This window comes from Microcoleus sp. D3_18_C4 (assembly GCF_036702355.1).
Lineage (GTDB): Bacteria > Cyanobacteriota > Cyanobacteriia > Cyanobacteriales > Microcoleaceae > Microcoleus.
Genome location: NZ_JAUBTF010000007.1, coordinates 115,344 through 159,187, shown reverse-complemented (window position 1 = coordinate 159,187; position 43,844 = coordinate 115,344). Strand labels below are relative to the sequence as shown.

The 43,844-nt window shown below is 45.6% G+C and carries 34 protein-coding genes and 1 pseudogene (1 of these 35 only partly in view); 22 read left to right on the top strand and 13 right to left on the bottom strand.

Annotated features, from left to right (window positions below; all coding sequences use genetic code 11):
- The 3 genes and pseudogenes from QUA90_RS05735 to QUA90_RS05725 form a co-directional block, all read left to right on the top strand.
- Positions 1–154 (top strand): annotated as a pseudogene (locus QUA90_RS05735) (IS4 family transposase); the annotation flags it as partial.
- A gap of 259 nt (positions 155–413) precedes the next feature.
- The gene (locus QUA90_RS05730) at positions 414–887 is read left to right on the top strand and encodes a hypothetical protein (RefSeq protein ID WP_333332203.1); all 474 of its coding nucleotides are present in this window, start codon (positions 414–416) and stop codon (positions 885–887) included.
- Positions 884–1,555, top strand: a complete 672-nt coding sequence (locus tag QUA90_RS05725) for a hypothetical protein (RefSeq protein WP_333444298.1) — start codon at positions 884–886, stop codon at positions 1,553–1,555. Before QUA90_RS05730 ends, QUA90_RS05725 begins: the two co-directional genes overlap by 4 nt.
- Before the next feature lie 76 nt (positions 1,556–1,631).
- Here the strand turns inward: QUA90_RS05725 and QUA90_RS05720 are convergent, their stop codons facing one another.
- On the bottom strand, positions 1,632–2,315 hold the full coding sequence (locus QUA90_RS05720; RefSeq protein ID WP_333444296.1) for a DUF1345 domain-containing protein: 684 nt from the start codon (positions 2,313–2,315) through the stop codon (positions 1,632–1,634).
- 193 nt (positions 2,316–2,508) lie between these two features.
- Between QUA90_RS05720 and QUA90_RS05715 the strand changes: the two genes are divergently transcribed.
- The 7 genes from QUA90_RS05715 (at position 2,509) to QUA90_RS05685 (ending at position 12,065) form a co-directional block, all read left to right on the top strand.
- Positions 2,509–2,763, top strand: coding sequence for a hypothetical protein (locus QUA90_RS05715; RefSeq protein WP_333332197.1), 255 nt, complete (start codon positions 2,509–2,511; stop codon positions 2,761–2,763).
- 82 nt (positions 2,764–2,845) lie between these two features.
- Positions 2,846–3,925: an Hpt domain-containing protein gene (locus tag QUA90_RS05710; RefSeq protein ID WP_333444294.1), complete on the top strand. Its 1,080-nt coding sequence runs from the start codon at positions 2,846–2,848 to the stop codon at positions 3,923–3,925.
- Between the two features lie 174 nt (positions 3,926–4,099).
- Positions 4,100–4,564 (top strand): Fur family transcriptional regulator, encoded by a 465-nt coding sequence (locus tag QUA90_RS05705; protein WP_333332191.1) that lies wholly within the window; start codon positions 4,100–4,102, stop codon positions 4,562–4,564.
- A 734-nt stretch (positions 4,565–5,298) separates the two neighbouring features.
- On the top strand, positions 5,299–7,497 hold the full coding sequence (locus QUA90_RS05700; protein WP_333332188.1) for a hypothetical protein: 2,199 nt from the start codon (positions 5,299–5,301) through the stop codon (positions 7,495–7,497).
- A 47-nt stretch (positions 7,498–7,544) separates the two neighbouring features.
- Positions 7,545–9,521, top strand: coding sequence for a DUF3685 domain-containing protein (locus QUA90_RS05695; protein ID WP_333444291.1), 1,977 nt, complete (start codon positions 7,545–7,547; stop codon positions 9,519–9,521).
- 251 nt (positions 9,522–9,772) lie between these two features.
- Positions 9,773–10,258, top strand: coding sequence for a CRR6 family NdhI maturation factor (locus QUA90_RS05690; protein ID WP_333444289.1), 486 nt, complete (start codon positions 9,773–9,775; stop codon positions 10,256–10,258).
- Positions 10,259–10,532: 274 nt separating this feature from the next.
- Positions 10,533–12,065 (top strand): NAD(P)/FAD-dependent oxidoreductase, encoded by a 1,533-nt coding sequence (locus QUA90_RS05685; protein WP_333444287.1) that lies wholly within the window; start codon positions 10,533–10,535, stop codon positions 12,063–12,065.
- A gap of 215 nt (positions 12,066–12,280) precedes the next feature.
- Here QUA90_RS05685 and QUA90_RS05680 read toward each other — a convergent pair whose 3' ends face one another.
- On the bottom strand, positions 12,281–12,439 hold the full coding sequence (locus tag QUA90_RS05680) for a hypothetical protein (protein ID WP_333444285.1): 159 nt from the start codon (positions 12,437–12,439) through the stop codon (positions 12,281–12,283).
- A 61-nt stretch (positions 12,440–12,500) separates the two neighbouring features.
- Between QUA90_RS05680 and QUA90_RS05675 the strand changes: the two genes are divergently transcribed.
- Complete coding sequence (locus tag QUA90_RS05675; protein ID WP_333332172.1) at positions 12,501–13,715, top strand: FAD-dependent oxidoreductase; 1,215 nt, start codon at positions 12,501–12,503, stop codon at positions 13,713–13,715.
- A gap of 146 nt (positions 13,716–13,861) precedes the next feature.
- On the opposite strand, the gene QUA90_RS05670 is transcribed toward QUA90_RS05675, so the two are convergent.
- The gene (locus tag QUA90_RS05670) at positions 13,862–14,734 is read right to left on the bottom strand and encodes a pentapeptide repeat-containing protein (RefSeq protein WP_333444283.1); all 873 of its coding nucleotides are present in this window, start codon (positions 14,732–14,734) and stop codon (positions 13,862–13,864) included.
- Positions 14,735–15,858: 1,124 nt separating this feature from the next.
- The gene (gene surE / locus QUA90_RS05665; RefSeq protein WP_333332551.1) at positions 15,859–16,536 is read right to left on the bottom strand and encodes a 5'/3'-nucleotidase SurE; all 678 of its coding nucleotides are present in this window, start codon (positions 16,534–16,536) and stop codon (positions 15,859–15,861) included.
- Between the two features lie 578 nt (positions 16,537–17,114).
- On the opposite strand from surE, the gene QUA90_RS05660 reads away from it, so the two are divergent.
- The 3 genes from QUA90_RS05660 (at position 17,115) to QUA90_RS05650 (ending at position 26,503) form a co-directional block, all read left to right on the top strand.
- Complete coding sequence (locus QUA90_RS05660; protein ID WP_333332548.1) at positions 17,115–19,184, top strand: carotenoid oxygenase family protein; 2,070 nt, start codon at positions 17,115–17,117, stop codon at positions 19,182–19,184.
- 102 nt (positions 19,185–19,286) lie between these two features.
- Complete coding sequence (locus tag QUA90_RS05655; RefSeq protein ID WP_333444280.1) at positions 19,287–24,599, top strand: AAA family ATPase; 5,313 nt, start codon at positions 19,287–19,289, stop codon at positions 24,597–24,599.
- Positions 24,600–25,042: 443 nt separating this feature from the next.
- Positions 25,043–26,503: a DUF3370 domain-containing protein gene (locus QUA90_RS05650; RefSeq protein WP_445300091.1), complete on the top strand. Its 1,461-nt coding sequence runs from the start codon at positions 25,043–25,045 to the stop codon at positions 26,501–26,503.
- 69 nt (positions 26,504–26,572) lie between these two features.
- Here the strand turns inward: QUA90_RS05650 and QUA90_RS05645 are convergent, their stop codons facing one another.
- The 9 genes from QUA90_RS05645 to QUA90_RS05605 form a co-directional block, all read right to left on the bottom strand.
- Entirely contained in the window at positions 26,573–27,067 is a 495-nt protein-coding gene (locus QUA90_RS05645; RefSeq protein ID WP_333444278.1) for a hypothetical protein, read from the bottom strand.
- Positions 27,068–27,246: 179 nt separating this feature from the next.
- Positions 27,247–28,542, bottom strand: coding sequence for a dihydrolipoamide acetyltransferase family protein (locus tag QUA90_RS05640; protein WP_333444276.1), 1,296 nt, complete (start codon positions 28,540–28,542; stop codon positions 27,247–27,249).
- Positions 28,543–28,722: 180 nt separating this feature from the next.
- Positions 28,723–29,163 (bottom strand): YlqD family protein, encoded by a 441-nt coding sequence (locus QUA90_RS05635; protein WP_242722909.1) that lies wholly within the window; start codon positions 29,161–29,163, stop codon positions 28,723–28,725.
- A 151-nt stretch (positions 29,164–29,314) separates the two neighbouring features.
- The gene (locus QUA90_RS05630) at positions 29,315–31,264 is read right to left on the bottom strand and encodes a long-chain fatty acid--CoA ligase (protein WP_333444274.1); all 1,950 of its coding nucleotides are present in this window, start codon (positions 31,262–31,264) and stop codon (positions 29,315–29,317) included.
- Between the two features lie 223 nt (positions 31,265–31,487).
- On the bottom strand, positions 31,488–31,796 hold the full coding sequence (locus QUA90_RS05625) for a UPF0175 family protein (RefSeq protein ID WP_333330357.1): 309 nt from the start codon (positions 31,794–31,796) through the stop codon (positions 31,488–31,490).
- A 32-nt stretch (positions 31,797–31,828) separates the two neighbouring features.
- Complete coding sequence (locus tag QUA90_RS05620; RefSeq protein ID WP_333330354.1) at positions 31,829–32,173, bottom strand: type II toxin-antitoxin system RelE/ParE family toxin; 345 nt, start codon at positions 32,171–32,173, stop codon at positions 31,829–31,831.
- Positions 32,166–32,468 carry a UPF0175 family protein gene (locus QUA90_RS05615; RefSeq protein WP_333444271.1) on the bottom strand — a complete coding sequence of 101 codons (303 nt, stop codon included), beginning with the start codon at positions 32,466–32,468 and terminating at the stop codon, positions 32,166–32,168. The genes QUA90_RS05620 and QUA90_RS05615 overlap by 8 nt, the downstream gene beginning before the upstream one ends.
- Positions 32,469–32,691: 223 nt before the next feature.
- Positions 32,692–33,654, bottom strand: coding sequence for a hypothetical protein (locus tag QUA90_RS05610; protein ID WP_333444269.1), 963 nt, complete (start codon positions 33,652–33,654; stop codon positions 32,692–32,694).
- A gap of 207 nt (positions 33,655–33,861) precedes the next feature.
- Positions 33,862–34,041 carry a hypothetical protein gene (locus QUA90_RS05605; RefSeq protein WP_333330345.1) on the bottom strand — a complete coding sequence of 60 codons (180 nt, stop codon included), beginning with the start codon at positions 34,039–34,041 and terminating at the stop codon, positions 33,862–33,864.
- Positions 34,042–34,791: 750 nt separating this feature from the next.
- On the opposite strand from QUA90_RS05605, the gene QUA90_RS05600 reads away from it, so the two are divergent.
- The 8 genes from QUA90_RS05600 to QUA90_RS05565 form a co-directional block, all read left to right on the top strand.
- On the top strand, positions 34,792–37,935 hold the full coding sequence (locus tag QUA90_RS05600; RefSeq protein ID WP_333386130.1) for a peptidase domain-containing ABC transporter: 3,144 nt from the start codon (positions 34,792–34,794) through the stop codon (positions 37,933–37,935).
- Positions 37,936–38,218: 283 nt separating this feature from the next.
- Positions 38,219–40,027, top strand: a complete 1,809-nt coding sequence (locus tag QUA90_RS05595) for an HlyD family efflux transporter periplasmic adaptor subunit (RefSeq protein ID WP_333444267.1) — start codon at positions 38,219–38,221, stop codon at positions 40,025–40,027.
- A 77-nt stretch (positions 40,028–40,104) separates the two neighbouring features.
- Positions 40,105–40,569, top strand: coding sequence for a HetP family heterocyst commitment protein (locus tag QUA90_RS05590; RefSeq protein WP_333386136.1), 465 nt, complete (start codon positions 40,105–40,107; stop codon positions 40,567–40,569).
- Positions 40,526–40,741, top strand: coding sequence for a hypothetical protein (locus tag QUA90_RS05585; RefSeq protein ID WP_333444308.1), 216 nt, complete (start codon positions 40,526–40,528; stop codon positions 40,739–40,741). The genes QUA90_RS05590 and QUA90_RS05585 overlap by 44 nt, the downstream gene beginning before the upstream one ends.
- A gap of 232 nt (positions 40,742–40,973) precedes the next feature.
- Positions 40,974–41,249 carry a hypothetical protein gene (locus QUA90_RS05580; protein WP_333082317.1) on the top strand — a complete coding sequence of 92 codons (276 nt, stop codon included), beginning with the start codon at positions 40,974–40,976 and terminating at the stop codon, positions 41,247–41,249.
- Positions 41,250–41,567: 318 nt separating this feature from the next.
- On the top strand, positions 41,568–41,813 hold the full coding sequence (locus QUA90_RS05575; protein WP_333330336.1) for a hypothetical protein: 246 nt from the start codon (positions 41,568–41,570) through the stop codon (positions 41,811–41,813).
- 40 nt (positions 41,814–41,853) lie between these two features.
- On the top strand, positions 41,854–42,174 hold the full coding sequence (locus QUA90_RS05570) for a TonB-dependent receptor (RefSeq protein ID WP_333330332.1): 321 nt from the start codon (positions 41,854–41,856) through the stop codon (positions 42,172–42,174).
- Between the two features lie 142 nt (positions 42,175–42,316).
- Positions 42,317–43,844, top strand: partial view of a GNAT family N-acetyltransferase gene (locus QUA90_RS05565; protein ID WP_333444265.1) — the 5' portion only. Its footprint extends 239 nt past the window's final position; only the first 1,528 of its 1,767 coding nucleotides appear in the window; its start codon is at positions 42,317–42,319; its stop codon lies beyond the right edge, outside the window.

Here is a 43,844-nt window from a genome sequence, read left to right as displayed (position 1 = left end):
GCCCGAAAACCAAGATTTAGGTATTGTTAAATCTCAACGAAAGCCCAATGTTAAGTTAATTGTTGCACCTTTCCCTGCTCGACAGCGAGGCCTGGAGCAATTTTTCTTTGACACATCTTCTCAAATCCCCTTGACAACTGCCATACAGGCTTAACTTGTTACCAATGGGGGATGGAGGGCGATCGAATGCGAGTGGGAGAATCAGCATGAAAATTTCTGTCTCATCAACTGGGTAGCTCAATTGATTATCCGTGTTTTGACATTCTCATCAACTGGGTAGCTCAATTGATTATCCGTGTCTTGACATTTGAATGCGGTAATTTGAATCCCCTCAAGTTATAATTTTGTTAGGCTTTGCCTAGGACAATTGTTAATTTACTGCATAACAAATAAATTCGCTGCGATATAATGCCATGATAAAAACATTCCAAGATCCAGATATTATTGTGACCAGTCAAGATGGCGAATATCTAATGCTTGTTGAGGTAAAAAAAATCAAACACATCAGTATCGCTAAAAGTGCTATTGAACAGCTTAAACATACTATGGCATCTATTGGTTGTTCAGTTGGACTTGTCGTAGCTGGTGAGCGTGTGATTCTCCTCCGGGACTCCTTAGAAAAGTATAATGGTGAGTCAATTTATGTAGTTGGTGAAGCGCAACTTCCAGATTCTTTGCTACCACCTGCAGATGAGCAATGGAAGGGAAACCCTGCGAGTGAGTTTGAATCGCGAGTTCAGCGATGGCTTGAGAAACTGAAGCTGACTGCCAGTATGGACAACTTGCCAAATGACTTAAGAAACCTACTTGGCGAACAAATAATCAGCCTTCTCCGAATTGGCGAAGTGAGGGCTGCTGGCCCTAGATGGAGTAAGAGTGTAAAGTGAAACCCAAAGCAGTTTTAGTGGAAACAAATTGGGTAGTGGATGTTATTGCTCCAGCACACTTGCAAAGTCCACAGGCTATTCAGTTGCTCCAACGTGCTCAGGCTGGTGAGTTTAAGTTATATGTGCCTGCAATATGCCTTACAGAAGCACGTGAAACCGTACCTCGAAGGTTTTCCCCACGCTCTCGCTCTGATGATTTACGCAAATTTGTGAGATGGGCAACAGATGAAGGTCGAGTGACCGCTGAGGATGCGGATGCAGCACGTCGGGTATTTGCTCTATTTGATGGATTAGTGGCAAATGAACTGACGAAAGTTTCAGAACGATTGAATGACTTAGCGAACCATCCTAGTCTCAACGTCTTTCCGCTTTCAGAGCCAATGCTGGAGCGCCAAATATCTATCGGTGCAATGGATGATCTCTCCCTTAAACCCTATGACTTAGCTGTTTTGCCTGCTGTGATAGTTAAATCTGAAGAATTACAGGCAGAGGGGCATCCCTGGGTTGGTTTCTGTGAGCTAGACTCCGATCTTCAACCGTGGAACAAATCCGGTGCCCGGAAACGTGTTCTTAGCGATCTCTACGATGATGTCCGAATATTCGTGTACGCAAACTTCCTACTAGAAGATGTAAGTGAGCTTCCCCATAGTTGGACTACTTCAATTTAGCAATTACTACCTAACTATTATTAGGATGAAAGTTTCCGCATCATACTCGAAATAATACCGCTTCTACTGAATCCTATCAACTCAATCCCGCAATAATATTGACGCTCATAGCGAGAATCGCGGTGTTAAAAAAGAACGATAGCACACTGTGAAAAAGCACGAGGTACCTCGTGGAACGAGAAGTGATCAGCACGTCTGCAACTTGGCAAGTCATGCCAATACCAAAGGAGAAATATAAAAAATCTTTGTAATCTGGTTCCTCGTCTCCCGGAAAATCCAAACCCCCCGCCTGCAAGTAGCTGCCGTGCTGCTTGCTGCGGTTTTTGTAGTAGCTGCGGGCATAGTGCATCGTGAAGATAGTGTGCACCTGCATCCAAGAGCCAACAATTGTAAGAACAGAAAGCCCCAAGTGCAGAAATAGCAAATTCGGCGACAGGCCTTTGGTATCGCGCAGCAGAAAGAAAATGGCTAACAAGCTAGCAAAAGCGGCTGCCACGATCGTACTTAAGATTGTTAAGCGGCCAGCGTCCAACTGCTGAGCGTGGTGGCGCATCATTTCGGGAGTGCCTTGCAGCATCAGCATCCAAGTCAAAATCAGAAAACTGACCGCGCCCGCGTTCCAAATGCACAGCGTCCGAGTCAGGGGGAGATAGTCAGGTGGCAGCAACACAGCAACTGCCATAGCAAAGAGAAAAGACACAAACACGCGGTGCCGGACGCTCCAGACCCAGTGCATTTTAGATTGGGAAACATTTTTCACAATAATCTACTGTAATTTAGGCACAGTCAGGGTTAGAAAATCTCAACTACTGCCATCTTCGCAGGAACTCCCAAAAAATAGGTATGAATTGGTAACACCCAGCACAGGCAGGATTTTTCATGCCTTTCGATAGATCGATCGACCTCAACCTTCTAGGTACAGTGGGAGAAAATATAAATTGTGGCTTGAAATTATGGCATCCTCCCAACCGCTCAAAGGCATTGAATTGATCGACTGCGCCAAAGCTAACGCCCAACAAGGAATCGCCACAGCCGCGAAGCTTTGTGGCTACGGAGGCGACCTCAACACCTTCGAGCGGGAACTGAAAAAGGCTTGCCAAGACATCGGCGTCGAAGTCAAGGAATTGAGCGATTTGATTACGGATCAGCAGATGATGAAACAAGGAATGGGTATTGAAGTCGCTCCAGATACTCCCTCAGAACTCTAGGCTCAATCTCCACCGCACCAGTTTTAGAGCTAAGATTGCCCTGACACCAGTATTTTGAGTCTGCTAGCTGAGGCAGGCTAGAATGTTTTGCATGGGAGCTTCCGACTTTTGGCAGGAGTCGCGTTTTCTCCCGCGAAGAGGGTGCTTTCTGGAGGGTGCACAGATTGTTAGGAGGACTGTCGTGTCAGATCAGCAAGACCGAATTATGCGTTTGTTTATAGAGGAGGCTAAGGAGCACCTCGATACTCTAGAAAATGGTTTAGTGGATTTAAAGTCCACGATGAAAGACCCCGAAAGCGTCCAAGAGATGTTTCGAGCCGCCCATTCCGTGAAAGGAGGGGCGGCTATGCTGGGCTTAGATAGTATTAAAACAACCGCTCACCGCTTGGAAGATTGTTTTAAGGTGCTCAAGGACGGGCCCGTCAAGCAGGTTGACCAAACGGCAGAATCCCTCTTTTTAAAGGGAGTTGATACGCTTAAGGACTTGCTGGGGCGACTGGAGGGGCCTTTCGGCTTGAGGAATGAGGAGGGAGAAAAACTCGTGCAGCAGGTGATGCCTGTTTTTGCTCAACTCGAAACTCACCTCAATAAATTGGCGTCGGGCAAAGTGCAGGCTGCTGCTGGGTCTAGTACCCGCGCCGCTCCAACAGCGGGCGCTGTGCCGGCGAATTTTGCTGTTGAAGTGATGACTTTACTCAAAGAAATGTTGCAGGTCTTCAAGCAGAAAGAATCGGCTGCTAGTCGCTCTGAGTTGACGGATGTGTGCGTTCGCCTCTATAAGTTGGGAGGTAAAATAGAGACTTGGCAAAATTTAGTAAAAACAGCTAGAGCAGCGATCGTTAATCCCAAAAACTCTTATAAAGTCTTAGCTCCGTTGATTATCAAAGAACTCAAGGAAGCTGGCGATTTAGTACAAGTGGGGAAAGTCAAGACGATCGTTCCGAGTAAAAATTTGCTACTTTTGGCAGCAAGCCCAAAACCAGCAGCCCCAGCAGCCCCAGCAGCCCCAGCAGCCCCAGCAGCCCCAGCAGCAGCCTCGAAGCAAGTAGCTCTTCCAGCCGAACCGAAGGCGGTAGTCAAGCTTTTGCTCAAAACTTTCAACAAAAAGCAACTCTCGGAAATCGCCAAGTTACTGGTTAACGCCATCAAATCCTCGAACTAGGATGTGTGGCAGTAGAAGATAGAGTTGAGCAGCAACTCGAAAAAATTCACTCAGTCGAGATTTTTGCCCTCTACCTTCTACTGTTGGGCAAGCCTGCGTTAGAATTAGTGGATATGTAGGCGTGCAATGTTGTACCAGAATTAAAAATCGAGCAGGCTTTATAAGGCGGTAGCTGTGAAACCAATTCGTTCATTAGAAGATGCTTTAAACCGCTGTCAGGCGATGGGAATGCGCTTGAGCCGCCAGCGTCGATTTATTCTAGAACTTTTGTGGGAGGCAAAAGAACACCTCTCCGCTCGCGAAATTTACGATCGCCTCAACAAACAAGCGCATTCGATTGGTCATACTTCTGTCTATCAAAATCTAGAAGCTTTGTCGAGAGAAGGGATTATTGAGTGCATAGAACGCTCGGAGGGACGCTTGTACGGCAACGTCAGCGACTCTCACTCTCACGTCAATTGTCTTGATACGGCTCAGATTCTAGACGTTCATGTGGAATTGCCGATCGAATTGATCGAACAAATCCAACAGCAAACTGGTGTCAGAATTGTAGACTACCGGATAGATTTCTACGGATATCGATCTGCCGAGTCCGCCACGGAAGCATCGAGTGTCAGCGATACGCCAAAGGCTTCGTAACGGATAAAGCAGCGGCTGTTGGAAGCAAAACTGATATTTGTACTGGGTCGATAGGTGGTATAAAATGATTTAAGTATTTAGCTGGGTTCGATCGGTTTTTTTGCCGTCGCCAGCCGGAATTTGGCACAGTCGAAAAAAAATGAAAACAGAAAAATGAAACTCGATCGACAAGTTTGGCGATCGGGAATAAAATTTACGACTAAACCAAAAAAGTCATTTCTACCCGCTACACGTAAAAGTGTAGACCAAATCCGGCTGTAGTACCCCTTTATTTTAAATCGGCTTGGAGTAGACGAAAGCTAGTGTAATTGCGGTTTCAACCGCTGAGTCTGATCAGGTAATTTCTGACCCGGATTTAATATTAGACCTTAGTTTAATCGCTCCCCCAATTCATCTGTAGAGTCAAATCTAAAATCTAAAATCTAAAATCTAAAATCTAAAATTGATCGACTGACGGGGCTTTATACTGTTTTTTCTGCCAAACAGCCCCGGAATCTGTCAATAACTGTTTGATAACTGGTATGATTTACGTGCTTCGAGAGCCTAAAATACTCGGAAGCAACCAGTGGGGCTGGACACGAACCTCACTATAAAACGCCGTAGAGGGAAAGATGGCCAGTACCTTGAAGGAAGTTCTCGATCTCCTTAACCGGAGTCAGAAGCCGACATCACAATCTATGATTTGATGGGGGAGTGTCACGTGAAGAGTGCGCATTACAGGACAGGCTGAAGTAATGGCGAGACGACAATCTGACCAATTCCACACACCACCGCAATACAACCCATCCCTCAAACCGACGGCACAGTTCAGTGCAGAGGCGACAGGCGATGCGAGTTCCTCAGTAACGGCGCTGCCGACCGAGGGGAAAAGAACTTTTTGGCAGTGGCAGCTAATCTGGCTGAGTCTCCTGGTGGGATTTGGAGTAACCGGTGCCGCTGCATTTCTGTGGTTACTGACGATGCCGCCGCCGCCCAATTGCCAGCAACTGTCGCCGTTGGCGGCGGACGGAGAGCGACTTTACTGCGCTCAGCAAGCCGCTAAGTCGGGCAAGCTAGAACAGCTAGAATCGGCAATGGCACTGGTGCAGGCTTGGCCGAAAGAACATCCGCTATACTCGCAAGGTCAACATTTGATAGGGGAATGGTCGAAAGCCATTCTGGGATTTGCCAGGGCAAAAATTGAGAGGGGCGATTTGAAAGGCGCTCTGGAGATTGTGGCGAAAATTCCGAAAACCAGTCCGTCTTACCCAGAGGTACAGGAGGCTGTGACTGCTTGGGAAAAAAATTGGCAGGAGGGCCAAAAACTCTACGATACAGCCCTAGCAGCTTTAAAAAGTGAGGATTTAAGGAAGGCTTGGGATTATGCTCAAGCTTTGTTCAAGCTGGAAAATGTTTTCTGGAGTCAAAAGCGGTACAACGAGCTGATCCAGCAGATTTCTTTGGAAAGAAACGGCTGGCAGCGCTTGGAAGAGGCTAGAGATTTGGCGAAGGACGGAACTCCGCAAAAGTTCGCTGAGGCGATCGTCCTGGCTCGCAAAATAGACTCGCAGCTTTTTGCCCGCGCTAAAGCTGAGAAGGAAATTGAGGGCTGGAGCCGGACTTTGCTGGCAATGGCTACTAAGCGGTTGGGGGCGAAAGACCTGCCGGGGGCGATCGAGGCTGCTTCTGTTGTGCCACAGGATTCGCTACTATTTGCGGAAGCTCAAGATTTGATGCAGTTGGGTAGAGCTCAGGCAGTGACGTGGAATCAGTCGATATCAACTCCGCTGCCACAACACATTTTTAGCTTGCTCGAAGGGCAGGGGGCTGCTAGCCAAATAGCTCCGGGTCGCCCTCTGTACAAGCAAGCTCAAGTTCAAATTGAAAATTTGCAGGTGCAGTTTCAAGATTTGCTGCGGCTGCAAGTGGCTAGTACGATCGCTAGTGTCGGTCAGATAGGAACGTTTGGACTCGCGATCGAGCAAGCGCAAACCATCGGACTTAAGCAGCCACGGCGCGTTCACGCTCAAACTTTGGTGGCTGCTTGGCGTCGGGAAATTCAGCGGATCGAAGACCAATCTTTTCTGACTTTGGCGAAGCAGTTGGCAGAACCGCAAACGGTTGAAGGACTCAAGGGCGGCATGGCTCAGCTACTCCTGATATCTCAAAACCGCCCCCGCAGGATAGAAGCGCAAACTCTCTTGGCTCAGTGGACGAAACGCATAGAAGTTATTCAAGATCAGCCTTTTTTGGATGAAGCGATCGCCCTGGCGAAGCAAGGAAAACTTAGTGCTGCTATTGAAAAAGCTTCGCAAATTAAGAGCGGTAGGACTTTGTACGCCAAAGCTCAGGATAATGTCTATCAGTGGGTGAGCGAACTGCAAGTTGCTCAAGACAGACCGATTCTCGATCGAGCTGCGGAATTGGCATCTCAAGGCAGTCTAGGAGCGGCGATCGATACGGCTTCCCAAATCGGTTACGGTAGGGCGCTGTATTCAGAGGCTGCAGGTGCGATCGGGCGCTGGAGTGCTGAACTCAGAGCCAACAGTGCGCCGCCGCCGGAACCCGCTCGCGAGTACGCGCCGGAACCCGCTCGCGAGTATGCGCCAGCTCCGCGACAGGAGGAGTACGCGCCAGCTCCGCGACAGGAGGAGTACGCGCCAGAACCAGAGCCTTACTATCCGCCTGCGAGAGAAGAGGCCCCGGCTCCGGAACCTTACTATCCGCCTGCTAGGGAGCCGGAACCTTACTATCCGCCTGCTAGAGAGCCGGAACCGGAACCTTACTATCCGCCCGCGCCAGAGCCGGAACCTTACTATCCGCCCGCGAGAGAAGAGGCCCCGGCTCCGGCTCCGGCTCCGGAACCTGCTCCTCCGGCTCCGGCTCCGGAACCCGCGCCGCCCTCGATTCCTGAATCGGCTGGGCCTCCTGATGCTAATTTGCTCCCGGAGTAATTGGGTTTTCGCACGATCGCTCTCTAAAATCTCAAATCTAAAATCAAGTGAGTAATTTCCAAGTGCTGACGATCGAGGGCGACCCCATTTTCCGGCTGGGGCTGCGAGTTGCTTGCGAGCAGTATCCAGACTTGCAAGTTGTTGCAGAGATTTCAACCGCAACCGAGGCTTTGCGGGTTCTCGAAGCTCGCTCGATCGACTCGGTAGCAGCCAAGAAGCCCGCAGATTTGGTAATTTTGGCTGTTGAGACCCTAAATTTGCGATCGGGTCAAATAGAGGCGGTGGCATTTTGTCGCGAACTCAAAACTTTGTACCCCAACCTGCCCCTGTTGCTGCTAGGCGGGCCGCTGACACCGGAGCTGTTGGCCCAGGTACAGGCGGCGGGTGCGAATGGCTATTGCCCTAAAGGTACAGATATTTCCTTGACAATCGAAGCTATTCGCGCTGTGGCATCTGGTCTCACTTATTGGGCGACGGATACGGCAGCTAACTCGGAAATAGAACTAAATGCAGCGGTGGTTAAAACAGTAGAAAACTACGCAGCAATTGCAGATAAAAATGCAGATAATTCGACAATTGATACGCCAGTACACAAAAAAATGCTGGCTTATTTTTATCGTTCTGGACTACGGGAAATAGATGCAACTTTGGCGGTGGTCCAAGCTGATTTGCAAGAGTTCAGAGCCGCAGCTCCCACAGATTTGCCCTCTATTGTAGATGGGGTTGTACTCAGCGGGCGCCGCAGAGAATTGCTCGCAGCTCGTTGGATTGTCAGTCAGTTATTATTTGAAGAAAAAGGGGAGAAGGAAGAAGGAAGAAGGAAGAAGGAAGAAGGAAGAAGGAAGAAGGAAGAAGGAAGAAGGAAGAAGGAAGAAGGAAGAGGGGAGAAGGCAGAGGCAGAAGGAAGACGGGAGAATTTGTTGAATAATTCTCAATCGCAATTAACGAATTCCCAAGTTTCGGCTGAATCTTTGGTGGTTGCAACTAATTGGCAAGGTAGCTTGTTTGACTCGGCGGCAGCTAAATTGCAGTTTGATTTGGTGAATTTGACTGGCTTGCCTTTGGAAATCGATATTTTGCGATCGCCCAAAAAGCGTGAATTGATGAGTTCCATTCTGCGGAAGTTAAAGGATTTGCTGGAAGAATTGCGCTTTTCGCAAGTGCAGCAAACTCAATTGTCGCAAAAAATGCCTGCTATTTTACGGGATTTATGGCAGGCGACAATCATAGATTATTTTGGCAGATACTATACACTGCAAACGGAAGAAAATCTGGTTTTTGATGGCAGTCAAGCCAGCTTAAAACTGGAAGAAAGCCAAGGGGGAAGTGCTGCTTATCTATTGGCAGGCAGCGGCGTAGAAGTTGTGCCGATGCTGCTGGCAGATGCTGATGTAGTTGCAGCAGAAATCCTTGATAAAATACCGATGACAGTTGATTTTTTTGCACATTTGCTATTTGAAATTCCTCTAACTGTTGACAATATTTCTTGTGTTGCTGGCAGCCCGGCAGCAATGCAGCGAGCTGAAGCTTTGTTGGAAAATTTGGCAATTCAAGTTGCTAGCGGAGTGGTACAGCCTCTACTAAATAATTTGGCAAATATTGAAGAAATTAAGCAAATTTTTTACGATGGTAAGTTGATTTCGACGCGAGAAATTGAGCGGTTTCGGAATGAGTTGTCGTGGAGATATAGCTGGGATAGATATTTTGTGGAACCGAAAGCTATTTTTGAAAGCAGGTTTTGGCTGTTTGTTTTGGGCGATTCTGGAATTAAGAAAATTTCTATTTATGCTCCAAGAAATCTGGAGTTAGCACAGTTGTCTGGGTGGCAGTTAGCCTTGACTTTGGTGCTGGAAACCAGGGATGCGATCGCACCTAGAGTTCGCGCGGTTATTTCGCTGTTGGGTGCTGGGGTTGTTTACGTTTTGACTCAGGTTATAGGGCGGGGAATTGGTTTGATCGGGCGGGGAATTATCCAGGGGATTGGTAATTCTTTGCAAGATAGCAAGTTTGGGAAAAATGGATAACTGGGAATTGGGCATTAGGAATGGGGGATCGGGCATTGCTAATTGATAATATTGATAATTGGGCATTGGTAGTGATATTATAGGTAGGATAGATATGAGATGTGACACCATTCTCAATAACCTGTAGGGGCGGGTTTTTCCAACAATATTTGGTTGAGATCGATAGTCTCATAAACCCGCCCCTGCCCAACGGTAAATCGCGGTCGATAGACCGGATTGGATATAACTTACTGCTATAGGGTTGACTTTTTATGAGTATTATGATACCGATAGATGCCGATCGCATAAACAGTTTAGATTTGTCTCCGGTGCGGAGTGTGATTGAAAAGTGGCTGACCGAAGGAGCGATCGCCCAAAACGAACAACAGCTACAATTTGAAATTGAGTATCCCCGCGAAGAGTTAGATCCGCGAGAAATTTCGGAAATTCCCGAAGTGCGGCTGTGGTTTATTCGCTTAGATGCTTGTTATCCTTGGCTGCCATTTTTGCTGGATTGGAAAGCAGGAGAATTGGCGCGCTATGCCGCGATGTTGGTGCCGCACCAGTTCCACCGCACCCAAGGTATTCAGTACAATCCTGAAGCTTTGGAAATGTTTTTGATGAACAAAATTTTTGTGTTGACTGATTGGTTTAATCAGCAGGGAATTCCCAGTAAATCGAAGTTGATGGCGATGTCGCAGATGTTTGGTTATGATTTGGAGGATGCTTTTTTTGATGTGATCGTGCCGCACCAATAAGCGATCGCACCAATAAGCTGTAAGTAAGCCCACCTAAATTGTATTTTTTGGGCGGGCGGGACGCCCAACCCCTACTCCCCACAAAAATTCGCTCAAACTTGACTGTAAAATTTAGATGCTTCACACTATTGTGGGATGGGCTTCTCGCCCAAAAAGGCATAACATTGCGTACCCCACAAATAGCGTGGTAAGCCCTCTTCACAATTTTCTCAGAATTGAGAGTTACTTTAAATAAACAACGATCGCCCGATTCAATCGATCGAGGAAATTTACCATGAAAACAGATTACCTCATCGTCGGCAGTGGTTTATCAGCACTGGTTTTCGGAGCTTTGATGGCAAACTCCGGCAAAACCGTACACATCCTCGAAGCTCACGAACATCCCGGAGGCTTTGGTCACACCTTTACGATGGCCAACAAATACACGTTTAATGCCCAATTCCATTACGTTTGGGACTGCGGCGAAGGACATACAGTCAATCGAGTTCTCAAAAAACTCGGTCTCGATCGAGATGTCACCTTTGAACGGTACGATCCGAATGGCTACGACCACATGAGAATGCCTGGGTATGCGCTCGATATTCCCTCGGAACCAGAGGAACTGATCCGGCGATTGTCGGCGCTGTTTCCCGAAGCGAGCGAGAGAATTCGCCAATTCGTCAACGAAGTCGAGAAAACCGGCGAGGGACTCAGAAAACTCGCTCCTCCCGTCAAACCAATCGAATTGCTCAAAAATTTCGGTGACGTATTCTGTGCTGTCCAACACCTCAACAGTACACTTCAGGACGTTTTCGACAAGTTCCAACTCCCGCAAGCCGCCCAAACCTTATTAGCCCTGCAATGGCCGGACTTTTTGCTGCCTCCAAATCAGCTTTCTTTCTATGCTTGGATTGCCTTGTTTAGAGGCTATCAAGAAGGCGCATTTTACCCGACGCAGCATTTTGAAGATGTCATCAATTCTTTAGTTAAAGTCATTGAATCGAACGGGGGGAAAGTTCGACTAAACCATGAAGTCACGAATTTTAGGGTGACAAACAGAACAGTAACTGGTGTTGAAGCGATGGATTTGACCACCCATCAAACCCATGAATTCACGGGCGACACGGTGATTTGCAACCTTGACCCGAAAAGAGCAGCCAAAATGATTGGAGAGGAACTGTTCTCTAAAAAAGTGCGGCGGAAACTCAACTATGAGTATTCTGCATCTAACTACATGGTGTACTGCGTTGTCAAAGATATAGATCTCCGAGACTATGGATTTGGCAAGTGGAATACGTTTCATACGGAACACATGGATCTGAATGAAGCCTTTGCTCAAATGTATGAGCAAAATGATTTTTCTCGTCCGAGCTTTGCAATTACAACGCCAACTTTACTGACGGAAGCGCGGCGGGATTGTCCAGAAGATTGTCAAATTGTCGAATTTCTGACTGTTGCTAATTACAGCTATTTTAAACAGCTTTGGGAGACGGATCGCAAAGCTTACAGACAGAAGAAACAAGAAATTCTGGATTCGATTTTAGATGTTGTGGAAAAACACTATGTTCCGAATTTCCGCAAACACATGGTCTTTCATGTTACCGGAAGTCCAACGACTAACGAGCGCTTCTGCTGGTGTCCTAACGGTAATTCCTACGGTTCCACCCTGACGCCGCGCAACATGGGAGTCGATCGACTAAATCATGAAACATCCCTCAACAATTTCTATTTCTGCAACGCCTCTTCGGGCTATCCAGGCTTTGCACCGACATTTTGGACGGGGGCGCTGCTTTATCAACGTTTATCCGGCGATGCGATTTTAGGCTAAGGAAAATTAGCAATTGGTTATTTTCCTGTTTCTCTCATTCCTTGGCAAAGCCAAGGAATGAATTTCACTCTTGCTCTGCCTACTCTTAAAAATCTCTCGTTTCTGCTCTCATTATCTCGTTCATTGGCTCTGCCAAGGAATGAATTTCTGGAGGCTCTGTCTCCTCTTAAAAATGACGAGGCATAGCAAGACTGAAATGCGTTTCCAGGTTCTACCTAGAAACGATAATTTCTTCCTTCTTCCTTCTTCCCGACATCCGTTACATCCGTTACATCCGTTACATAATCCGTTGCCGAACTTCCTTCTTCCCGACATCCGTTACATCCGTTACATCCGTTACATAATCCGTTGCCGAACTTCCTTCTTCCTGACATCCGTTACATCCGTCGAGCGAATCCGTTGCCGAACTTCCTTCTATCAATCTAGGAGTGAACTATGAGAATTGCAATTGTTGGGGGCGGAGCCAGTGGTATGGCAGCAGCCTACTGGCTCGATAAACAGGGGCATCACGTCACTGTGTGGGAAAGTCAGCCAATTTTAGGCGGACACATTCGGACGCTGAACAAAAATGTTGTACCCAATCAATCTGAGTGCAATGAAATATTAGAAAATGGGGTGCTAGAATTTCCCACTGTATTTTACAATTTCGTGGCTTTTATGCAGGAGCTAGGGGTTGAATTAGAGCCAGTGCAGATTGGTTCCGCGCTGTTTTTTAAAGATGGCACCCACTTTTTGTCTGCGGTATCTATCCGAAAGAATTTCACCGGAATCCAACGACTGATCGAGTATTTGCGACTTGATAGTCTCTACGCTCGTTCGGCTGGATTTATTTTAAAAATGCGGTTTGCTAAACAGCACGATTTCTACGATGTACCGCTTTCGGAGTCTTTGAAAAGCTCGTGCATCCGCAATTATTGGCTGAAGTTGCTGACGATGTACAGCTACTCGATACCGTTTGAATTGCTCGACAATTTCCCGGCAGAATTAGCGATGCCTGTTTTGCGCGAATATGCCTCGGTCAACTGGGTGAGGATTAAAGGCGGGGTGTATTCTTACATTGAAAAGATTTTGGAGCGATTTAAGGGCGATATACGGCTAAATGTGGAGATTGCCAATATTTTTAGAAGCGCGGATGCTGTAAAAATCTTGCTTTCTGATGGGGAAATCCAGGAATTTGATAAGGTGGTTTTTGCGATGCCACCCGATCAAGTTATGAGGCTGTTGTCTGATCCGACGGAGGCGGAAACGAAGCGGTTTTCGGCGTGGAAAGCCAATTATGCAACCACTGTACTGCATTCGGATACATCGATGTACGATCGCTACGGCATCCGTAAGTTATCAGAATTTGATTTTTTCGAGACGGAGAAGGGATGGGGATATAATGCGAGCTTGAATCAGCTTTGCGGCATCTCCTCGCCACGAGAGTACAGTTTAGCTTTTCAACTGGAGGAGTCGATCGCCCAAAAGCACATTATTCACATTCAGAAACATCATACGCCGCTGTACACTGTGGAGTCTTTTCGATATCGAGATGAAGTTATCGAGACTAATGGCGAGAACCACACTTATCATGCGGGAGCTTATTTGGGGGATGGTTTGCACGAAGGAGCCATTACCTCTGCTTTGCGAGTCGCGAAATTAATCGGGTGAACTCAATTGTGATGCTACAAACTCTCGCAAATATCAGTAAATTTCTTGCCGGTGCAACACTCTCACAAAAGTAATGATGTCTGCATCAAAAGTTAAACCCATGCGAGAGTCGTCCACTCGGATGCGAAATTAATTTTTGACCTTGCCTAAGCTGCGACACCACGTGCTGCAGTTAAGTAGACATCATTGCTCATAGATGGGGGCATGGTTGATCCGGCTAACTGAGTACCCTCAAAGTTGGCTCCCGTGAACGTTGCCCCGCTCAAGTCGGCTTCGCTCAAGTCTGCATAGCACAGCCTAGCCCAATCGAGGTTTGCCTGCACCAAAGAAACTCCCACCAGATTTGCCCGGGTTAAATCTGCTCCCATCAACTTGACGCCCCGCAACTGAGCCCCGCTGAGATTGGCAGCTAACAAGTTCGAGCCTTCCAGGTTTACCCCGTTTAGTTTGGCTTCGCTCAGGTTGACGCCATTAAGATCCGTCCTGCTCAGGTCGATGCCATTGATGTAAGCTTTCCTGAGATAGATGCCTGTTAGTTGAGCGCCAAAAAGCTTTGCACCGCTGAGTTTTGCCCCTCCGCAGTTGGCCCAGTTGAGGTTAGCTCCCGTGAGGTTAGCGCCCCGCAGATTGATGAATTGCAGGTCGGCTGTACACAAATTGGCGTTCCAGAGGATGGCGCTCCGCAGGTTGCTACCGATGAGTTGGGCGCCACTCAACTTTGCCCTGGGCAGTTTTGCTTTGACGAGGAAAGCTCCGCTGAGATTGGCTTTTGTAAGCTCTGCGTCTGCTAGTCTGGCTTGGCCCATTTTGGCAAAACTCAGATTTGCCCTGTAAAGGTTTGCGTCATTGAGTTCTGCTTTGGTGAGATGCGCCCGACTCAGGTTAGCTCCCGACAGGTTAGCCCTCGAAAGGTTGACGCCGACCAACATAGCTCCGCTGAGGTTTGCTCCGCTGAGGTTTGCCTCAGCAAAGTCTCTCTTTCCATTTTCGTACTCTTTGAGCAGCTCGGTTACTTCCATACTGGTCACATTCCTAATAGCCGAAATTTATTTAGAAATAAACACTCTTTATAAGTATTTTATCTCAAATGGAGCGGACGCGATCGCACTTTCAAGAAAGCTGAGAATCAACTTTATATTTATACATATACTTTGTGCTTTTTCCATAGTCCCGACCGTTTTGCACTCATAGTCTGAAACCCTTGATTTATCGTGAGTCTCTAGTCTACTTCGGCAACCGTGGCGATCGTACTGAGATCCGTGAAACCGTTATTCTCAGTAGGTAAGCCATCAAACACTGTCCGAAGAGTTAATCAATAGTAAAATTAATATTCTTGTTGTCCACTGTAACTAACACCTTTTTTAAACGGAGACTGCAAATTTGTTAGTTGTGTTTGCTTCAGGTGTCGCGAAGGCTGGCCTGGTCATAGATCCATATTTTATTTACTGTCATTTTACAGGAAAATTAGATGGGGAACAACAGCTTAATTAGGGAGAATTTTTCTCGGTTGTCTCGCAGCAGTTAGGCGATCGCGCTTTTCCATATTTCCTGGAGTCGATCGGGGTGAAAAGTAATTTCAGAAATTGTACTTCTGAGGAATTTATCGATATGCCTAACGGTAGAGGGGATTCGTTCAAAACCTAGCGGATAATATACTGCAGATGGTACAAAACTAACAGCGAGTAATATCTGTATAGGAGCACCCCCTCTACTGGCAGTTAGGCAAATGTGTCAATCTATGTTATGCTGAGTCAAAATTGAGGAAGAATCATGTCAAAAGAAAGAAAAAGCAACAAAGAAGTCAAAAAGCCAAAGAAACAACCTGATGGTGTTGCTAAGCCGAAGGATGACAAAAAAAATTATGGTAGCAGCGAGGGCCGCAAGTAGAGATACCTGCCACTCTTGGAATTGCGATTAATTTTGTTTAAGTTTTATTAGTATCAATTCTGAATAAATTACAATATCCTATTTTGGGATAATCCGAAAACAGGTTTATTATACCTAGGGTATATGCAGTGTTAAACCCAAAGTATAATGAAATCTGTTTTTAGCCATGAATATGAAACCTTCGGTAGCCGATCGAATTTAAGACCGTCTATTTAGAGTTTGTTGAAAAAAAATATAGTTCGATCGCCCAAATCTATCACAGCGATATCTCAGTAACTGCAATATTACCCTCAAAACACACGTCAACATCAGTCCCCGCCGCCCGATCGCGCGAGCCATATTCTCCCGCATAATAAAAGTATTCTCCCTCCATCCGGTAAACCACTGGCAGCGGCTGCGTCGAAGGCTGGCAAAACACAATTTCCGGTTCCGCACTTCCCGGCGCTAAATGCGGCAAATTCACATTCCAGAAACACCCCGACTTTAGTTCCCGGTTGAGCAAATCCGCCAACACTCGCGATGTCCAACGAGTCGCGACATCCCAGTCTATTTCGAGCGGCCTTTTAATCCGGTGGGAAATGGCGATGCCCGGAATACCGTGCATGGCTGCTTCGCGCACAGCCGCAACCGTACCCGAAATATACACGTCAACCCCCAAATTGCCACCCGCGTTAATACCCGAAAGCACCAAATCCGGTTTCGCACAAACGTGATGAAGAGCAATACGCACGCAATCGGCCGGTGTTCCCCCTACAGCATACTCAAAGGACGATCGCCGATCGACATGAATCGGACTGTGAGCCGTCACCTGATGCCCGCAGCCCGACAATTGCCCCTGCGGAGCCACCATAATTGTTTTGCCGCTTACAGCCTGCAAAAGTGCTTGAATGCCCGGAGCATCAATGCCGTCGTCGTTGGTTAAAATTATCGTCATTAAAAATGTGTCGGTTTTATAGAACCGATTTGAGAGCGCAGAGGCTGGCAACCTTCTGGTAGCTCTAGCCCAAATTGGTTGTTGGTTGGTGGCGATCGTCAGTATGAGCATTGCCACACATTTATATCATGGCATTAATTGAACTGTTGCCCCAGAAATATGGCGCGCCAGATTTTAGCCTAGTCGCACCTTGATATGACAGCTAAAGCGACTTGTTACGCTTGATCCAGTGCAGCATTCATGACATCAGTGTCAATGCCAACATCTAATCACATAATTTTTTCCTCGGCTCTCCCCGAGGCTAGGTGTTAAAAGTAGCAGATGATACTAAGTATCTGAGACTGAACGTTGAAACTCTCGATCGTGCTAAATTATTAGCTTGCGTTATCACCATAAGTACGAGAGAGCAGATAATAAGTTAATGTCGATTCCAATTGGGCTTTGAGGCAGGGGATGGGAGAATAGATATCAAATATTTATCAAAGATAGTATCTAAGTTACAGTCCTCATTTCCCATTCATAAATCAAATACTGATCTACACTGTTACCATTATTACATTTTTATTCAGGAGAGTGATATGAACGAACCCACTAAAAGCAATACCAAAGCAGGCTGTCCCCCAGTTCCCGAATCGCTTGTCAAAGCTAAACGCGATGAACTCACCGACATCAAACTAAATATTATTAAGATGGGTGAGAAAGACTTACCAGATGACTTACAGGGTCATGTCTTTATCATTGCACCAGTCGGAACCATTGAATCAGGAGGTCTTCCCTTTACAAATGGAGACTCATTCTTAAGCGGCGACGGTATGATTTACCGATTCGACTTCCAGCAAAAGGGTGAAGTTTTATTAACTACACGGATTATCAGGCCACCAGATTACTATGCGGATGAAGCAAGCCAACCTGGTGAAAAATATGCCAAGTATAAATTCCGCAATCATGGCATCATCAGGTTTTCTTGGTGTCTTGGCTCTCGCAATGATTTAAGTATTGCCTTCCTGCCAATGAAATTTGCTGAGGACTCCCAAGAACGCCTGCTAGTTGCCTATGATGCGGGTCGTCATTACGAAATTGATACGGCAACTCTTGAAGTGGCAACTCCTGTAGGCTGGAACAAAGAGTGGCGAGGAGAAATTGAGCTAAATTTTCCATTGCAGTGCCTGAATTTTCCCTTTTCACCCGTGCTTAGCACTGCTCACCCCGTATTTGACGTTCGCAAAAGCGAAATGTTCACGGTCAATTATGGGATGTCATTAAAAACTTTTCTCGGCATCGTAACTAATACGGCAAATAAACTAAAGAAACAAGTAAAGAAAGTTTTTCCACCAGCGAGACCATATCTGGAAAAATTCAAGCTTCCAGAAGATTTCATCTATCTAATGCGCTGGGATGGTAAAGGAGAACTAGAGCGATGGCAGCTAGTCTTGCCTGATGGTTCGCCTGTCAAAATTAAGCAAAGCATTCACCAAATTGGATTCTCTCAAAATTACGTGGTAATTGTAGATACCTCTTTCAGAACAGGGATAGAGCAGATAATTAACAACCCTTTTCCGAAAAACAAAAGATTAGAAGAATGGTTGCGAAAAAAACTGGATGTCATGGAGTTAGCAACAACTCCTGTCTATCTCATACCTCGCGATCGCTTAACCAAAGGCCAAAAATCTGGAGTTAGCGATCGCAACGAAGATGTGCCAACAGTGACTGTGCAAAAAGTAGAAATTCCCCTAGAGATAACCCATTTTCTCGTAGATTACGACAATCCCGAACAACTGATTACCCTCCATGCAGCACATACTTGTGCTTGGGATGTGTCTGAATGGATACGTGCCTATGATGACTCTCCTTATTGCGATCCTAAGTTACCTCGCCCACACGGGATGGAACAGAGCGAGATGGACATCAGTCGCGTCGGACGCTACGTCATTAACGGAAAAACGGGAGAAATCGTTGAACAGAAGGTTATTCCAGAGAAATTCATCCTTGACGCCGAAGAATGCAAGTGTACTTGGGGAGTAGCACTTTATGCTTATCTTGACCGACTTCCTTCGGATCTCTATCCCACCATGCCGCCAGGTAAGCTTGATAATATCTACTGGATCTCTTTGGGACTCTGGAAGGATCTAGTCAGTAAGTTTATGGTTGATTTCTTCAAAGACTATCCGTCCAGAGAAGTGCCACTAGAGGAATTGCTCAGAATTGCCCAAGAAGAAGGCAGACCAAGTAGCTTGTTCCGTATGGATACTTCTTCAACTGAATCGATGAAGATTGCCGATTCCTATGAATTTCCTCCTGGTTGTATCGGTCTTTCGCCCCAGTTTATACCGCGCGGTGATGGTAACAGTTCAACGGATGGTTACATTACCTGTACTGTTTGGTTGAACAATACCTACGAGATCTGGATTTTCGAGGCTTGGGATCTCAACCAGGGGCCGCAGTGGAAACTGAGCGATTCCTCTCTCAATTTTGGGTTAACTTTGCACACGACGTGGTTGCCAAGTATTGGACGCCGCCAAGCTAGCTACAACGTGCCTGTGAAGAAGGATTATCAGGAATTAGTGGCTCAGAAGCGATCGCAGGAGATTCAGGATCTGTTTGATGAAAAGGTGTACCCTCACTTTGAGAAAAAATTAAAATCGAGCTGAGAGCAACGGTAATATATTTAACAAGGTTAGAGGTCAAAGCTACTTTAAACTAGGTCATCCTGACCTCTAGTCTTTTTATATTGAAACAAAAAAAGTAAAAATATGATTATTCTCCCCGGCTACACAATTGCAGAGACACTTTATGAAGGAGACAGAACAGTTGTTTGCCGAGGAATCAGAGAGCGCGATCGCCAGCCAGTTATTCTCAAGATGATTAAAGATGAATATCCGAACATTGAAGAGATTACTCGCTTTAGACAAGAATACGCCATTCCCCAAAAATTAGACGTTCCAGGAATTGTTAAGCCCTATAACCTGGTTAACTATGAGAATAGCTTTGCTTTAGTCTTAGAAGACTTTGGCGGTCAATCTGTTAGCCAATTATTGAAAAGCATAAAAATTCACTTACAAGATTTTTTAATTTTGGCAATTTCTTTAGCAGAAACCATCGGTCAACTCCATAAAGTAGGGATTATACATAAAGATATTAAACCTAGCAATATCATCATCAACCCCGAAACGAGGGAAGTCAAAATAACTGACTTTAGCATCGCGATCGCCTTACCCAAAGAACAGCAAACTATTGTCAATCCCAACTTGCTGGAAGGGACTCTCGCTTATATGTCACCCGAACAAACGGGGAGGATGAATCGAGCAATTGACTACCGCACCGACTTCTATTCTTTAGGAGTGACTTTCTATGAAATACTGACCAACCAGTTGCCATTTACTACCACCGATCCGATGGAGTTGGTTTACTGTCATATTGCCAAACAACCCGTCCCACCTAAAGAGGTAGCAGAAATTCCTCAAGCGGTTTCAGATATTGTGATGAAACTGTTAGCCAAAAATGCGGAATACCGATATCAAAGTGCGGCGGGATTAAAATTTGACCTGGAAACTTGTTTGCAGCAATTGCAGACAACTGGAAAGATTGAAAATTTTCCCATCGGTCAACGCGATCGCGGCAACCAATTACTCATTCCCCAGAAGCTTTATGGTAGAGAAACCGAAGTCCAAATTCTTCTAGATGCCTTTGGACGAGTCAGCCTCGGTGCCACCGAGATGATGTTAGTTTCCGGTTATTCCGGGATTGGTAAAACTTCAATCGTCAATGAAGTTCATAAACCAATTCTAGCAGCTAGGGGATATTTTATTGCGGGTAAGTTTGACCAGTTTAAGCGCAATATTCCCTATGCGGCGTTAATCCAAGCATTTCAAGAATTAGTTCGTCAGCTATTAACTGAAAGTTCCGAAGAGATTGCTATTTGGAAAGAAAACTTATTAAATGCGCTAGAGAATAACGGTCAAGTTATTATTGATGTTATCCCCGAAGTCGAACTAATTATCGGTAAACAGCTTGAAGTTCCTCAACTGGGGTCATCGGAATTCCAAAACAGATTTAATCGGGTATTTCAACAATTTATTCGCGTTTTTTGTCAACCCGAACACCCGCTAGTCATATTCCTAGACGATTTACAGTGGGCAGATTCGGCATCTCTAAAGTTAATCCAACTCTTAGTCACTGACCCAGATAACAAATATTTGTTAACGATTGGAGCTTATCGAGATAATGAAGTCAGTCCCGTTCATCCTTTAATTCAGACAATAGAAAAAATTCAAGAAACTGAAACGGTGGTGAATAATATCACCATTCAGGCGCTGGCTTTGGATAGCGTCAACCAATTAATCGCCGACACTCTGGATGCCAGCGTAAATTCAGACGAAATAAAAGTTTTTTCAGAGTTACTTTTTAATAAAACCCAAGGCAATCCGTTTTTCTTAACGCAGCTACTCAAAACGCTGTACTCCGAAAATCTGCTGGTTTATCAAGTAGATACAGACCGCTGGGAGTGGGATATTCAACAAATCCAAGCAATTGGTATCGCAGATTTCAATATTGTTGAACTGGTTGCTCGCAATATTCGCAAACTCCCTGAAACAACCCAGAAATCATTAAAATTAGCGGCTTGTATCGGCAACCAATTTAACTTAGAAGTTTTATCAATTGTCAATGAAGAATCAAACATAGCGACGGCTGCTCATTTGTGGGAAGCACTGCAAGCGGGTTTGATTCTGCCGCTGTCTGAAAATTACAAAATTCCTCTACTCTTTGCCCAGGAAGAGTTGGCATCTGTACGGGATATCAAAGTTGACTACAAATTTTTGCACGACCGCGTGCAGCAAGCAGCTTATTCTTTGATTCCAGAGTCAGAGAAAAAAGCGACTCACTTGAAAATTGGTCAACTGTTGCTGAATAATACAACAGAGCAAGAGCGAAAAGATAATATTTTTGCTCTGGTTAACCAACTAAATTTTGGCACAGATTTGCTAACTAATCAGTCAGAAAAAGATGAGTTGGCTGAATTAAACCTGATTGCTGGACAGAAAGCAAAGGCAGCTACTGCATATGAAGCCGCTGTTAATTATTTGAATGTAGGTCTGGAACTTCTGAGTCAAGATAGTTGGGAAAGTCGATACGATCTGACATTTACTTTCTATCTGGAAGCAGCGGAAGCCGAATATCTTAATGCTAATTTAGAACGAGCGGAAATTTTGTGCGATCGCGCTCTCCAAAAAGCCAAAACAATCCTCGAAAAAGTCAACTTATACGAGCTGAAAATTAAGCTTGAACTCGCTAAAAACCAGATTCAATCTGCTTTAGATACCGGACTGCAAGTTCTGGAAATGCTGGGAGTGACCCTGAGTCAATCACCCCCGCAAGAACTCAATATTGAGGAGTTAGCAAACCTACCTGACATGACCGATCCCTACAAGCTGGCGGCTATGCAGATTTTAACTCTCATATGGCCTCCTGCTTGTTTTGGAGATGCCAAGCTATCTCTACCAATTCTGTATACTATGATCGAGCTTTCCAGTCAATATGGAAATTCTAGACCAGCTATTTATGCCTACTGTAACTATGGTGGAATCGTAACTTGGCAAATTCCAGACATAGATTTTGGTTATCAGCTCGGTCAACTAGCCTTGAATGTATTAGATAAGCTGAATGCCAAAGAGTTTCGCTGTAAAGCATTGCTCACATATTGCATTACTATCCAACATTGGAAGCAACATACTAGGAATACTATAGAACCCTTGCGTCAGGCAATTCAAGACGGTCTAGAAGTTGGCGATATAGAATTTGCTTGTCATACGGCTGACTTCTACTGCGCCCACTTGTTTTTTGTTGGTGAACATCTTGATTTTGTGGCTGAGAGGTTGGAGCAATATATTGATTTTGTCAATATGTTTAAACAGGAATACCAGTTAAACTTGTTGAAAATATTTGGTCAAGCTGTATCTAATATTAGGGAAGGGGCTGAAAATAAATGCGAATTAATGGGCAATACTTTTAACGAAAGAGAAAGTTTGCAACTATTTATTAAAGAAAACAATGTAATATATTTGTTGTACATATATTTTTTTAAATCTCGTTTGTGCTATCTTTTTAAAGATTACTCTGGCTGTTTAGAAAATGCTGAATTAGCAGCCAAATATTCACATTTTGTTCGGAATATAATTCTGTTTACGGAACATATTTTTTACTATTCGCTTGCTTTAGTTGCTCAGTATGCAAACACGCAATATCGTGAAGATAATGAGAACAATGTTAAACAGCAACAATATCTAAAACAAGTAGAAGAAAATCAACAAAAAATGAAATATTGGGCCTTCCATTGCCCAGCTAATTACCAACATAAGTATGACTTAGTAGAAGCAGAAAAAGCCCGCGTATTGGGGCAATCTTTCTCAGCAATGGAATATTACGACCTGGCGATAGATGGAGCCAAGCAAAATGGATACGTCCAGCACGAAGCCCTCGCCAATGAACTAGCAGCAGAATTTTATTTAACTTTAGGTCGTCAGAAAGTAGCGCGTACCTACATGATAGACGCTTACTATGCTTATATTCGCTGGGGAGCCAAGGCAAAAGTTAAAGATTTAGAAGAGCGCCATGCTGAATTACTCGCACCAGTCGTCGGTAGGAAAAAGAGCCTGACGAGTGGAAGAGACGAAACGATTGTTCAGACCAGAACCACTGTCACTTCTACCAGTTCAGGTGCTGCAAACGAGCTGGATCTATCAACAATTATCAAAGCCTCCCAAGCGCTCTCAGGTAAAGTTCATCTGGATGAATTGCTCTCGAATTTGATGCAAGTCTTGCTGGAAAACGCTGGAGCAGAAAAATTTTATTTCATCATACCTGACCCAGCAGGTAAGTGGAAAATTGAAGCTCAATGTACGGGTGAACGATGTGAATTAATATCCAAGTCAGGGACTGAAAATCAAGTGATTCCTATCTCGCTGGTTAATTATGTAGAACGCACCCAAGAAACTCTTGCGATCGATGATGCAACCACTGAAACTAGGTTTGCCTCTGACCCGTATATTATTCAGCAGCGACCTAAATCTATCTTGTGTAGCCCCCTGATTAATCAAGGTAAGTTGGTAGGCATCTTATACCTAGAAAATAATTTAACAGCGGGGGCTTTTACGCGCGATCGCCTAGAAGTCCTCAACATCATTTCCGCCCAAGCTGCGATCTCCATCGAAAATGCCCGCCTCTATCAAACTTTAGAAGAAAAGGTGCAACAACGCACCGCCCAACTGGCCCAAGCAAACCAAGAAATTAGCTCCCTCAACAACAAACTTAAAGCCGAAAACATCCGCCTCAGTGCTGAGTTGGAAGTCACCAAACGACTGCAACAAATGATTTTGCCCAAACAATCAGAACTAGATAAAATTCAAGGATTAGAAATAGCTGGATATATGGAACCTGCCGATGAAGTGGGTGGCGACTACTACGACGTACTCACCCAAAATGATAAGGTGAAAATTACCATCGGCGATGTTACGGGACATGGTTTAGAAAGTGGCGTATTAATGATTATGGCGCAAACCGCCGTCCGCACTCTCCAACAAATGAACGAAACCGATCCGGTGAAGTTTCTTGATGTGTTAAACCGCACCCTTTATGCCAATATCGAGCGCATCGACTCGTCTAGAAACATGACCTTGGCTTTGTTAGATTATCAAGATAGTAACTTCAGCCTCAGCGGTCAACATGAAGAAGTTATCGTAGTCCGTACTGATGGTAACATCGAACGGATCGATACAATGGAACTCGGTTTTCCCCTGGGATTAGAGGAAGATATTGCTGATTTTGTTTCCCAAGTTCAAGTGCATCTTAATCCAGGGGATGTAGTAGTGCTTTACACAGATGGAATTACCGAAGCTGTAAATATAAATCGAGTGTATTACGGCATAGAAAGATTGTGCCAAGTGGCCAAAGAAAATCGTCACAAAACGGCTGAAGAAATTCGACAAGCAGTAATTGATCATCTGCTGCAACATATTGACAAACATAAAGTTTTTGACGACATTACGTTGGTAGTCCTAAAACAGAAATAACGCAAGTTGGGAATTGGGAATTGGTAATTGGTAATTGGTAAATTGTTTGAGCGTCCGACGATCGAAACCGACTTCACGCTCAACAATTTTGGAAATGGTGCGCGGACTCAGGAACGTGCGATCGAAAGCTGAGCACCACGTCTGTGCTAAATTGGGCGATCAGGCGAATTGGTATAATTCAAGGCAACATCAGCGCTTTCACGGGCCAAACGCTGCTTTCCATCGCAGCCCCAATGCCGCGACTGCCTCCGGTAATCAGTGCGCGTTGATTCTTGAGTGTGTGGTTCATCTTCGATACCGTGTCAGTGCTAAGTTGGGCGGCGAATTTACTGCAAACATCCACGTAAAATCCAAAATTCCTCAAACACATCAACCAACTTGTGGTAAAGTTTTGTGTCGATCGCCCGTTAGCGGAGTCCTCCCAGAGGATCGGTCAAATATCAATGCAAGTTCAGTTAAACGCGCTCACAGCAATGTTTTTGCCAATTTTCCCCCTAGCTCAAACAATCGCCGCACCTCCCGCCCAACAACAACTGATCATCGACCCAGAAGCCCCCGCACCCGAAAACGAACTGGATTTACCACAACCGCAGACAACGGCCCCGCTAAACACAGTCATGCAGCCCCAACAAGTGCGCGTTTTACCGGGAAAACTCGACAGCATCCCCGTTTTCAACAGCAACAGCCCCGAAGTTGTGCAAACCGAAGGCATTTTGCTCTCCACATTTCCGCAAGAAGCCAAACAAGTGCCTTCTGCACACTTAAACTTTCCCTTCAAAGGCCGATTTGACATCTTCGCCCACCACATCGCCAAAGCTAAAAATCGCGACCAAACTCGCACCTTATTTCAAGGAATAATTGTCCACAATCCTAACTCCGAACCTGTTACTTTAAATGTCTTGCAAGGAGCGACTTATTTAACTCGGCCGGATGCCTTGTTTGTCGATTTACCGTCGTATTTAGAAAATCGATTCGGCACTGTGTTTGCGGGGCCTGGAAGCCGCATCACGAGCGATGTGCTGCGGGGGTTCAGACAAGCCATTTTGCCGGCTGCGATCGAGATTCCGGCCAATGAGAGCCGAATGCTGATGAATTTGCCGATACCTGTGGGGAATGTCACGCCTTCTTCCAATGGTCGATCGACCTTGATGCGAATGTCGAGCAGCAATTCGGTTTATGTCGCTAGTTTAGCGATGTTTGCTCCTACAACTCCAGAAGGAGTAGAGCAATATCCCACATTAGAAGAGTGGGAAAATATTTTAAATACTAAAGGTTTAGCGGGGCCGAGAGATTTAGCACCAACTCCCAGAGGCGAAAATCCGGTGCAAAAAATTTATGGCCGCGTGGCAGGAGTAGCGGAAGGTTCCCAGTGGCAAGCTAAAATTACGGACAATTCGAGAACTGATTATTTAACGATTCCCAAGCGCGGCGAGTCATTTTCCTATGCTTTGAGCACAACGGACACGGGTACTTTTGGGACTGGCCAAGTTCAAAGCGCTAAAATGTTAGCTCGCTATCCCGATACTGCTTATTCTGCTCACGGTAATTACGGCATTCAATACAACTTAACTTTTCCGCTTTATAACAAATCTCGCGAGTCTCAATCTGTTAGCATTAAAATGCAAACACCTATTAAAGCAAATACAGAATCGGGGGGATTGATGTTTTATGATCCTCCTGAAAATCGGATATTTTTCCGAGGTACGGTGCGGGTGATGTTTAAGGATGATACGGGCAAGACTTTGACGCGCTACATTCACATTGTGCAGCGGCGGGGACAGCAGGGGGAACCTTTGGTGAATGTGAATATGAAGCCGGGGGAACGCCGTTTGGTGCAGGTGGATTTCTTGTATCCGCCGGATGCGACGCCGCCGCAAGTTTTGACTGTGCGATCGAGTAATTAGTTGGTGATTGACTGTATATTTACACTGTCCGAAACGTGGCTGAATTTCTCACAACAAAAAGTACGATCGCTACTCGACGGGCTCGCCCTTAATATACAAAGATTCGAGAAACTTAACGGCTTCATCAAGCACAGCTTCCGGTAACTTCTCAACAATCGCGATCGCCCTTTGACGGGTTTCTCGATCGACTGCTTTTGATTGCTGCGAGTCAGTGTCTGCTAAACCGCTATTTTCAAATTGCTTTTGCTTTGATAAAGCTGTTTCTGGAGTGACCAAAATGCCAACATCTGCGGGAAGATTTATAGTTTCATGATTGTAGCATTTAACCACGAGATTTGTCACATTCATCGCTACTCGCTGATTTAATCGGAACACCTCTGAAAAAGTGCGTGAAGCGCAGCTATCCCGTAGGGAATCGCCGCGAGTAGTCTGAACTAAATGTGTTCCAACTTGATTGACTTCTGTTGTAAAAATAAATTTGTGTGTATCCGTACCAACTGACACCAAAACCTCGTGAGTATTATGGCCAATCGCAGGTTGAACACACAAAACTTGCACTTTCATTGTATTAACCAGTAATATCAAATCCGTTGGTATCGGAATTATTCATCTCTCTCTTCTCTTCCTCTGTGTCCTCTGCGGTCTCTGCGGTTAAATCATTCCGAAATTAGACATCTCATTAAAAGCTAAGTCTAAATCCCCCTTTCCTGCCAATAAGAGTAAAAGGGGAATTTAGACGATCGCTAAAGTGTCAAAGATTGAGGATTTGTCTCAATCAATTTCGCTAAATCTTGCAAGAAAGACGCCGCATCAGCACCGTAAATAATCCGGTGATCGCAAGTAATATTCACCTGCATTTGGCGCTTCACTCCCATCAAACCATCTTCATTAGCCACTACTTGTGGCCGCGAAGAACCGATCGCCAAAATCGAGCCTTGATTCGGCGGCAAAATCGCGTCAAACTTGTCTACACCAAACATTCCCAAATTGGAAAGGGTAAAAGTTCCCGTGCTGTACTCATCAGGCTTCAACTGCTTGGTGCGGGCGCGATCAACTAAATCCTTCCAAGTGCGCGAGAGCGAATAAATATCGAGGCGATCGGCATTTTGCAACACCGGCGTAATCAAACCACCGCCGTCCATCGCCACAGCTACCGCCACATTAATATCAGCACGGTATTGAATCCCGGACTCCACATAAGAAGCATTCAGCAGAGGATGTTTCTGTAAAGTTACTGCTACAGCCTTCGCCAGCATAGCCGTCATCGTGACGCCCTTCGACTTAATTTGTTTGTAGAGTTTGTCGAGATTATCAGTAGTAATTGTGTAACCCACGCGGAAAGACGGCACGCTCAAACTTGCTTCCATATTCCGCACCACCGCATTTTGCAGCGCATTCATCGGTACTCTTTGGCCCGAAAGTGCGATCGCCGGGACTGGTGCGGGTGCGGGTTTGGCTGCTGCGGGGGCGGGTGCTGCGGGTGCCGGTGCGGGTGCTGCGGGGACTGTTACCGCTTGCTGAACCGGAGCGGGTTGGGCTTTGCCGGCTGCTGCTTCCACATCCTCTGCGACAATGCGACCGTTGGGCCCGCTGCCTTTGATAGAATTCAAATCTACTTTAAACTCTTTGGCTAACTTGCGAGCGCGGGGAGAAACGACGCTGCGGCCGTTTTGGCGGCTGACATTTTGCTGCAAACCTGCTGACGATGTAGCTGCGCTCACAGGAACGGGGCTGGGAGCCGGGGCGGCGGCTGCGGTTGGGGCGGCGGCTCCTTGCTGCTGAGCTGTGGCGATTTCGGCTTCCGTTTCTGCTACGAGGGCTATTGCCGCCCCCACCGGAGCAACTTCGCCCGCAGGTACGATAATTATTGCTAAATAGCCTTCGTAGAAAGACTCCACGTCCATGTCGGCTTTGTCGGATTCAACGACTACCACCGTTTCGCCTTTTTCTACTTTGTCTCCGGCGGATTTGACCCAGGAAACAATTTTGCCCTCTGTCATTGTCGAACTCAGGGCTGGCATGAAAACTTCGCGAATCATCTGTAAAAAGTCCTTGTGTGTTGGTAATAGGTAATAGGTAATCGGTATTTGGCAATTGATAATTGGCGACCGGCCACCGGCAATATTTATTATTATGCCAGTCTATCGAAGTCTTGATGTGTGACTGTTGACTCAAAATCAATTGCCAATTACCGATCGCCAATTACCACTTACCAATTTCTAAATATCACCTCGAATTTCTTCGACTATGCCGTCGCGGAGGAGAATTTCTACTTGCATTTTTTGAATCAAGTTTTCTCCGAGTCCGACAGTGAACGTGCCGTCAATTTGACCTTGACTCACTTCTTGTTCGAGGTCTAGCACCTGCACTTGCTGAAGCTGTTGCAGGTTTTGGTTTTTCTGTTCTAGCAGTTCGCTTTTTCTTTGATTCACCTGCACTTGAATGTTTTCTATTTGCTGCTGTACTTGCGGGCCTGGGGGCTGTAGATTTTGCTGTTTGATTTCTGAAACCATCCGCTGCCCTTGCATTTCTAACTGTTGTAGCTGAGAGTCTATTTGGTTGATTTGGGCTTGGAGTTGCTGTTGAGCTTCTTCTTTCCAGCGGGGAGTAACGACGACTTTAACGTTAATCGATCGCTTCAAGAGTAATTGTGGTTCCATAAAGTTGTTGCTTGTCAATTAGGAATTAGGCATTAGTCCTGGGCCATTAGTTGGTAAATATGAACTAATGGCCCAGGACTGAGGACTCGGACTCGGGACTCGGGTGTTGGGATAATTTTTTCTTTTCCATTCCCCAAGTCCTGCGAATATTTCAAAACATCCCGTCAATCATATCGCGGTAGTGTTGCGTCACAACCGGGCGCTTAATTTTCAGGGTCTGGGTCAACATTCCATTTTCGATCGAAAATGGCTCCTGAATCAACCTGAACGGGCCGATGCGATCGTCCGCGCGGTATCCAGGGCGATTTTGCACCTCTCGGTTCAATTCTTTACGGAATAAATCTTGAATTGTCTTGCTATTCCAGTCAATTTCGTGTAAGGGGGGATTCTGAGTTTCTGCCCATTTCTGCACGGCTTCTGGATTGGGGACAATTAAGGCGCCGACGGATTTCTGGTCTTGACCTACTAGCATAATTTGGTCGATGTAGGGGCTGCGGACGCAGGCGTCTTCTATGGGCTGGGGTTCGATGTTTTCGCCGTTGCTGAGGACGATCGTATCTTTGGCCCGCCCGGTCAAGATTAAGTCGTTCCCCGGTGTCAGCCAGCCCAAATCGCCGGTATCGAACCAGCCTTCGGGGTCGATCGCCTTGGCAGTCGCTTGGGGATTAAGATAGTAGCCCTGCATAATTTGTGGCCCGCGCGCCAATACTAAGCCGCGCTGGCCTGTTGGCAGTTGCTGTCTGGTTTCTGGGTCTACTATTTTAATTTCCGTATGGGCTAGAGGCTGTCCCGCGGAACCTTTAAGATTGTGCCAAGGGCGGCGGACGGTTAAAACCGGCGAAGTTTCGGTTAAACCGTATCCCACTAATAAACCGATATTCGCTATTTCAAAGAAATTGTCTATATGCGCGGCCAAAGAACCGCCACCGCTAATCGCCCATTTTAAGCGTCCCCCTGTAGCTTGCCTGACTTTTTGGTAAACCAGTTTTTCGGCGAGGGCGTGTACGGGCGACAACAGAATGCTTTTGGTGCGGGCGATTAGTTTTTCAGTAGCAGAAGCAGGTTTTAAATTGAGAGTTAATCCTTGAAAAATGCGGCGGGCCTCGATATATTGCTGGCTGGCAGATAACAGGAAATTTACCAATTTTTGTTTGTTAGGTGGCTGTTCCCGAAATTGCTTTTGTACGGCCTCGTAAATCGATTCCCAGATGCGCGGAACGCTTACCATGTAATGGGGTTTGTAAGTTTTAAAGTCTTGTTTGAAATAGCGAATATTGGTGTAAATTTGCGTGCATGCTTGGGAAAGCAGGAAGTATTCGACGCTGCGTTCGTAGGCGTGCCAACTCGGCAGAATGCTGAGGGCAGATTCGCCGGCTTCGGGCTGGAGAATTGTGCCCAAGGTGGTGAGTTGGTGCAGCAGGTTCCCGTGAGTCAGCATGACGCCTTTGGGTTTGCCGGTGGTGCCGCTGGTGTAGAGGAGGGTGGCGAGGGTTTGAGGCTTGTGGTTGGTGGGTTTGAGGGGACGGTTTGCCCCTGTGGTCATGACTTGGGAAAATTTGACTGTGCTTAGGGTTTGGCTGGTTTCCGGTTCTTCGTCGGAGAGGAGGACGATGAGTTGAATGGGTAAATCGGGGAGGCGGTGTTGCAGTTTTTTCAGTAATGCCAGGTTTTCGACTACCAAGGCGGTGCTGCCGCTGTCTTGGATGATGTACAAGAGTTCTTCGGGGTCGGCGGTGGCGCCTCGAACGGCGTTGGCTGCCCCGGCCATCATGATACCTTGGTCGGCTATCAGCCAGCGGGGGCTGTTGTCGGCGAAGAGGGCGACGCGGGGAGGGATGGGTTCTCCTGGATTTGGTTCGATGCCTAGGGCTTGGAGGCCGGCGGCGAATTGCTGGATTTGCTGGTAGAGGTCGGTGTAGGTGAGTTTGATTTCGGGCTGGCTGTGGGGGTCGTGGAGGGCGACGGTTTGACCGAATTGTTGTTTGACGATCGCCCAAATTTCGGGTATCGATTGAATGGAACTGTAATCGATCAGGCGGCTGAGGTTAGCGCGTTCGCGATCGGTGATTTGAGATGATACGTAAGATGCTGTGCTGTTCATAGGGTTTGTGCAGATAAAGTTATTGGCTACAAGTTTAATATGAGAGCTATTTTAGAACTATCTGGCAGTCTCGTGACAGTTTGCCAACCTGCCATTATCTATTCGGACAATTAGAGATACAAGATGATGAAATTTATAGTTGCACAGAAATACATGAATTTATCAAGGTTGATAGTAATTGCTTTAAGTGCCATCGTAGCATTATTATGAATTGGGTGCTTTTTCAAACCCGATCAATAACCCCCTCCCACAGTTCGGAAATGGGATGCAATTTACCTTCTTTAATTTCCGGGAGGCAGTTAGGGAGGCTGGCGAGGACGAGTTCCGCTGGTTCGTCATCGGGATCTGCGGGCGGGGTGACGATATGGCGGCTGATTAATAGTTGGTAGAAGTCGTCCACAGAAATTACAGCGAGTTGAGCGGCTCGATCGAGACTGAGGCTGTGTTGCTGATAAAGTACGATCGCCAATTCTATCCTCACATCGGCTTCAGTCAGGGGCAGATAGTCGGGAAGGGCGATCGTAATTTGCATGATTTATGGTAGTTTTAGGTTTTTATTGGCTTTTAAGTGCGATCGATAATGTCTCGAATTTGATTAGCTGGGATGTCCTCTTGGTCTGACTTGGAGTAGATAACGACAAGTAAGATGTAGGTATCGCCCCTGAGTTGATAGATAACTCGGTAGCCCCCACTTTTACCCTTTTGGATGTCGCTGTTTTTGAGGCGGACTTTGAATACGGTGTAGCCAGTGCCGGGGATTTGGTCGCCAATTAAGTTGCCAGACTGTAGCTCATCAAGTAGTGGTTTTAGGTCGGTGCGGATACTGCGGTAGCGTTTAATTAAGGTGCGAAGTCGTGTTTTGAACTCATCGGAAAAGACAATCTGGATTTGGGGTGTGTCGTCACTCATCAATGCCATCCCACAGTTCGGAAATAGGATGCAATTTGCCTTCTTTAATTTGCTGGAGGGAGTTACGGAGGCTGGCGAGGACGAGTTCCGCTGGTTCGTCATCGGGATCTGCGGGCGGGGTGACAATATGGCGGCTGATTAATAGTTGGTAGAAGTCGTCCACAGACATTACAGCGAGTTGAGCGGCTCGATCGAGACTGAGGCTGTGTTGCTGATAAAGTACGATCGCCAATTCTATCCTCACATCGGCTTCAGTCAGGGGGAGATTGTCGGGAAGGTTGATCGTAATTTGCATGATTTATAGTACCTTTTAATTTCAATTGTCTCTGAAGTGCGATGTTTACATATTCATTAAACTTTGATTCATACGCTCTATTCTTCAAGATTAAAACCAGTAGATATGTCCGCACTTTAACATAGCTGGGTGCTTAGGGCAAACCTTACCCCCACAATAAAATTGAACTATGAGTGGAACAGGCCGAAAAGCCTGTTCATGAAACTCGTGCAATATCTCAGATTTAAGCGACCTTGCGCGGTGCATCAACCATCGGTGCAGTACCAAACAAATGTCTGAGATAACTGCGACTGAGTTCGCGGTTCCAGCGCCGCAGCCGCACCATCACTCGCGTGAATGTAAAAGTCAATTCCAACACCAAAGAAAGCTGTTTGAGACTGAGTGAAGTATTAAACACATCATTGCCGTGCGTGCGTTCAATCTGATGGTGTTTCAGCAAAGCAATCAGGTTTTTGGTAGAGCCTTTTAGTTGATTGAAGTAACTCTGGGAGAATGCCCAGCGGCTGAAACCCCAAAACTTAGCCAAATGATTGATCTCATCCTGTAAAGGCTGGGAAATTGCCTGTTGCAACGCTCCTGTTGAGTGTACCATTAACCATAAATAAACAGAAGTAGCTCCCCACTCGGTACTCAGGCGACTAATCACGTGTTTGTAGGTATCTTGCCAAGCGTCACCTGTGGATTGACAGCCATTCACAGAGTTCGGTTTAACTTGGAGTTTTTCGGCTGTAACTTGCTGGTAAATTTTCCTAAATGTCGGGCAATGTTGGCGTTCTTCTTTTTCCCAGACACCTATCTCTAAGATGTTGCCGTTGTTATCAAAAATTCCTCCCATAAACCGCGCCATTTGCGGGTAAATATGCTGTAAGTAGCACCAACTTTCTCTACCGTAGCTGCGGATGGGAGCTTCAATTTCTGCCGCACTTGCCAAAATTTGTAAAAATATTTCTGGCTTGACACCAATAATTTGGTCGCGATTGATTCCTTGCCAATCTATGGGTTCCCAAGGGCGGGGATGCGGGGCGGAAAATTGCTGGGGCAGATCGGAAAGTCGATCGCTCAAAACTTCCAATGACATATAATGGTCGATGAGGGAGTTAATCCTGGCCCGACTTTGCAAGTAGCGAGGGCTTTGATACTGATTTCCAGCCAAATCAATTGTATACACCTTACCAGTAGCTTTCATTGTTGCTGCCTGTTCCTAACTTTTACAGCTATTGTGCAAAAGGCATTTGGGAAGTCGCAATGAGTAACCTGCAGGCTGGTCAATTACTAGCAGTTGCCTTGATTGAGCCGAACTCAGGTGAAGGGGCATGAAGTAGGGTGAACTAAACAACAGATGATACGGCTAAGATGTGCCGAAGAGTAGCCTTCCTCCCATCAATAGTCTCTACTATTGAAAATACAAAGAATTGCCACTGCCCGTCAGCATGACAATCATATCCCGTTTTTGTAAAGCAGCTTCGACAATTTCCTGCTGCCGCGGGATCAAAGAGTCATAGCCAAAAAAATGTTTGAGAACTTGTTCCAGGGACAGCCGCACAGAAGATGTTGGCGGATTAGACCCTGACATTTGCAGTAGTTGGTTGTTGGATTCTACACTATTCCATGCTTTTGGAGAACAAATACACTGAGTGCGATCGCACAAAATTCGTTAAGCAGAAAAACCGATACTTTTAATCGGGGTGTAGACGGATAGTGATGGGTATCGATAGTGATGGGTTTGGGCCCTCACAGAAGTCACCCCCAAATGGAAAGCCGTTATCAACAGCAGAATTTTCCACTTTACTTTAATTCGTTACATACCGAGATTAGATGGTGAATTCATTGCTTGAATTGCTGCTACAAACTAAGAGCCATCAATATTTCTTTACAATGATCGAGCTCTGCACTTCAGAAGCGATCGTCAAAAATTGATGGTTTTTGAACCCTGAATGTCAATTTCTCTGTATATATACGTATGCCAGGCTCAACATTTGCCTGCCCCAGCTTCACATAATCTTCATAAGTCTGCGTATAATTACGGTAACTTTATAAAGATTTGGTAAAGATTGCCCTTAAAGGTAGCCCAAATCACGATTCTGTAAGTTAAACTGAGAGCCAGCCAAAACCACACTTACGTAATCACCACACAATCCTGAAAAAACGCAATTTTATATATCCTAAAGGCGTTGAAGGGATGCCGTAACTAAGGGGTGTTAGTCGGACATATCGACCAACAGTTTTTAAGCCAACTAAATTGCAACTAAACCAATAAAAATTGCTCATAACCGGGTTAGTTGTCATTCAAAAAATTTGTTTCAAATTTTTGACAGGGTGAGTTATGAAAAAAAAATTAGGGGTTAAAAATCACATTTTTCAAACCCCAGAAGCCTTGGAAAATTTCCCGGCTATTCAGAAAATTTTCGAGGAAGTCGGTGCAGAACCGACATTAGTGGCGAAATTAAATACAGCGTGTGAAATTTGCGAGTTTCAGCTCGGAGATGAAATCACTCAATATCAAACATCAGATAGCAACAATTTTCTTGAAAAAGAACAGAGCGATCGCAATTTTTATTTAGTTTGCGAGGGAAGAGTCAGACTGCTAGCGGTAGAAGCGTCTCAACAGCAGGAAATTTCGGCGGTGGTACTGGAAGTCGGAGCAATATTTGGGACAGATAACCGATTTATTGAAAGCGGACTGCCTTACAGGGCAATTGCGGCTGGCACTTGCCAAATCGGTCGAATTGCGGCCACCACAATGCAGCTTATTTTAGAAGAATTCCCGCAACTGCAACAGCACTTGCAGCAAGAATTTCAAGAGCGACAGCGGTTAATATTTTTCAAGACACAAACAGATTTGCGATCGCTCGCTCCCCACCAACAACAGATTCTTTGGCCGCACTTACTTCCTTACACAGAAGAAAGCCGAATTCCGGCCGGAGTTTCCCTAGCTGAGCACTGCCAAAAATCGACAAATCATTTTTGGCTCCGCCGCGGTCAAATTCAAGGTCAAGCACCGCCAAAAATCGGCAGTAACTGGGAAAATTCAGACGTAAAAAGCAACTGGATAGCCGTAACAGACTTGCTAATTTACCAGGTTAGCAGCGAACAGTGGGAAATTGCTAAAGCCACAATTAGTTCCGAAAGCAATTCCCGCCCTAAAATCATCCGCAAACCTCCAATTTTAAGCTTAGTAACGCCGCCCCAAGATGCCAGCTCTACCTCAAAAACCGAGCCATCAAAATTAACCGCAGTTGCTCAGCAAAAACCCGCAGCAGGAATCATCAGCTTTCCCAAACCCAAGCATCGGCGCTGGTTGACCAGCAGACACCCATTCATTCAACAACAGAGCGCAGCAGATTGTGGAGCTACTTGCTTAGCAATGATTAGCGAATATTGGGGTAAAAAATTCAGCCTAAATTACTTGCGCGAATTGGCAGAAATAGGCCGCAGCGGGGCGTCGCTCAAGAGTCTGGCAAAAGCAGCGGAAAGGATGGGATTTCAAACCCGTCCCGTGCGAGCTTCTTTAACTCCGCTGCGAAATCAAAATCCCTGGATTGCTCACTGGCAAGGCAATCACTACGTGGCAGTTTACCGCTTTAAAAATCAACAGGTTTTAGTGGCTGATCCGGCTGCCGGCAAGCGGTGGATGAGCATTCAAACTTTTACCGAAAATTGGACTGGGTACGCCCTAATTTTAGACCCGACAGCGGAACTATACCGCAATCACGGTGCCGAACATCAAGGCATCAAACTTAAAAATTTTGTTGGCATAGTCTGGCCCTACCGCGCTGCGATCGCCCAAATTCTTCTCCTCTCCTTGTTGCTCCAAATATTTGGTTTAGTTACTCCCCTATTTACCCAAGTAATTCTCGACCAAGTGGTTGTCAGCAAAAGCATAGTCACTCTGCACGTTTTTGCGATCGGACTGCTGCTGTTTAGTGTTTGGCGAACGCTGTTGGGTGCAACGAGACAGTATTTGCTGGATTATTTGTCGAACCGGATTGACCTGACTTTAATTAGCGGCTTTATCAGTCACACTCTCAGTTTGCCAATCAAGTTTTTTGAATCTCGTCAGGTGGGCGATATTTTGACGCGGGTTCAGGAAAATCAAAAAATTCAGGCGTTTTTGACTCGCCAAGCTATTACCGCTTGGTTGGATGCTTTGATGGCTGTGGTTTATATCGGACTGATGGTTTACTATAACTGGCGTCTGGCTTTGTTGGTGCTGGCTTTGATTCCACCGATCGTGATTTTGACTTTAGTGGCAACTCCGTTTCTGCGGAAAATTTCGCGGGAGATTTTTACAGAAAGTGCTAAGCAAAATTCATCTTTGGTGGAAATGATTACTGGGGTGGCGACGATTAAGGCAACTGCTGCTGAGCGAGAAATGCGCTGGCGCTGGGAAGACCAATTAACCTGCATGATTAATGCTAAATTTCGCGGGCAGAAGTTGGCGAATTCTTTGCAGGTTATTGGGGGTGGGATTAATACTTTGGGGAGCACGGCTTTGCTGTGGTACGGGGCAATGCTGGTGATTCAAGACGAGTTGACGATCGGTCAATTTGTAGCTTTTAATATGATGATTGGGAGCGTGATTTCTCCTGTGTTGTCTGTAGTGGGACTTTGGGATGAGTTTCAAGAAGTGCTCGTTTCGATCGAGCGTTTGGATGATGTATTCTCTGCCCAACCGGAAGAAAGCCCTTACAAGCCAATGCTGGTGCTGCCTCGCATTCAGGGAAACGTCAAGTTTGATAATGTTTCTTTCCGTTATGCTCAGGACGAGGAACGCAATACGCTGCAAAATATTTCCTTTGAGGTGCAAGCTGGAGAAACTGTGGCAATTGTCGGCCGCAGCGGTTCGGGTAAGAGCACTTTGGTAAAGCTGCTGCAAGGTTTCTATTATCCAGAAAAAGGGCGGCTGACAATTGACGGCCACGATATTCGGCACATTTCTTTGCAGTCGCTGCGAGTTCAGTTGGGTGTTGTTCCTCAAGATTGTTTCTTGTTTTCGGGAACGATTTTGGAAAATATTACGCTGTATAAAAACGGAAATAATGCTGCTTCTGCAAGCTTGGAACAGGCGATAGAAGTGGCGAAACTAGCAGAAGCTCACGCTTTTATTCAAGATATGCCACTAGGTTATCAAACTCCTGTGGGGGAAAGGGGAACGAGTTTGTCTGGGGGCCAGCGGCAGCGAATTGCGATCGCCCGCGCTCTTCTGGGCGATCCCCGGATTTTGGTTTTGGATGAAGCAACTTCTTCGCTGGATACCGAATCTGAGCGCAGGTTTCAGCAAAATCTCGCCCGCATTAGTCGCGATCGCACTGCGTTTATTATCGCTCATCGGTTGTCTACGGTGCGTAATGCCGATCGAATTTTGGTTCTAGACAAAGGCATTTTAGCCGAACAAGGCAACCACGACGAATTGATGGCTGAACGCGGACTTTACTATCACCTGGCTCAGCAACAACTCGATATTTAAGTCATTAGTCATTAGTCATTAGTCATTGGTCATTAGTCATTAGTCATTAGCAACACAAGGCTAAAGATAATTTTCATATCAGGTTCGAGCGATTAACCATAAGATCCCGGTCGGGCGGGTTTTTAAGATTGTCAATTATTGGCAGGTATTGTTGGTGAGGGGAGCCTTACAAAAATCGCGATCGCTCGACCGGACATGATATCACTTACTCCTGACTCCTGACTCCTGACTGATAGCTCCTAACAACTGCCAACAGTCAACAGACTAATTTGGAGGAAATACAATGTTTTCACAAGATGAGAAAGAATTAGGGTGCGCTCCTAACGAAATAGGTGAAGTCTATGGGGGCGTAGCTTCAAGGCAAGAAAACGAAGCCCGAAAAAAAGACCGCTCTTTAGAAGTAGTCGAATCTCAAAATCGCTCATCTCAAACTCATGACGGTATCAATATTGCCAAATTACAGTTACGGCAGCCTGATGCGAATAATTGGTCTACTTCTTTGCACTCGGTACTCGACCAGCCACCAGTATCTTTTCCCCAGCGCTTGATATTAGGAGGAATGGTTTTTTCTGTAGCTTTTGGAGCGTGGGCCACTCTGGGAAAAATTGACGAGGTTGGTCATGCTCAGGGCAAATTAGTTCCCAAAGGCGCTATTTACAAAATTCACCCGACGGAGACGGGAAAAATTATTAACCTCCCTATCAAAGAAGGTCAAAAAATCAAAGCTGGACAATTATTGGCCGAATTAGACCCGGCGAATGCCCAGAGCGAGGTGGAGCGTCTTGAGAAAATTCTGGAGGCTTATCGGATTCAATTGATGCAAGAGATGAGTTCGATCGAGAGAACTCGACTGGAAGTTGAAGCGAGCCAAGCTATTGCTGCTGCAGACCAGCGGGGGGCTGAAGCTGCGATCGCCCGTGCTCGCGCTTCAGCGGCCACCACGCAGTCTCAAATCGAGCAATTGCAAGCAGATGTAGTGTCTCAGCAAGCGCGGCAACAACAGCTCAAACCTCTGGAAAAGAATGTGCAAGACTTGCTCTCGCAACTGAAAACAGATATTAACTCCCAGCAAGGGCGGCGCGATCAGGTGAAACCATTGCAACGCAAGACTCAAGAATTGCTGGGGCAATTGCAAGCAAAAGTGGCTGCTCACAAAGAGCGGATCGCGCGTCTCAAACCTTTGGTAGATGAAGGAGCGCTGTCAAAAGACGTATTGTTTCAAGCAGAGGAAGCTCTGCGAGAAAGTGAAAATGCCGTTATTAGAAGCCAGTTGGGGGAGACAACTCAGGCTGACGATCGCGCCTTTGAAGTCGAGCAAACCGTTCGCGACAGGCAAAGTGCTGCCATCAGGAGTCAACTGTCTGATGCAACTGGGGTTAAGGAAAGGCTGTTTGAAGTCGAGCAAAATTTGCGCGATCGAACAAGCGCCATTTCTCAAGCCCAAGGTGAATTAGCCCAACAACTGGCAGAAGTCGATCGACTGCAAGCCGAAGCCGCCAGCAAACAAGCCGCAGCGCGCCAAACGCAGTTAGAAAAAGAGCAAAAAATTCAGCAGTTGGAAATGCAATTAAATCAAGTCAAATCCAAAATTGCCGAAACCCAAACCCTGCTCGATCAAGCAAAAAATAAGCTCAAACAAAGATTTCTCTACGCACCCGTCAGCGGAGTCATTTCCGCACTCAACATTCACAACACTGGCGAAGTAGTTCAACCGGGTCAAACTATTGCAGAAATGACTCCGAATCAGGCTCCTCTGGTGCTGGAAGTGAATTTGCCGAACCGAGAAGCGGGATTTGTCAAAACCGGAATGCCGGTGCAAGTCAAATTCGATGCTTTTCCCTATCAAAATTACGGCGTGATTCCGGGAAAAGTTTTATCTATTTCGCCGGATGCCAAAACAGACGAGCGATTGGGTGTTGTTTACCGGGTGGAAGTGAGTATCGATCGAGACTCAGTGAAAGCCAAAAATCAAACCTGGAAACTCAAAGCTGGCCAAACAGCTACTGCGGAAATTGTCATCCGCCAGCGCAGCATAGCCGACATTTTGCTTGACCCTCTCAAGCAACTACAAAAAGGCGGCATGAGTTTGTAGAAATTAGTCAGGCAACAGCCAACAGCCAACAGCCAACAGTTAACAGATTTGCACTTTACAAAAAACAGGATAAAATAATGAATTCCCAATTCCACAATTCTGCCAATCATTCCCAAGTTGGAATCAAACCAGAACAATTGGATGAGATAATTTCAGCCATCCTGGCAGGAAAGTATTCTTGGGCTTGTTTTTTACTTTTGCGGTGCACGGGTTACAACCCCCTCGACTATATCCCTTACCGTACTTCCAACCGCTTGCTTAAGGAAAACAGTCAAATCAGCAAGTCGAGTAAATCGGAAACTAAGTCTGCATTGGGCAAAATTGCTGATTTAGATCATCTGGAGGTGGTGAGGGAACAACGAGCCGGAGTTCGAGGGGGTTCTGTAACTCCCGCTTTTAGCGAGTTGTATCCAGATACTGTAGGTGTTGTACCTGAAGTCAATGCTGAAGGGCAAAATATCTTGGCGCCGACGGTTGATGTTCACAATCAAGAATTTTTTGCTCGATTTAAGAGGCAGTGGTTTAATTGGGCGGGCAAGTAAATTAGTCGATCGATCGACAACCCGGTTGCGGGCGTTGGGTGTACCAATTTTTTGGTTGACTCACCGCAGGCGATCGGGTTTTTCAGTATCTAACATCGGCGCTTTCGATAAATCTGCCAAAATGGCAACCTTAGCCAAATTAATTACTTTATACTCAGAAACCCGATTTTAGCTATTGTGGATTTATACTGCTTTGCGATAGATATTAATACAGTTAGCACACTGTTTCGGCAATACCCGCCCTAATCCAGTTGATTGAGTAGCCTACCTTTTTCGTCTTCAGTCCCTGTCAAAATTAATCTGCCAAAATGGCAACACAGGTCTGATTAGCCTAGCTATATTAAATACAGAACAACCAAAGGTTGCTTCTAGCAAACAACTCACAAGCAAAAAGGATAAAAGCCATGATTATTTCCGATCTGAACTACTTGGAAAGTGCTGAAACTTCTGCTGTTGTTGGTGGTATCTTTTTCGGCAACCTCGACTCCGATATTTATGCCGAACTCAATGTTAAGGAACGCTTTGACGTGGACAAGATTTACACGCAATATGTTGACATTAAGGGCAATCTAGCGACAGCTCAATCTGAAGCTTTTGGGAAAAATACCTCCACCCAAATCTTTACTACTGTTGTAGAAGGTAAGTATTCTGCCTCCACTGGATTTTCGGCTGCTAGCTAGCATATAACTCCAATTCATCAAGTCACTTGGCAATTGGAATAAGTAGGTGGGCAGAAACGATTTCAACTATTTGATAGTAGGGCTTCAGAGCTCAAGCCCTACTAATAACTTAATCCAGAGAGTTGAGGTTTTCTTACATAGTGGGGTTGATTCTGACCGCCTTACTTAGATGATTTAAGTAGTTGATTGATTTGCTTTTAGGCTAGTAATTAACTGACCCAATCTTGTTTCAAATGAAGCCGTAGGCAATTACCATCTACAACTTACAAATTTAGGATTTTTCCAATTTTCTAATCAACAAAAACCGGTGTTAAACTCATGACTGACTATAAAGTTGTTGTCAAACGCATAGTCTCACCCGATGGTAAAGTTATTGCTGAGGCGAAAAGCGTAGTCGAAGCATCTGGCGATGATCGAGGTGAAATTAGTCAAAGCGTGTCTGTAAAGGTTTCATCTGCTACTAGCTGCAGCAGTTACGCCAAATCGAGTTCTAGTAGTTCTTCTTCATCTAGTTTTAGCAGCACTTCATCAACATCTAGTTACTGTAATAGATATTCAATTTAATAATGAATTTTGTCTGCTAAAAAGTTTTCGTGATACTGCCATGAAATATTGCTTAATTATCTCTGACTTAAGTTATTTAGAACCCATTAACGAAAGCACAGTTATAGTAGGTGGTGGCAATGTTTACGGTGATACATTCGCCACAACAACAGCAGAGCCTGGATATGCGATCGCTGTTGCAGGTGGATTTGCCAGTGGTAATCAAACTTATACAAATACTCTAACCAACACAACGGTTAAAGACTTGGGTAGTCTTGAGTATAGTAGAGCCAATGCAACAGCCACAGCCTATGCAAGGACTGGAAACCAAAGTGCTTCATCTACAATTCGCAGTACTTCTATTTCATTTTTTGGGCGTTAATAGTCTCACCCGATAGGAAGATGATCAATACTGCAATTTTGATGTTGCACAAGATACTTGTTAGAGATCCTCTCAGGAGGATTAAGAGGCTCTAGTCTTAATCGACAAATATGGGGAGTATAATTGGTGAGGGAAAAGTCATATGCAGATTGAGAAAATTGATAATTTTGAAACATTTAATAAAATCCGAGAAAATTGGGATTCTGTATACGCCGCAGATCATCAGGCTCAGTTCTTCTTGTCCTGGATTTGGTTATCTAGATGGTTGCAGATGGTGCATGAGCCGTGGTTCATATTAGCTGCAAAACCAGATACCAAAGATTCATCCTATGTTGCTTTTTTCCCTCTAAAAACTTTATTAGCCCACCAGGATGTAGCCGGCTTTGAAACGGAAATCTGCATGGCAGGAAATAGCATAGCAGATTACACAGGACTTATGTGCCTGCCTGGTTATGAAGAAGAGGTAATTCCTGCTTTTGCTGCTTACATCCAGCAAAAGTTAGTATGGTCTAGTTTCAATGTAAAAAGTATTCTAGAAACAGATACCCGCATGTCTCTATTGTTGAGGAATTTTTCTGCAGATAGTTTTGAACTCAGTCAACTCCGCATTCAAAGTGTGAATGAAGAAGAACCCGATATTTATCTTGCTCCTTATGTTTCATTACCAGATGACTGGGAGCAATATCTACAAAACTACGTCGGTGTCAATACTCGTCAAAAAATCAGACGCTTTTTAAGGAAAGTTGACAAATCTGATGAGTTTTATATCACCCACATTAACGCAGACAATTTGGAATCTCATATTGAGATACTACTGAAGTTCTGGGAGTCCAGATGGAAAAAGCAAAAAGGGGATACCTTTGAGCTAATCATGGATTACTATCGCCTGATTTTACGTCATTGTTTTGAACATAACTGCCTGTATCTTTCGGTTATGTGGAAAGGAGACAGACCTTTAGGGGCGATCGCCAACTTTGTGGATTTTCAGCAAAAATCCATGCTATTTGTGATTACAGGTCGCGATCAAACCTTTAAAAATCCTCCACCTGGGCTTATCCTCCATGCTGATGCAATTCGATACGCGATTCAAAACGGCTTTAAAGTGTACGACTTTTTAAGGGGCAATGAGGAATATAAGTATTCTTTTGGAGCTAAAGATCGGCAGATTCAGCATATCGTAGTCAAAGACAAGAATGGCCAGAATAAACAAGAGGATGTTAGAGATCTTCTTCCTTTAGCATTTCAGCTCGCTGTTCGCGATCATCGATCGAACCGACTCACCAAAGCTGAACAGGGATACCATCAGATTCTGGAAGCTCAATCAAATCACCCAGAAGCACTCTATGGACTGGGGGTGTTGATGAGGCAAAAAGGCGATTACCAAACGGCAGAAAATTTACTGAAAAAGCTGCTTCAGGTGCAGCCAAATTCTATCAAGGCTTTATTTGGTTTGGGGAATTTATATCAAACTCAAGATCGGTTATCCGACGCGATAGAAGCCTATCATCAAATCCTAGCTCTACAGCCGGATGCGATCGCCGCATACAATAACCTTGGCTATGCTCTACAGCAGCAAGGCAAATGGGAAGATGCGATCGCCTACTATCAAAAAGCACTAGAACTAAAGCCTGATTGCGTTGAAGCTGAGGTTAACTTAGCCAATGCACTTC

Coding starts and splice junctions, on each gene's coding strand:
- QUA90_RS05730 (WP_333332203.1), top strand. CDS start 414: ATGATAAAAACATTCCAAGATCCAGATATTATTGTGACCAGTCAAGAT.
- QUA90_RS05715 (WP_333332197.1), top strand. CDS start 2,509: ATGGCATCCTCCCAACCGCTCAAAGGCATTGAATTGATCGACTGCGCC.
- QUA90_RS05710 (WP_333444294.1), top strand. CDS start 2,846: ATGTTTTGCATGGGAGCTTCCGACTTTTGGCAGGAGTCGCGTTTTCTC.
- QUA90_RS05700 (WP_333332188.1), top strand. CDS start 5,299: ATGGCGAGACGACAATCTGACCAATTCCACACACCACCGCAATACAAC.
- QUA90_RS05690 (WP_333444289.1), top strand. CDS start 9,773: ATGAGTATTATGATACCGATAGATGCCGATCGCATAAACAGTTTAGAT.
- QUA90_RS05685 (WP_333444287.1), top strand. CDS start 10,533: ATGAAAACAGATTACCTCATCGTCGGCAGTGGTTTATCAGCACTGGTT.
- QUA90_RS05680 (WP_333444285.1), bottom strand. CDS start 12,439: ATGTCAGGAAGAAGGAAGTTCGGCAACGGATTATGTAACGGATGTAAC.
- QUA90_RS05675 (WP_333332172.1), top strand. CDS start 12,501: ATGAGAATTGCAATTGTTGGGGGCGGAGCCAGTGGTATGGCAGCAGCC.
- QUA90_RS05670 (WP_333444283.1), bottom strand. CDS start 14,734: ATGGAAGTAACCGAGCTGCTCAAAGAGTACGAAAATGGAAAGAGAGAC.
- surE (WP_333332551.1), bottom strand. CDS start 16,536: ATGACGATAATTTTAACCAACGACGACGGCATTGATGCTCCGGGCATT.
- QUA90_RS05660 (WP_333332548.1), top strand. CDS start 17,115: ATGAACGAACCCACTAAAAGCAATACCAAAGCAGGCTGTCCCCCAGTT.
- QUA90_RS05655 (WP_333444280.1), top strand. CDS start 19,287: ATGATTATTCTCCCCGGCTACACAATTGCAGAGACACTTTATGAAGGA.
- QUA90_RS05650 (WP_445300091.1), top strand. CDS start 25,043: ATGCAAGTTCAGTTAAACGCGCTCACAGCAATGTTTTTGCCAATTTTC.
- QUA90_RS05645 (WP_333444278.1), bottom strand. CDS start 27,067: ATGAAAGTGCAAGTTTTGTGTGTTCAACCTGCGATTGGCCATAATACT.
- QUA90_RS05640 (WP_333444276.1), bottom strand. CDS start 28,542: ATGATTCGCGAAGTTTTCATGCCAGCCCTGAGTTCGACAATGACAGAG.
- QUA90_RS05635 (WP_242722909.1), bottom strand. CDS start 29,163: ATGGAACCACAATTACTCTTGAAGCGATCGATTAACGTTAAAGTCGTC.
- QUA90_RS05630 (WP_333444274.1), bottom strand. CDS start 31,264: ATGAACAGCACAGCATCTTACGTATCATCTCAAATCACCGATCGCGAA.
- QUA90_RS05625 (WP_333330357.1), bottom strand. CDS start 31,796: ATGCAAATTACGATCGCCCTTCCCGACTATCTGCCCCTGACTGAAGCC.
- QUA90_RS05620 (WP_333330354.1), bottom strand. CDS start 32,173: ATGAGTGACGACACACCCCAAATCCAGATTGTCTTTTCCGATGAGTTC.
- QUA90_RS05615 (WP_333444271.1), bottom strand. CDS start 32,468: ATGCAAATTACGATCAACCTTCCCGACAATCTCCCCCTGACTGAAGCC.
- QUA90_RS05610 (WP_333444269.1), bottom strand. CDS start 33,654: ATGAAAGCTACTGGTAAGGTGTATACAATTGATTTGGCTGGAAATCAG.
- QUA90_RS05605 (WP_333330345.1), bottom strand. CDS start 34,041: ATGTCAGGGTCTAATCCGCCAACATCTTCTGTGCGGCTGTCCCTGGAA.
- QUA90_RS05600 (WP_333386130.1), top strand. CDS start 34,792: ATGAAAAAAAAATTAGGGGTTAAAAATCACATTTTTCAAACCCCAGAA.
- QUA90_RS05595 (WP_333444267.1), top strand. CDS start 38,219: ATGTTTTCACAAGATGAGAAAGAATTAGGGTGCGCTCCTAACGAAATA.
- QUA90_RS05590 (WP_333386136.1), top strand. CDS start 40,105: ATGAATTCCCAATTCCACAATTCTGCCAATCATTCCCAAGTTGGAATC.
- QUA90_RS05580 (WP_333082317.1), top strand. CDS start 40,974: ATGATTATTTCCGATCTGAACTACTTGGAAAGTGCTGAAACTTCTGCT.
- QUA90_RS05575 (WP_333330336.1), top strand. CDS start 41,568: ATGACTGACTATAAAGTTGTTGTCAAACGCATAGTCTCACCCGATGGT.
- QUA90_RS05570 (WP_333330332.1), top strand. CDS start 41,854: ATGAAATATTGCTTAATTATCTCTGACTTAAGTTATTTAGAACCCATT.